Source organism: Rhizobium aureum (assembly GCF_030182495.1).
Classification (GTDB): Bacteria; Pseudomonadota; Alphaproteobacteria; order Rhizobiales; family Rhizobiaceae; genus Rhizobium; species Rhizobium tropici_C.
Map to the genome: position 1 here is coordinate 1 of NZ_JAQJCI010000014.1, position 57,671 is coordinate 57,671.

At 60.6% G+C, this 57,671-nt stretch carries 47 protein-coding genes (1 of these 47 running past the window's edge); 26 read left to right on the top strand and 21 right to left on the bottom strand.

Features of this window, described 5'->3' with window-relative positions; translation table 11 throughout:
• A partial coding sequence (gene tnpA, locus PH552_RS24860; RefSeq protein WP_285166204.1) for an IS200/IS605 family transposase occupies positions 1–180 on the bottom strand: 180 nt, incomplete at its 3' end.
• 239 nt (positions 181–419) lie between these two features.
• A complete protein-coding gene (locus PH552_RS24865) occupies positions 420–728 on the bottom strand; it encodes a hypothetical protein (protein ID WP_112343307.1) in 309 nt (102 codons plus the stop codon).
• Positions 729–1,040: 312 nt separating this feature from the next.
• Between PH552_RS24865 and PH552_RS24870 the strand changes: the two genes are divergently transcribed.
• Both PH552_RS24870 and PH552_RS24875 read left to right on the top strand, forming a co-directional pair.
• Positions 1,041–1,283: a hypothetical protein gene (locus PH552_RS24870; protein WP_112343306.1), complete on the top strand. Its 243-nt coding sequence runs from the start codon at positions 1,041–1,043 to the stop codon at positions 1,281–1,283.
• Positions 1,284–1,455: 172 nt separating this feature from the next.
• The gene (locus tag PH552_RS24875) at positions 1,456–1,926 is read left to right on the top strand and encodes a hypothetical protein (protein WP_112343305.1); all 471 of its coding nucleotides are present in this window, start codon (positions 1,456–1,458) and stop codon (positions 1,924–1,926) included.
• Positions 1,927–1,959: 33 nt separating this feature from the next.
• On the opposite strand, the gene PH552_RS24880 is transcribed toward PH552_RS24875, so the two are convergent.
• Positions 1,960–2,211, bottom strand: coding sequence for a hypothetical protein (locus tag PH552_RS24880; protein ID WP_112343304.1), 252 nt, complete (start codon positions 2,209–2,211; stop codon positions 1,960–1,962).
• A 419-nt stretch (positions 2,212–2,630) separates the two neighbouring features.
• Between PH552_RS24880 and PH552_RS24885 the strand changes: the two genes are divergently transcribed.
• The 13 genes from PH552_RS24885 (at position 2,631) to PH552_RS24945 (ending at position 25,687) form a co-directional block, all read left to right on the top strand.
• Positions 2,631–3,731, top strand: coding sequence for a DUF475 domain-containing protein (locus tag PH552_RS24885; RefSeq protein WP_113250019.1), 1,101 nt, complete (start codon positions 2,631–2,633; stop codon positions 3,729–3,731).
• 292 nt (positions 3,732–4,023) lie between these two features.
• Complete coding sequence (locus tag PH552_RS24890; RefSeq protein ID WP_112343302.1) at positions 4,024–5,451, top strand: mannose-1-phosphate guanylyltransferase/mannose-6-phosphate isomerase; 1,428 nt, start codon at positions 4,024–4,026, stop codon at positions 5,449–5,451.
• Positions 5,452–5,633: 182 nt separating this feature from the next.
• Positions 5,634–8,954, top strand: a complete 3,321-nt coding sequence (locus tag PH552_RS24895) for a transglutaminase family protein (RefSeq protein ID WP_183764837.1) — start codon at positions 5,634–5,636, stop codon at positions 8,952–8,954.
• A gap of 13 nt (positions 8,955–8,967) precedes the next feature.
• Entirely contained in the window at positions 8,968–11,385 is a 2,418-nt protein-coding gene (locus tag PH552_RS24900; protein WP_112343300.1) for a circularly permuted type 2 ATP-grasp protein, read from the top strand.
• A 4-nt stretch (positions 11,386–11,389) separates the two neighbouring features.
• Positions 11,390–12,268: a transglutaminase family protein gene (locus PH552_RS24905; protein WP_112343299.1), complete on the top strand. Its 879-nt coding sequence runs from the start codon at positions 11,390–11,392 to the stop codon at positions 12,266–12,268.
• 148 nt (positions 12,269–12,416) lie between these two features.
• Positions 12,417–13,619, top strand: coding sequence for a vWA domain-containing protein (locus tag PH552_RS24910; RefSeq protein WP_285166334.1), 1,203 nt, complete (start codon positions 12,417–12,419; stop codon positions 13,617–13,619).
• A gap of 295 nt (positions 13,620–13,914) precedes the next feature.
• Positions 13,915–16,377 carry a glycogen/starch/alpha-glucan phosphorylase gene (locus PH552_RS24915; RefSeq protein ID WP_112343298.1) on the top strand — a complete coding sequence of 821 codons (2,463 nt, stop codon included), beginning with the start codon at positions 13,915–13,917 and terminating at the stop codon, positions 16,375–16,377.
• Complete coding sequence (glgB, locus tag PH552_RS24920; RefSeq protein ID WP_113250024.1) at positions 16,374–18,581, top strand: 1,4-alpha-glucan branching protein GlgB; 2,208 nt, start codon at positions 16,374–16,376, stop codon at positions 18,579–18,581. Before PH552_RS24915 ends, glgB begins: the two co-directional genes overlap by 4 nt.
• A 26-nt stretch (positions 18,582–18,607) precedes the next feature.
• Positions 18,608–19,870, top strand: a complete 1,263-nt coding sequence (glgC, locus tag PH552_RS24925; RefSeq protein WP_112343296.1) for a glucose-1-phosphate adenylyltransferase — start codon at positions 18,608–18,610, stop codon at positions 19,868–19,870.
• A gap of 3 nt (positions 19,871–19,873) precedes the next feature.
• The gene (gene glgA / locus PH552_RS24930) at positions 19,874–21,316 is read left to right on the top strand and encodes a glycogen synthase GlgA (RefSeq protein WP_183764833.1); all 1,443 of its coding nucleotides are present in this window, start codon (positions 19,874–19,876) and stop codon (positions 21,314–21,316) included.
• A gap of 4 nt (positions 21,317–21,320) precedes the next feature.
• Complete coding sequence (locus PH552_RS24935; protein WP_112343294.1) at positions 21,321–22,949, top strand: alpha-D-glucose phosphate-specific phosphoglucomutase; 1,629 nt, start codon at positions 21,321–21,323, stop codon at positions 22,947–22,949.
• Between the two features lie 209 nt (positions 22,950–23,158).
• A complete protein-coding gene (gene glgX, locus PH552_RS24940; protein WP_183764830.1) occupies positions 23,159–25,129 on the top strand; it encodes a glycogen debranching protein GlgX in 1,971 nt (656 codons plus the stop codon).
• Positions 25,130–25,198: 69 nt separating this feature from the next.
• The gene (locus PH552_RS24945) at positions 25,199–25,687 is read left to right on the top strand and encodes a MaoC family dehydratase (protein ID WP_112343292.1); all 489 of its coding nucleotides are present in this window, start codon (positions 25,199–25,201) and stop codon (positions 25,685–25,687) included.
• On the opposite strand, the gene PH552_RS24950 is transcribed toward PH552_RS24945, so the two are convergent.
• From PH552_RS24950 to PH552_RS24975, 6 genes are all read right to left on the bottom strand, one after another.
• Complete coding sequence (locus PH552_RS24950; RefSeq protein WP_183764827.1) at positions 25,684–26,232, bottom strand: sarcosine oxidase subunit gamma; 549 nt, start codon at positions 26,230–26,232, stop codon at positions 25,684–25,686. The genes PH552_RS24945 and PH552_RS24950 overlap by 4 nt on opposite strands.
• A complete protein-coding gene (locus PH552_RS24955; protein WP_183764822.1) occupies positions 26,225–29,221 on the bottom strand; it encodes a sarcosine oxidase subunit alpha in 2,997 nt (998 codons plus the stop codon). Before PH552_RS24955 ends, PH552_RS24950 begins: the two co-directional genes overlap by 8 nt.
• Positions 29,218–29,583, bottom strand: coding sequence for a sarcosine oxidase subunit delta (locus tag PH552_RS24960; protein WP_112343289.1), 366 nt, complete (start codon positions 29,581–29,583; stop codon positions 29,218–29,220). Before PH552_RS24960 ends, PH552_RS24955 begins: the two co-directional genes overlap by 4 nt.
• Before the next feature lie 15 nt (positions 29,584–29,598).
• Complete coding sequence (locus tag PH552_RS24965; RefSeq protein ID WP_183764819.1) at positions 29,599–30,018, bottom strand: hypothetical protein; 420 nt, start codon at positions 30,016–30,018, stop codon at positions 29,599–29,601.
• Entirely contained in the window at positions 30,018–31,271 is a 1,254-nt protein-coding gene (locus PH552_RS24970) for a sarcosine oxidase subunit beta family protein (RefSeq protein WP_112343287.1), read from the bottom strand. The genes PH552_RS24965 and PH552_RS24970 overlap by 1 nt, the downstream gene beginning before the upstream one ends.
• Positions 31,272–31,433: 162 nt before the next feature.
• Positions 31,434–31,712: a hypothetical protein gene (locus PH552_RS24975; protein ID WP_183764817.1), complete on the bottom strand. Its 279-nt coding sequence runs from the start codon at positions 31,710–31,712 to the stop codon at positions 31,434–31,436.
• A 326-nt stretch (positions 31,713–32,038) separates the two neighbouring features.
• On the opposite strand from PH552_RS24975, the gene rpsU reads away from it, so the two are divergent.
• From rpsU to PH552_RS24995, 4 genes are all read left to right on the top strand, one after another.
• Positions 32,039–32,251, top strand: coding sequence for a 30S ribosomal protein S21 (rpsU, locus tag PH552_RS24980; protein ID WP_004117638.1), 213 nt, complete (start codon positions 32,039–32,041; stop codon positions 32,249–32,251).
• A 136-nt stretch (positions 32,252–32,387) separates the two neighbouring features.
• A complete protein-coding gene (locus PH552_RS24985; RefSeq protein WP_112343285.1) occupies positions 32,388–33,263 on the top strand; it encodes a tetratricopeptide repeat protein in 876 nt (291 codons plus the stop codon).
• Positions 33,264–33,381: 118 nt separating this feature from the next.
• On the top strand, positions 33,382–34,452 hold the full coding sequence (locus tag PH552_RS24990) for an NAD(P)/FAD-dependent oxidoreductase (protein WP_112343284.1): 1,071 nt from the start codon (positions 33,382–33,384) through the stop codon (positions 34,450–34,452).
• Between the two features lie 254 nt (positions 34,453–34,706).
• Complete coding sequence (locus PH552_RS24995) at positions 34,707–36,362, top strand: sensor histidine kinase (protein WP_113250031.1); 1,656 nt, start codon at positions 34,707–34,709, stop codon at positions 36,360–36,362.
• A gap of 48 nt (positions 36,363–36,410) precedes the next feature.
• Here the strand turns inward: PH552_RS24995 and PH552_RS25000 are convergent, their stop codons facing one another.
• The 7 genes from PH552_RS25000 to PH552_RS25030 all read right to left on the bottom strand — a co-directional run bounded on the left by PH552_RS25000 (position 36,411) and on the right by PH552_RS25030 (position 44,739).
• Positions 36,411–37,805, bottom strand: a complete 1,395-nt coding sequence (locus PH552_RS25000; protein ID WP_112343420.1) for an NAD(P)(+) transhydrogenase (Re/Si-specific) subunit beta — start codon at positions 37,803–37,805, stop codon at positions 36,411–36,413.
• Between the two features lie 10 nt (positions 37,806–37,815).
• Positions 37,816–38,214 (bottom strand): NAD(P) transhydrogenase subunit alpha part 2, encoded by a 399-nt coding sequence (locus PH552_RS25005; RefSeq protein WP_112343282.1) that lies wholly within the window; start codon positions 38,212–38,214, stop codon positions 37,816–37,818.
• A 1-nt stretch (position 38,215) separates the two neighbouring features.
• Positions 38,216–39,379, bottom strand: a complete 1,164-nt coding sequence (locus PH552_RS25010) for a Re/Si-specific NAD(P)(+) transhydrogenase subunit alpha (protein ID WP_145644471.1) — start codon at positions 39,377–39,379, stop codon at positions 38,216–38,218.
• Between the two features lie 109 nt (positions 39,380–39,488).
• Positions 39,489–39,713, bottom strand: a complete 225-nt coding sequence (locus tag PH552_RS25015) for an aa3-type cytochrome c oxidase subunit IV (RefSeq protein WP_112343281.1) — start codon at positions 39,711–39,713, stop codon at positions 39,489–39,491.
• Between the two features lie 274 nt (positions 39,714–39,987).
• Positions 39,988–40,743, bottom strand: a complete 756-nt coding sequence (locus PH552_RS25020; RefSeq protein WP_112343280.1) for an N-acyl amino acid synthase FeeM domain-containing protein — start codon at positions 40,741–40,743, stop codon at positions 39,988–39,990.
• A 356-nt stretch (positions 40,744–41,099) separates the two neighbouring features.
• Entirely contained in the window at positions 41,100–43,403 is a 2,304-nt protein-coding gene (locus PH552_RS25025; protein WP_112343279.1) for a putative bifunctional diguanylate cyclase/phosphodiesterase, read from the bottom strand.
• A gap of 229 nt (positions 43,404–43,632) precedes the next feature.
• Positions 43,633–44,739 (bottom strand): TRAP transporter substrate-binding protein, encoded by a 1,107-nt coding sequence (locus PH552_RS25030; RefSeq protein WP_113250033.1) that lies wholly within the window; start codon positions 44,737–44,739, stop codon positions 43,633–43,635.
• Positions 44,740–45,035: 296 nt separating this feature from the next.
• Between PH552_RS25030 and PH552_RS25035 the strand changes: the two genes are divergently transcribed.
• Positions 45,036–45,824, top strand: a complete 789-nt coding sequence (locus PH552_RS25035) for a gamma-glutamyl-gamma-aminobutyrate hydrolase family protein (protein WP_183764814.1) — start codon at positions 45,036–45,038, stop codon at positions 45,822–45,824.
• Here the strand turns inward: PH552_RS25035 and PH552_RS25040 are convergent, their stop codons facing one another.
• The 3 genes from PH552_RS25040 to PH552_RS25050 all read right to left on the bottom strand — a co-directional run bounded on the left by PH552_RS25040 (position 45,825) and on the right by PH552_RS25050 (position 48,486).
• Positions 45,825–46,793: a 2-hydroxyacid dehydrogenase gene (locus tag PH552_RS25040; protein WP_183764811.1), complete on the bottom strand. Its 969-nt coding sequence runs from the start codon at positions 46,791–46,793 to the stop codon at positions 45,825–45,827.
• A gap of 41 nt (positions 46,794–46,834) precedes the next feature.
• Complete coding sequence (locus PH552_RS25045) at positions 46,835–47,854, bottom strand: LacI family DNA-binding transcriptional regulator (RefSeq protein WP_112335169.1); 1,020 nt, start codon at positions 47,852–47,854, stop codon at positions 46,835–46,837.
• Between the two features lie 119 nt (positions 47,855–47,973).
• A complete protein-coding gene (locus tag PH552_RS25050) occupies positions 47,974–48,486 on the bottom strand; it encodes a MarR family winged helix-turn-helix transcriptional regulator (protein ID WP_112343275.1) in 513 nt (170 codons plus the stop codon).
• A gap of 86 nt (positions 48,487–48,572) precedes the next feature.
• Here PH552_RS25050 and PH552_RS25055 point away from each other — a divergent pair, with 86 nt between their 5' ends.
• The 6 genes from PH552_RS25055 to PH552_RS25080 all read left to right on the top strand — a co-directional run bounded on the left by PH552_RS25055 (position 48,573) and on the right by PH552_RS25080 (position 55,984).
• Positions 48,573–49,364: a creatininase family protein gene (locus tag PH552_RS25055; protein WP_183764808.1), complete on the top strand. Its 792-nt coding sequence runs from the start codon at positions 48,573–48,575 to the stop codon at positions 49,362–49,364.
• 152 nt (positions 49,365–49,516) lie between these two features.
• Positions 49,517–50,611 (top strand): CobW family GTP-binding protein, encoded by a 1,095-nt coding sequence (locus PH552_RS25060; RefSeq protein WP_183764804.1) that lies wholly within the window; start codon positions 49,517–49,519, stop codon positions 50,609–50,611.
• Positions 50,611–51,600: a WD40 repeat domain-containing protein gene (locus PH552_RS25065; RefSeq protein WP_112343272.1), complete on the top strand. Its 990-nt coding sequence runs from the start codon at positions 50,611–50,613 to the stop codon at positions 51,598–51,600. The genes PH552_RS25060 and PH552_RS25065 overlap by 1 nt, the downstream gene beginning before the upstream one ends.
• A gap of 118 nt (positions 51,601–51,718) precedes the next feature.
• Complete coding sequence (cysE, locus tag PH552_RS25070; RefSeq protein WP_183764801.1) at positions 51,719–52,534, top strand: serine O-acetyltransferase; 816 nt, start codon at positions 51,719–51,721, stop codon at positions 52,532–52,534.
• A gap of 417 nt (positions 52,535–52,951) precedes the next feature.
• Positions 52,952–54,580, top strand: a complete 1,629-nt coding sequence (locus PH552_RS25075; protein ID WP_183764798.1) for a phospholipase C — start codon at positions 52,952–52,954, stop codon at positions 54,578–54,580.
• Between the two features lie 18 nt (positions 54,581–54,598).
• Positions 54,599–55,984 carry a cytochrome-c peroxidase gene (locus PH552_RS25080; protein ID WP_183764795.1) on the top strand — a complete coding sequence of 462 codons (1,386 nt, stop codon included), beginning with the start codon at positions 54,599–54,601 and terminating at the stop codon, positions 55,982–55,984.
• Positions 55,985–56,041: 57 nt separating this feature from the next.
• On the opposite strand, the gene PH552_RS25085 is transcribed toward PH552_RS25080, so the two are convergent.
• Both PH552_RS25085 and odc2 read right to left on the bottom strand, forming a co-directional pair.
• Positions 56,042–56,632, bottom strand: coding sequence for a GNAT family N-acetyltransferase (locus PH552_RS25085; RefSeq protein WP_183764791.1), 591 nt, complete (start codon positions 56,630–56,632; stop codon positions 56,042–56,044).
• Between the two features lie 113 nt (positions 56,633–56,745).
• Positions 56,746–57,671, bottom strand: partial view of an ornithine/lysine decarboxylase gene (odc2, locus tag PH552_RS25090; RefSeq protein WP_183764788.1) — the 3' portion only. Its footprint extends 208 nt past the window's final position; 926 of the gene's 1,134 nt are visible here — the last part of the coding sequence; the start codon falls outside the window, past its right edge; it ends in the stop codon at positions 56,746–56,748.

Genomic DNA, 57,671 nt, shown 5'->3' on the forward strand with positions numbered 1-57,671 from the left:
ATGGTCGGGCATCAGATGACCCTCCTCGATCTGGCAGCCTTTCTGCTGTGCCAGCCGACGCAAGAGTTCTCCCAACTCACGCCGCACGTCCCCGTAAAGTCTTTTCGTGCGGTATTTGCTGCCAAAAACAATGTGATACTTGCAGTCCCACGTCGCATGCGAGAGCGTTTGCTCATCCATAAAACCTCCTTGTTCGAAGTCTGGGCCACCCCAGCGGTTCAAGCAGGAGGTCTCTCAACTACCGTGTAGAACTCGTCCAGTCCTCCACCGTAGGTGGAGGTTTATTTATCGATATAAGCAAAGGCCTTTCGAGAAATCGAAAGGCCTTTTTAGTTTCGTCATCGACTTGCTGAACCTAAGTTTGCCTTGGAGCAGATTGGCCAATGAGCCGATCGGGAGCCAAAACGAATTGCAGACGATCAGCGATCCAGGAAATGCCGGAACACCGCCGTCGTGGGATAGGCGTAGGCACCGCGATCGACAAAACCGTGGCGGTAGAGGCAATCCCGCAGAGCCAGCCAGTAAAGCGTGCTGTTTGGATCCGGAGAGCCACGGTGCCAGGAATAAGCCTCAGGCTCGCAGCGATCGAGAACCCTCTCGTATGTCGCAAGCACCACCGGATCGCTGTCGGCGCGAATGCCGTGATAGGTCTGATAGTTTGAAGGCGCCTCACCTGCTGAGACGCATGCCAGGCTCAAAATCGCTCCCAGCGCTAACATCATTCTCATGTGCTTCGATCTCCAACTAGAGCAATTCCGGAAAAAGTGCGAAGCGCCTTTCCGTCCGGAACTGCGTAAAAGCAAAAGATAGAGCGGGTCAGAGGTTTTATGAAAAGCTGAACCGCTCCTCCCGCGCCCGAAAATTCGAGCGCAGGTCGAGAATAATCGTCTTTTGGAAGATAGCCAATCACATGCTGATGTTCGCGGCGATTGCGAGTTGCACGCCGCCTGCGACACAAGTTCTCGCCAGAAGCCGCTTGACTTCCGGGCGCGCCGTCATCCTACTGTCATATCAGCGCATCGATCATACGGGAGGACGAGATGACGGTGATGAAGCGGCAGTTCTACAAGAACCACAAGCCGAATGGCGATGAATACATGTTCCATCTCGCCCGCGACACCGAGAGCGGCGAGGTCTACGTCATCCGCCAGGCGGACTATGTCGTCGACGGCGGCAGCGAGAAAACCATGACCCTCTACGAATTCCTGGCCGGCGGCGGCAACCGCCAGAACGCCCTGCTGCAGTTGATCGGCTCGCTCGTCCCGGAATCGGCCCCTCACTGAAATCCGCACAACCCTGAGCGGTCGTTTTGCGATAGCGGCCTGCTCCGGTTACGAGCGTGAAGCACAACGGGCGATCGGACCGATCGGCGGCCGGTTCAGGCTCGCGCCCTGCTTTGGGTTGACTGCCACATTTTGATCGGCAAACTGCGTGGGCTTGAAAGGAGCCCTTCTTATGCGATTCGCAGGCATTGCTTTTGGATTGACCGTCTTGGCCGCGACCTCGGCCGGCGCAGTGGAAAATTTCCCGTCGCAAGGCGTCACCGTCGTCAGTGGAAAATGTTCCAAACTCGTGGTCGGCAAGCTCGACGCCTCCAAAGGATGCAAGGCCGAAATCGCCAGCGTGACGGGTCCGGACGGCTCGGTGACCTTCATCTTCACATCAGGCGGCAAGATGCTCGGCTTCCAGGGCAACGGCAAGGGTATCAAGCCCGGCAGTGAGAAGGGAACCGCGCAGCTGCCGATCGATGTCATCTCGACAGGGGCCGGCAGCAAGATATCCGGTCAAGTCGAGGCAAAGGGCACGTGCACCTTTGCCAATCCCTACGCAGGCAAGCCGATTGCCATCCAATGCTCGGCGAAATCGACGGAAATGAGCTTCAACGGCAGCTTCACGTCCGACGGCAAAACGCCGCGGCACAAATAAGCAGGCATTGCCGTCGCACAAGGCGCGGTCCGTTTAATGCTGCGGGCCGCTCTTTTGCTTGTGGTTATGATTGGCGTCTGCCGGCGCTTCGCGCGAGAGATCCGCGCCGTTGACATGGGCGGGGACATGCACATCCTCATGGGTCACGGGATGCAGCGTCAGATCCACCTGATGTGGCGGCAGGACCTGGGCCTGGCGAAGCGTGTTCGGCCGAGCCTTCTTCTGCCGCTCCGTCAATTCCGGCTTCTGCGATGGTTCGTTGCGGTGAATGGAATAAGGGCTCATGGGAGCTTCTCCTGTCGATCGCTGTATTGAAGGTAACGGATCCGCTCGAGGGATCCGCGTAGCGGACGGCGCAAACATGCGTGAGGGGCAAACGCGGCCTTTTCCGTTTGGTTCCCCAAATTCGCAATTATTGGGAGCAAGGTCAGCAGGCCCTATTTCAACTCTTGACCTGCGTCGCGACTTCACTAACTATTGACTATCTCCGCGCCTTCCTGACATCGGCGACGGATTGAACTTTGGTGCCGGGCCCCTCTGGCGAGAGTTTTCACGGCGCTCTCGCGATGTCGGTACCGCCTGCAGATGAGCCGGCGGATTTCTTTCATGAACAGCTTGACCATGCCTCGCCCGCATGCCGTCTTCGGCATATGGCTGCCCGTTCCATCCGAAAATCATCAGTTCCTTTGTGGCGAGGTGCGCCCATGACGCCGCCCGCCGCCTCCAAATCCGTACTCGGCTATTTCGGCTGGGCCTTTGCCGTCACCATCGGTGGCCTTGCTCTCGGCGCCTTTCTGGGCTGGAATACCACCGGCACGATGGGTGGCCTCGCCACGGCCTTCTTCATCTGCGCGGTTCTCGCCGTATTGGAGATTTCGCTCTCCTTCGACAATGCCATCGTCAATGCCAACAAACTGAAGGAGATGACGCCGGTCTGGCAGCATCGCTTCCTGACATGGGGCATCATCATCGCCGTCTTCGGCATGAGGATCGTCTTTCCGCTGGCAATCGTCGCGATCGCCGCCTGGATCGACCCGTGGGAGGCGCTGAAGCTGGCCGCCACCAAGCCGGAGCAATATGCCGAGATCATGCAGAATGCACATCTGCCGATCGCCGCCTTCGGGGGCACATTCCTGATGATGGTCGGCCTGACCTATTTCTTCAATCACGAAAAGGATGTGCACTGGATTGGCTTCATCGAGAAGCGCATGGCACATTTCGCCACCGTCAAGGGCGTTGAAATCGCCTTCGTGCTGGTTCTTGTTCTGATCTTCAGCTCTCTGCTCGACGGCGACGATTCGACGACCTTCCTGCATGCCTCCATCTATGGCCTCCTGACCTTCCTCCTGGTGGAAGTCCTGGCAGGTTTCCTGGATGCCTCGCAAAAGACTATGAGCGCAGCCGCAAGGGGCGGCTTCGGCGCATTTCTCTATCTCGAAATCCTCGACGCCAGCTTCTCCTTCGACGGCGTCATCGGCGCATTTGCCCTGACGCAGAACCTGTTCATCATCGCCATCGGCCTCGGCATCGGCGCCATGTATGTCCGCTCCATGACGATCATGCTGGTGGAAAAGGGCACGCTTGCCCATTACCGCTACCTCGAGCACGGTGCCTTTTACGCCATCCTGATCCTCTCGGTGATCATGTATGTGCAGACACTGTTCCACATTCCTGAAGTCATCACCGGCCTCGGCGGCGCGGCCCTGATCGGCATCTCACTCTGGTCGTCGATCCGCTACAACAGGCGCAACGCCCTCGACCATGTGCCGGCACATGGCGAACAGCACGACAGGGCGGAAGCGTAGACGCCCAGCCGCTGAAGGCTGCTGTTTGCGAACGAGCAATCCAGAATCTATGGCGGAGACCGTTTCCCGACGGCCTCCGCCTTTTCATGCAGGACAGCGCCGTGAATGGATTTTCATTGGGATTTCCGCTCCGAGATCGCCGAATGTTTACGCTGCCGACATATTAGCGCTAGCGTTTTGCCGAAAAATATCGCAATGGCGATTGACGTTGTCGAAGGAGCATGGCGGAAGGCGCAGCGGTTGCGCTTCCTGGCGGTCGGCTCTCGAATGAAGTGTCTAGGAGAGGCAGAGTATGGCAGCAAAGATCGTTCCGGTGATTATGGCAGGCGGCAAGGGTACACGGCTATGGCCGCTATCGCGCGCATCCGCTCCGAAGCAATTCATCCAGTTCATCGGCGACAAGACGCTGTTTCAGAACACGCTGGAGCGCGTTGCCGATCCTGAACTTTACGAAGCGCCGATCGTCCTGACCAACGAGGAATTCCGCTTCCTCGTTGCGGAACAGGCTCGCGAGCTCGACCTGAAACTGGCCGCCGTGCTGCTGGAGCCGGTCGCCCGCAATACCGCTGCCGCCGTCGCAGCTGCCGCCGCGCTCGTCACCGAGCTTTTCGGCAAGGACGCGATCATGCACGTCCTCGGCTCGGACTATGAGATCGATGCCAACGCGACCTATTACGATTGCGTGCGCCAGGCGCGCGACACCGCCCTTCAGGGCAAGCTCGTCACCTTCGGCATCAAGCCGACGGAACCGGCCACCGGCTATGGCTATATCGAAAGCGGCAAGGCGCTTTCGACCGGCGCCCATGCCGTCAAGCGCTTCGTCGAGAAGCCGGCGCTGGACAAGGCTCAGGAAATGGTGGCAAGCGGCAGCTTCTACTGGAACTCCGGCATGTTCATGTTCTCGGCGGCACAGCTTCTGGACGAAATGAAGGAATATGCGTCCGACGTCGAGAAAGCGGCCAGCAAGGCCGTTTCCAAGGCAACCCGCGACCTCGATTTCACCCGTCTGGATGCCGATGCCTTCTCCAAGAGCCCCGACATTTCCATCGACTACGCGCTGATGGAAAAGACGGCGAACGCCGCCGTCGTTCCCTCGCCCTTCACATGGTCCGATCTCGGCAGCTGGGACGCGGTCTGGAAAGTCGGCAATCGTGACGAAAGCGGCAACGTATCGGCCGGCGCCACGACACTGGTCAACACGAAGAATTCGCTCGTGATGACGCACAGCCTGCACGTCGCCGTGCAGGGGCTTGAGGACGTCGCCGTCATCGCCAGCGAGGACGCCGTCTATGTCGGCCACCTCAAGGACAGCCAGGAAGTCGGCAAGCTCGTCAAGCTGCTCGCAAGCGAGAAGAAGACCGCCAAGCTCACCGAGACGCACCCGACCTCCTATCGCCCTTGGGGCGGCTATACCTCGGTGCTGAACGGCGAGCGCTTCCAGGTCAAGCGCATCTTCGTGCTTCCGGGCAAGAAGCTGTCGCTGCAGAAGCATCACCACCGCTCCGAGCACTGGATCGTCGTCAAGGGCACGGCCGAAGTGACAGTCGGCGAAAACGTGCAGATGCTGCGCGAAAACGAATCGATCTATATCCCGCTCGGCGAAGTGCATCGCCTGTCGAACCCCGGCAAGATCCTGCTGGAGCTGATCGAAGTGCAGACCGGCTCCTATCTCGGCGAGGACGACATCATCCGCCTGGTCGATGAGTTCGGCAGAAGCTGATCCGCAAGCAAACAGATCCAGATTTCAGAACGGCGGGCAAAAGCCCGCCGTTTTTTCTTGGCATTACACGGCAGGAGCTTCCGAAGCGCCGGGAGACGCCTTGCTTTCTTTCGCTGCATTGCACACACTGCTGGTGGGAACAGCAATCACCGCACAACGATGCGGGCTAGGCGAAGAGACATATGGCGATCAAGGCAAGCATCTATCATCTCACCCATTATAAATACGACAATCCGGTTCGCCTCGGCCCCCAGATCATCCGCCTGAAACCCGCCTCGCATTCCAAGACGCGCGTGCTGAGCCATTCGCTGAAAGTCACGCCGTCAAATCATTTCGTGAACCTGCAGCAGGACCCCTACGGCAACTATCTCGCCCGCTTCGTCTTTCCCGATCCGGTAACCGAGCTGAAGATCGAAGTCGATCTCGTCGCCGACATGACGGTCTACAATCCCTTTGACTTCTTCGTCGAAGAGGAAGCGACGAAATGGCCCTTCGATTATCCCGAGACCATCCGCGAGGATCTGTCAATCTATATGAAGCCGGAAGAACCCGGTCCCAGACTGAAAGCCTTCCTCGCCACGCTCGACCGCTCCGCGCAAAAGACCGTCGATATGATCGTCGGTCTCAATACGCGCCTGCAGCAGGAAATCGGCTATGTCATCCGCATGGAAGCCGGCGTCCAGACGCCTGAGGAGACCTTGGAAAAGGCGAAAGGCTCCTGTCGCGATACGAGTTGGCTGCTTGTTCAGGTCCTGCGCCATCTCGGCCTCGCCGCCCGTTTCGTCTCCGGCTACCTCATTCAGCTGACACCCGACCTGAAGGCGCTCGACGGCCCTTCCGGCACCGAGGTCGATTTCACCGACCTGCATGCCTGGGCGGAAGTCTACCTCCCCGGCGCCGGTTGGGTCGGCCTCGATCCGACATCGGGCCTTCTGACGGGCGAGAGCCATATTCCGCTTGCCGCCACGCCGCATTACCGCAATGCCGCGCCGATCTCGGGCGGTTATTTCGGCGAAGCCAAGACCGAATTCGATTTCGACATGAAGGTCACCCGCGTCGCCGAGCATCCGCGCATCACCAAGCCCTTCTCGGACGAAAGCTGGGATGCGCTGAACGAACTCGGCGAAAAGGTCGACGCGATCCTGAAGGAAGGAGACGTGCGCCTGACCATGGGCGGCGAGCCGACCTTCGTTTCGATCGACGACTTCGAGTCGGACGAATGGAATACTGCAGCCGTCGGTCCGACCAAGCGTGAAAAAGCGGATACGTTGATCCGCCGCCTGCGCGAACGCTTCGCGCCGAATGGCTTCCTGCACTACGGCCAGGGCAAGTGGTATCCCGGCGAAAGCCTGCCGCGCTGGACCTTTTCGCTCTACTGGCGGCGCGACGGCCTGCCGATCTGGTCGAATCCGGATCTGATCGCCAATGAAGGCCGCGACTACAGCGTCACCGAGGACGATGCCGGCCGCCTGCTGACGGCGATCGCCGGCGAACTCGATATCGAGCCGGGCTATGTGGCGCCCGCCTTCGAAGATCCAGCCGAATGGCTGGTGAAGGAAGCGAACCTGCCCGACAATGTCGATCCATCCAATTCGAAGCTGAAGGATCCGGAAGAGCGTTCGCGAATGGCCCGCGTCTTCGAACGTGGACTGACGCGGCCCACGGGCTATATCCTCCCCATCCAGGCATGGAATGCGCGCGCCAGCGGCCGTCGCTGGACGAGCGAGAAATGGCGCACGCGCCGCGGCCGCATCTTCCTGACGCCTGGTGACAGCCCGGTCGGCTACCGCCTGCCGCTGAACTCGCTCGGCTGGATACCGGCATCGCAATATCCCTACATCAACCCGATGGACCCGACGATCCCGCGTGAAGCGCTGCCTGACTATGGTGAGGACAAGGGCCGGCCGCTGCAGGCTGCCCATTTCCAGCCCTTCACCGGCCAGCAGCCGATCATGCCGCAATCCCTCGATGAGATCGGCGGCTATGTGCGCACGGCCATCAGCGTCGAGCCGCGCGATGGACGCCTCTGCATCTTCATGCCACCGACGGTCAGCGTCGAGGATTACCTCGATCTCGTTGCGTCAGCCGAACGGGCCGCTGCGGCCCTGAACCTGCCGGTTCACATCGAGGGCTATCCGCCGCCGCAGGATGAGCGCATCAATGTCATCCGCGTCGCCCCCGATCCCGGCGTCATCGAGGTCAACATCCATCCGGCATCGAACTGGAAGGAAGCCGTCGATATCACCACGGCGGTTTACGAGGAGGCGCGCGCCAGCCGGCTCGGCACCGACAAGTTCATGATCGACGGCCGCCACACCGGCACCGGCGGCGGCAACCATGTGGTCGTCGGCGGCCGCAGCACCATGGACAGCCCTTTCCTGCGCCGTCCCGACCTTTTGAAGAGCCTGGTGCTGCACTGGCAGCGCCATCCCTCGCTCTCCTATCTCTTCTCCGGCATGTTCATCGGCCCGACCAGTCAGGCGCCGCGCATCGACGAGGCCCGCCATGACAGCCTCTACGAGCTGGAAATCGCACTGGCCCAGGTCCCGGCACCCGGCCGCGGATTGCAGCCGCTTCCATGGCTGGTGGATCGCCTCTTCCGCAATCTCCTGACTGACGTCACCGGCAACACCCACCGCTCGGAAATCTGCATCGACAAGCTGTTTTCGCCTGACGGCCCGACGGGACGCCTCGGTCTCGTCGAATTCCGCGGTTTCGAAATGCCGCCGAATGCCCGCATGAGCCTTGCCCAGCAATTACTGGTGCGCGCGCTGATCGCCCGTTTCTGGCGCAATCCCATCGACGGCAAGTTCGTGCGCTGGGGCACGACACTGCATGATCGCTTCATGCTGCCGCATTATATCTGGCAGGATTTCCTCGACGTTCTCGCCGATCTCCGCGAAAACGGTTTCGACCTGCGGCCGGAATGGTTCCAGGCGCAGCTTGAATTCCGTTTTCCCTTCTGCGGGGAAGTCGAATATGAAGGCAGCAAACTGGAATTGCGCCAAGCGCTGGAGCCCTGGCATGTGCTGGGCGAAGAAGGCGCGATCGGTGGCACTGTCCGCTATGTCGATTCGTCGGTGGAACGCCTGCAGGTTCGAGTCGAAACCTCCAATCCATCGCGCTATACGGTGACCTGCAATGGCCGCCCCGTGCCGCTGACGCCGACGGGAGCGTCCGGCATTTCGGTCGCCGGCGTGCGCTACAAGGCATGGCATCCGGCCTCAGGCCTCCATCCCGTTCTGCCCATCGATACGCCGCTGACTTTCGATATCTACGACACATGGTCGCGGCGCTCGATCGGCGGCTGCATCTACCATGTTGCTCACCCTGGCGGCCGCAACTACGACACATTCCCCGTCAACGGCAACGAGGCGGAAGCGCGACGACTTGCGCGTTTCGAACCTTGGGGGCATACAGCGGGTGGCTACGCCTTGCGACCGGAGACTGCGTCGGTGGAATTTCCTCTGACGCTCGACCTCAGGCGGCCGGCAGGAATTTGAGACGGAACTGTGAATGGCTAGAAAACCGGCGACGGAACGGCGGGACGAAGTGAAGACCGGAACCGGTAAGGAACCGGCCTTCGCCTATCGTCCGTTGCCCGGCGTCGCCGACGAAATGGTCGACAATAAAGGCGCCGTTCGCCCGGTCTGGCAAAATCTGCTGTCGGCGCTGTCGCGCATGTCGGAACTGGAGCTGACGGAGCGCTTCGCCCGAGCCGACCGCTATCTGCGCGATGCCGGCGTTTTCTATCGGGCCTATGGGACGACTGGCGCCAGCGAACGCGGCTGGCCGATCTCGCATATTCCCGTGCTGATCGATGAGCGCGAATGGCAATCGCTTTCGGAAGGGCTGCGCCAGCGCGCCGATCTGCTCGAAGCGGTCATGGCCGATATCTATGGCGACAGCCGGCTGGTGAGCGAAGGCTTGCTGCCGCCGGCGTTGATCGCGGCCAATCCGGAATTCCTGCGTCCGCTGGTCGGCGTCAAGCCCGCAAATGGTCATTATCTGCATTTCCTGGCCTTCGAAGTCGGCCGCGGCCCGGATGGAAACTGGTGGGTGCTGGCCGACCGCGCGCAAGCACCATCAGGCGCCGGCTTTGCACTGGAAACGCGCGTCGCTACCACTCGCGCCTTCTCCGATATCTATGCGGAAACCAAGGTTCATCGCCTCGCCTCCTTCTTCGGCGCGTTTCGCGATGCCCTGCTGGGTGGCAAGCGCAGCGGCGAGGGCCGGGTCGCCGTTCTGACTCCGGGACCCGCCAACGAGACCTATTACGAGCACGCCTATATCGCCCGCTATCTCGGCTTCATGCTGCTCGAGGGCGAAGACATCACCGTCGTCGACGACCAGCTGATGGTGCGTACCGTCGCTGGACTGCGGCCGATCAGCGTCCTGTGGCGCCGCCTCGATGCTTCCTATGCCGATCCGTTGGAGCTCAACCAGCATTCCCATATCGGCACACCGGGCATGGTCGAGGCGCTACGGGCGCAGACGGTGACGATCGTCAATGCACTCGGCTCCGGCATCCTCGAGACGCGTGCCCTGCTCGCCTTCATGCCGACCATCTGTCGGCATTTGCGCGGCGAGGAATTGAAGCTGCCGTCGATCGCCACCTGGTGGTGCGGCCAGAAGGCCGAGCGCGAGCATGTCGCCGCCAATATCGAGAAGATGGTGATCGGGCCGGCCTATTCCTGCATGCCCTTCTTCGACGATAACGGCCAGTCCGTGCTGGGCTCGACCTTGCGCAGCACCGCCCGCGATTCGATCGCGGAATGGCTGGCGAGCGAAGGTCACAAGCTGGTCGGCCAGGAAGTCGTCACGCTTTCAACCACGCCGGCCTGGGTCAACGGCAGGCTGACGCCGCGGCCGATGAGCCTGCGCGTCTTCGCGGCCCGCACCGAAAACGGCTGGCAGATCATGCCCGGCGGCTTCGCCCGCATCGGCAGCGGTGACGATGTTGCCGCCATCGCCATGCAGGCCGGCGGCTCGGCCGCCGATGTCTGGATCGTCTCCGACAAGCCTGTCGAAGCCCATACACTGCTGCCGGCCGAAGAAACCTTCACCCGCAATATGCCAGGCAGCCTGCCGAGCCGAGCCGCCGACAACCTCTTCTGGCTTGGCCGCTATATCGAGCGGGCCGAAGGCGCCCTGCGCATCCTGCGCGCCTGGCATGGGCGTTTTGCCGAGGCGGCGGATCCGAAGCAGCCTCTGCTTGCCGACGTCAGCGCCTATCTCGCCGCCATCGATATCGATACCGAGGAGGCGGTTCCCGAAAGCCTGCTGAGCAACATAAACAGCGCGGTTTATTCGGCCAGCAACATCCGCGACCGGTTTTCCCCGGACGGCTGGCTCGCGCTGAACGATCTTGCCAAGACCGCGCGCCGTTTCAAGGAGCGGGTAAAGCATGGCGACGACGCCAGTCATGCCATGACGATCCTGTTGCGCAAGCTTGCTGGCTTCGCAGGCCTCGTGCACGAAAACATGTATCGCTTCACCGGCTGGCGTTTCCTGTCGCTCGGGCGATACATCGAGCGCGGCCTGCATATGACGCGGCTGCTCGGCCATATGTCCGGTCCGGATGCGCCCGATGGCGCGCTCGACATGCTGCTTGAGATCGGCGACAGCGTCATGACTCATCGCCGCCGCTACAACGTCAATACGGCCCGCCTGACGGTGACCGATCTCCTGGCGCTCGATCCCCTCAATCCGCGTTCGATCCTCTTTCAGATGAACGAGATTCACCGCGAAGTGGAACAGCTGCCGAATGCCTTCGTCAACGGCCAGATGTCGCCCTTTTACCGCGAGGCCATGCGGCTGCATTCGGGTCTTGCCGTGATGACGCCCGAAGCGATGACCGTCGAAGTCTACCAGCAGCTGGCACGCGAATTGGAGCGGCTTTCCGATCTGCTGGCACGCACCTATCTCGGATGACGTGATGCTCTATGATCTCTCGCTTCACATGGGCTACATATACGACGTGCCGGCCAGCGGCGCACGGCATATATTGCGTGTCATGCCGCTCTCCCTGCCCAATCGGCAGAGGCTGATCGCCGGCTCGGTGAAAATAACCCCAGGCCCGGACGAGCAATCGAACTTCACGGATTTCTTCCAGCATCCGGCAACTTCGATCCTCGTGCGCGATCCGCACGAGAGGCTCGATATCCGCATGCAGGCGCGTGTCCAGGTGGAAAGCCAGCCCGTCGCAGCGGATTTTTCGCCCTTGCTCGCCAAATTGCCCGAAGAGATCGATGATTGCTGGTCGGTCGACCCCTCTTCGCCCCACCATTTCCTCGGTAGCAGCCCGCGCCTGCCTGAGACGAGTGAAATCACCGATTACAGCAGGCAGTGGCGATCGACCAGCCTGACGACCCTGCAGATCGCCCATGCGCTCTGCGCGCAGATACACAAGGATTTCACCTACGACCCCAAGGCGACGACGGTCGACACCACGCCGAAAGAGGCCTTCCGCCTCAAGCGCGGCGTCTGTCAGGATTTCTCGCATGTGATGATCATTGCGCTGCGCAGTCTCGGCATCCCCGCCGGCTATGTCAGCGGCTTCCTGCGTACCATCCCGCCGCCCGGCAAGGAACGGCTCGAGGGCGCCGACGCCATGCACGCCTGGGTGCGCGTCTGGTGCGGCGAGACGGCCGGCTGGATCGAGCTCGATCCGACCAACAATATTCCCGCCGGCACGGACCATATCGTCGTCGCTTATGGTCGCGATTACTCCGATGTCGCACCCGTCATCGGCGTGCTTAAAAGCTATGGCAGCCAGAAGGCCGTTCAGGCAGTAGATGTTGTTCCACTAAAATAGAATATGCTTAAAGTAGTAAAAATCTGAAGCAAATCGTGCCAGATTGCGTCATTCGTTAAAAATCAACCTGCCGCTTAAACGCTCAACTAAGATTTGTAATTGATAGTCTCGCCGTTCTTGGGAACTTAACTCTTTCGAATAGGCGGACATGATGCTTGCCGGCTCTGATCTACTTTGCGCATTAAAACAACTTCTACGTGATAGAGCTGGAAATTTTGGCATCCTGACGGCGATTGCTGTACCCGTATTGGTAGCAGCGGGCGGCATGGCGGTAGACGTCACCAACATGTCGCTGTCGCACAGCGAGCTTCAGGAAGCAACCGACGCAGCCGCACTTGCGGCAGCGACTTCGCTCGCTAACGGGACGGCAACGACGACGACCGCTAAGGATCTCGCCAACAACTTCGTCCTCGGCCAGATGTCGAACTACCTGCCGGGAGACACCACGACAACGAACGCGTTGAAGGCAGGAACATCGACCACGGTAACATCGAGCAGCAATTCATCCGGCGGCACGAGCTATACTGTTAAGGTCGACGCTTCCTACGGCATGCAGGTCAACAGCATGAGCCGCCTGCTCGGCATGACATCGATGACAATTTCATCGTCGAGTTCAAGCACGAGCGGAACGGCCGTTCAAAAAACCGCCCTGTCGATGGAAATTGCACTCGATAAGTCTGGATCGATGCTGCTCAACACAAACGCCATCGACAAGACACAAGCCAGCTGCATACAGTATTATACCAACGGCAACTATCTGTATCAGTATCCAAATCCGATAAGCCCCTGCTATATCAAGAAAATAGATGCGCTGAAGACGGCAGTAAGTAGCCTTCTCGACCGGTTGGATGCCGCCGATCCCAAGTCACAATATGTTCGCACAGCGGCCATTGCCTGGAGCAGTCAGGTCGACAGCTTCAGCAATCTCGATTGGGGAACGAAAACGACCCGTACGAATGTCGTGAGCGGACTGAATGCCCAAGGGGGCACCGAATCGAACGCTCCGATGAAAAAGGCTTATAACAGCGTTACCGCCGTTGCCGAGGCAACTGCACAAAGTAACAATGGCAACAAGACCTTTCAGAAATATATAGTCTTGATGACGGACGGCGAAAACAACGACACAAGTTCCGATCAAAAAACGCTGAATACATGCCAGGCCGCAAAGGACGCCGGCGTGCAGATCTATACGGTTGCCTTCATGGCTCCGACACGCGGACAGACACTGCTCGCCGCCTGCGCTTCGAGCCCGTCCAATTATTTCGATGCGCAACAAATGTCCGATCTCGTGGCCGCCTTCAAGAGTATCGGTGCTCAGGCGGCCAAGCAGATGACGCTCCTGACCAAGTGACCCCACCGGCAGCAGCACAAAGCAACCAAGGATAGAGAACAAAGAAAAAGCCGCGCGATGCGAGTATCGCGCGGCTTTTCTTTTGATCGATGCGCGAATAAAAGCTCGAAATATCATCGGAATCAAGTCTTTTCCCGCTCACGCCAAACCTTTCGCCGCAATTTTCGCATCTGCGCAACTCGCTTGTTGCAACTGCTTTACATCAGTGCGTAAACTGATAGTGAAACGGAAGGCAAATCGATTTAATTGGCCGTAAGGGGCTGAATATAAATCACAAATGGCGAGAGTTGATGATATGAATAACTTGACGAAGGCCGATCTCCCCGTTCCAGCCCCGCGCAGTTCCCGCCCGGAAATCCTTGCCGAAGAAATCATCGAGCGCCTGACCTATCGTATCGGCAAGGACGCCAAGGTCGCCAAACCGCATGACTGGCTGACGGCAACGATCCTCGTCATTCGCGACCGCGTCATCGACAAGTGGATTGAATCGACCCGCAAGACCTATGAGACCGGTGCCAAGCGTGTCTACTATCTATCGCTCGAATTCCTGATCGGCCGCCTGATGCGCGATGCGGTCTCCAATCTCGGCCTGATGGAGGAGATCACCAACGCGCTTTCCTCGCTCGGCGTCGATATCCGTGTCATCGCCGGTATCGAGCCCGATGCGGCCCTCGGCAATGGTGGCCTCGGCCGTCTCGCCGCCTGTTTCATGGAATCCATGGCAACCGTCGACGTGCCGGCCTATGGCTACGGCATTCGCTATGTCCACGGCCTGTTCCGCCAGCAAATGGCCGACGGCTGGCAGGTGGAGCTGCCCGAAACCTGGCTGGCGCACGGCAACCCCTGGGAATTCGAACGTCAGGAAAGCTCCTATGAAATCGGCTTCGGCGGTGCTGTCGAGACCGTCAGCGGCCATGACGATCAGCCGCGTTATGTCTGGAAGCCGGCCGAGCGCGTTATCGCCACGGCGTTCGACACGCCCGTCGTCGGCTGGCGCGGCAAGCGCGTCAATACGCTGCGCCTCTGGTCGGCACAGCCGATCGATCCGATCCTGCTCGACGCCTTCAACGCCGGCGATCATATCGGCGCGCTGCGCGAGAGCAACAAGGCCGAGAGCCTGACGCGCGTTCTCTATCCGGCCGATGCGACGCCAGCCGGCCAGGAACTGCGCCTGCGCCAGGAATTCTTCTTCTCATCCGCCTCGCTGCAGGACATTCTGCGCCGCCATCTGCAGCAATATGACGATCTGACCAATCTCGCCGACAAGGTTGCAATCCAGCTCAACGATACGCATCCGGCCGTTTCCGTCACCGAGATGATGCGCCTGTTGGTCGATGTCCACGGCTTCGACTTCGACAAGGCATGGGATATCACCAAAAACACCTTCGGCTACACCAACCATACCCTGCTGCCGGAGGCATTGGAAAGCTGGCCCGTTCCGCTGTTCGAGCGGCTGCTGCCGCGCCACATGCAGATCGTCTACGCCATCAACGCCAAGATTCTCGTCGAGGCACGCAAGCTGCGCAACTTCAGCGATACGGAAATTCGCTCGATCTCGCTGATCGACGAGAACGGCGACCGCCGCGTGCGCATGGGCAACCTCGCTTTTGTCGGCTCGCATTCGATCAACGGCGTTTCGGCACTCCACACCGACCTGATGAAGGTCACGGTTTTCGCCGACCTGCACAAGCTCTACCCTGACCGCATCAACAACAAGACGAACGGCATTACGCCGCGCCGCTGGCTGATGCAGTGCAATCCGGGCCTCACCAGCCTCGTGCGCGAAACCATCGGCGATGCCTTCCTCGACGATGCCGAGCAATTGAAGCCGCTGGATCAATTCGCCCGCGACAGCGCCTTCCAGGAAAAATTCGCCGCCATCAAGCGTGCCAACAAGGTGCAGCTTTCCAATCTCGTCGCCAGCCGCATGGGCATCAAGCTCGATCCGAACGCGATGTTCGATATCCAGATCAAGCGCATTCACGAATACAAGCGCCAGCTTCTGAATGTCATCGAAGCCGTGGCGCTCTACGATCAGATTCGCTCGCATCCGGAGCTCGATTGGCAGCCGCGCGTCAAGCTCTTCGCCGGCAAGGCAGCGCCGAGCTACCACAACGCCAAGCTCATCATCAAGCTGATCAACGACGTCGCCCGCGTCATCAACAACGATCCGTCGGTGCGCGGCCTGCTGAAGGTCGTCTTCGTACCGAACTACAATGTCTCGCTTGCCGAGGTCATGGTTCCGGCCGCCGACCTTTCCGAACAGATCTCGACCGCCGGCATGGAAGCATCAGGCACCGGCAACATGAAATTCGGCCTCAATGGCGCATTGACGATCGGCACGCTCGACGGCGCCAATGTCGAAATGCGCGACAATGTCGGCGAGGACAATATCGTGATCTTCGGTCTGCGGGCCGATGAGGTCGCCAACCTGCGCAGCGACGGTCACGATCCCCGCGCCATCATCGAGCGTTCGCGCGAACTCTCGCAGGCTCTGTCGGCCATTGCCTCCGGTGTCTTCTCGCCCGATGACCGCAACCGTTATGCCAGCCTGATCGACGGCATCTACAGCCACGACTGGTTCATGGTCGCCGCCGATTTCGACGCCTACGCGTCGGCACAGCGCGAAGTCGATATTCTCTGGGCCAACCCGTCGGAGTGGTATGCCAAGACAATCAACAATACCGCTCGCATGGGCTGGTTCTCTTCCGACCGTACGATACGCCAATATGCCAAGGAAATCTGGAGAGCCGGATGAAGAAGCCGAAAAAACCCGGTGACGGCAACAGCTTGAGGGATATTTCGGCAGACGAGATCGCTGCGATTCTCAAAGGCACCCATTCCAATCCGTTCGCCGTCCTCGGCGCCCACAAGACGGATGACGGCTATGTGGTGCGTTGTTTCATCCCCGGCGCGGAATCCGTCACCGCCTTGGCGCTGGACGGCTCAGTCATCGGCGAGTTGGACTGCCTCGATCCGGCGGGCTTCTTTTCCGGTGACGTGAAGCTCGGCAAGCAGCAGCCGCTGCGTTATCGCGCCCGGCGCGGCGATGCCGAATGGGCAGTGACCGATCCCTATAGCTTCGGCCCGATCCTTGGGCCGATGGATGACTATTTCGCCCGTCAGGGCACGCATCTGCGCCTCTTCGACAAGATGGGCGCGCACCCGATGAAGCACGAAGGTGTCCAGGGCTTCCATTTCGCCGTCTGGGCGCCGAATGCGCAGCGCGTTTCGGTCGTCGGCGATTTCAACAATTGGGATGGCCGCCGCCATGTCATGCGCTTCCGCTCCGACTCCGGCATCTGGGAGATCTTCGCTCCCGACGTGCCGGCCGGCGTGGCCTACAAGTTCGAGATCCGCGGCCATGACGGCGTGGTGTTGCCGCTGAAGGCCGATCCCTTCGCCCGCCGCAGCGAACTGCGCCCCAAGACCGCTTCGGTCACGGCCGCCGAGCTCAGCCAGGCATGGGAGGATTCGGCCCACCTCGAGCATTGGGCAAGCGTCGACCAGCGCCGCCAGCCCATCAGCATCTACGAGGTCCATGCCGGCTCCTGGCAGCGCCGGGACGACGGCTCGATGCTCTCGTGGGACGAGCTTGCCTCGCGCCTCATCCCCTATTGCGTCGACATGGGCTTCACCCATATCGAATTCCTGCCGATCACCGAGCACCCCTATGATCCGTCCTGGGGCTATCAGACCACCGGCCTCTATGCGCCGACCGCCCGCTTCGGCGAGCCGGAAGGCTTTGCCCGTTTCGTCAACGGCTGCCACAAGGTCGGCATCGGCGTCATCCTGGATTGGGTGCCGGCGCATTTCCCCACCGACGAGCATGGCCTGCGCTGGTTCGACGGCACGGCGCTCTACGAGCATGAGGACCCGCGAAAGGGTTTCCATCCCGACTGGAACACGGCGATCTACAATTTCGGCCGCACCGAGGTGCTCGCCTATCTCTTGAACAACGCGCTCTACTGGGCCGAAAAATTCCACCTGGATGGCTTACGCGTGGATGCCGTCGCCTCCATGCTTTACCTCGACTATTCCCGCAAGCATGGCGAATGGATACCGAACGAATACGGCGGCAACGAAAATCTCGAGGCCGTCCGCTTCCTGCAGTCGATGAACACCCGGATCTATGGGGCTCATCCCGGCGTCATGACGATCGCCGAGGAATCGACCTCCTGGCCGAAGGTATCGCAGCCTGTCCATGAAGGCGGCCTCGGCTTCGGCTTCAAGTGGAACATGGGCTTCATGCACGATACGCTGAGCTATCTCTCCCGCGAGGCCGTGCATCGCAAGTATCACCACAACGAGCTGACCTTTGGGCTGATCTACGCCTTCTCGGAAAATTTCGTCCTGCCGCTCTCGCACGATGAAGTCGTCCACGGCAAGGGATCGCTGATCGCCAAGATGTCCGGCGACGACTGGCAGAAATTCGCCAACCTGCGTGCCTATTATGCCTTCATGTGGGGCTATCCCGGCAAGAAGCTGCTCTTCATGGGCCAGGAATTCGCGCAATGGAGCGAGTGGAGCGAAGAGCGCGCGCTCGACTGGAACCTTTTGCAATACCGCATGCATGAGGGCATGCGGCGTCTCGTGCGCGATCTCAACTTCACCTATCGCAGCAAGCCGGCCCTTCATGCCCGCGATTGCGAGGGCGACGGCTTCGAATGGCTTGTCGTCGATGATTTCGAAAACTCGGTCTTTGCCTGGCTGCGCAAGGCGCCGGGCGAAAAGCCGGTTGCCGTCATCACCAATTTTACGCCAGTCTATCGCGAGAATTATACCTTGCGCCTGCCGGCTGAGGGGCGGTGGCGCGAGATATTGAATACCGATGCCGATATCTACGGCGGCAGCGGCAAAGGAAATGGCGGGCGAGTACAAGCCGTCAGCGCAGGCGGAGGCGTACAAGCGATAATAACGCTGCCTCCATTGGCGACCATCATGCTCGAACCGGAATTTTGAGATCATTACGGACAGGGAGGAATAAAATGGTAGAAAAACGTTTCCAGCCGCTGGCGCGCGATGCCATGGCCTACGTTCTTGCCGGCGGGCGTGGGAGCCGTCTGAAAGAACTGACCGACCGCCGTGCCAAGCCGGCCGTCTACTTCGGCGGCAAGACGCGAATCATCGATTTCGCGCTATCCAACGCACTCAATTCCGGCATCCGCCGCATCGGCGTCGCCACCCAATACAAGGCGCACTCGCTGATCCGCCATATGCAGCGCGGCTGGAACTTCTTCCGTCCGGAGCGAAACGAAAGCTTCGATATCCTGCCGGCGTCGCAGCGCGTCTCGGAGACGCAATGGTACGAAGGCACGGCCGACGCCGTCTACCAGAACATCGACATCATCGAGCCCTACGGCCCGGAATACATGGTCATCCTCGCCGGCGACCACATCTACAAGATGGACTATGAGTGGATGCTGCAGCAGCACGTCGATTCCGGCGCGGAAGTTACTATCGGCTGCCTCGAAGTGCCGCGCATGGAAGCCGTCGGCTTCGGCGTCATGCATGTCAACGAGAAGGACGAGATTATCGATTTCGTCGAAAAGCCGGCCGATCCGCCCGGCATTCCGGGCAATCCGGATTTCGCGCTCGCCTCCATGGGCATCTACGTCTTCCACACGAAGTTCCTGATCGAATGCCTGAAGCGCGATGCGGCCGATCCGAACTCCAGTCGCGATTTCGGCAAGGACATCATTCCCTACATCGTCAAGAACGGCAAAGCCGTCGCCCATCGCTTCACGCAATCCTGCGTTCGCTCCGATTTCGAGCGCGAAGCCTATTGGCGCGATGTCGGGACGATCGATGCCTATTGGCAGGCCAACATCGACCTGACGGCCGTGGTGCCAGAGCTCGACATCTACGACAAGTCCTGGCCGATCTGGACCTATGCGGAAATCAGCCCGCCCGCCAAGTTCGTCCATGACGACGAGGATCGCCGCGGTTCGGCAGTTTCTTCCGTCGTCGCCGGCGATTGCATTATTTCCGGCGCGAGCCTCTACAACAGCCTGCTCTTTACCGGTGTGCGCGCCAATTCCTACTCCAAGCTGGAGGGAGCCGTCGTGCTGCCGAGCGTCAAGATCGGCCGCCGCGCGCAACTGAAGAATGTCGTCATCGACCATGGCGTCACCATTCCCGAAGGGCTGGTAGTCGGTGAGGATCCGGACCTCGATGCCAAGCGCTGGCGCCGCACGGAAAGCGGCATTTGCCTGATCACCCAATCGATGATCGACAAGCTGGATTTGTAACCTATGAAGGTTCTCTCGGTTTCGTCCGAAGTCTTCCCCTTGATCAAGACGGGGGGCCTGGCCGACGTGGCCGGCGCCCTGCCCATCGCGCTGAAGCCCTACGGCGTCGAAACCAAGACCCTTATTCCGGGCTATCCCGCCGTCATGAAAGCCATCCGCGATCCGGTTGCTCGCCTGGAGCTTCCGGATCTCCTCGGCGAGCCGGCCACCGTTCTGGAAGTCGAGCATGCAGGCATTTCTTTCCTCGTGCTCGATGCGCCGGCCTATTACAGCCGCACCGGCGGCCCCTATGTCGATGCGACAGGCAAGGATTATCCCGACAACTGGCGGCGTTTCGCCGCGCTATCGCTGGCCGGCGCGGAAATAGCCGCCGGCCTTATGCCGGGCTGGCTGCCGGATCTCGTGCATGCGCATGACTGGCAGTCGGCCATGGTGCCGGTCTACATGCGCTATAATCCGACGCCGGAGCTGCCGAGCGTCCTCACCATCCACAACATCGCTTTCCAGGGCCAGTTCGGCTCCGATATCTTCCCGAGCCTGCGCCTGCCGGCGCATGCCTTTTCGATGGAGGGTGTGGAATATTACGGCGATGTCGGGTTCCTCAAAGGCGGACTGCAGACCGCGCATGCCCTCACCACGGTCAGCCCCTCCTATGCCGAAGAAATCCTGACACCGGAATTCGGCATGGGCCTCGAAGGCGTCATCACCAGCAAGGCCCATAATCTTTACGGCATCGTCAACGGCATCGACGACGACATCTGGAACCCGGCGACCGATCCGATGATCGCACAGACCTATAGCGCGGCGACGCTGAAGGATCGTGCCATCAACCGCCACCGGGTCATCGAACATTTCGGCCTCGACGACGATGATGGTCCGATCTTCTGTGTCGTCAGCCGGCTCACCTGGCAGAAAGGCATGGATCTCCTGGCAAGTATCGCCGGCGAGATTGTCCACATGGGCGGCAAGCTTGCCATTCTGGGCGCGGGCGATGCGGCGCTGGAGGGCGCGCTATTTGCCGCGGCCGGCCGTCATCGCGGCCGTGTCGGCGTTTCCGCCGGCTATAACGAGCCGATCTCGCATCTGTTGCAGGCCGGTTGTGACGCGATTATCATCCCGTCGCGCTTCGAACCCTGTGGTCTCACGCAGCTTTATGGCTTACGCTACGGCTGCCTGCCGATCGTTGCACGGACGGGTGGGCTCAACGATACGATTATCGACGCCAACCATGCCGCGCTGCAGGCAAAAGTCGCGACCGGCATCCAATTTTCGCCCGTCACCGCCGAAGGGCTGCTGCAGGCCATACGCCGTGCCATGCACCTCTTCCAGGATCGAAAGGTCTGGACGCAGATGCAAAAGCAGGGCATGAAATCCGACGTATCCTGGGGCAGGAGCGCAGAACGCTACGCCGCTCTCTACTCCAGTCTAGTCTCGAGAGGCGCTTAACCCGATGATTAAAACCGTACCCACCACCCCCTACGCGGATCAGAAGCCCGGCACCTCGGGCCTGCGAAAGAAGGTTCCCGTATTCCAGCAGCCGAACTACGCGGAAAACTTCATCCAGTCGATTTTCGATTCGCTCGAAGGCTATCAGGGCAAGTGCCTGGTCATCGGCGGCGACGGCCGCTACTACAATCGCGAAGTCATCCAGAAGGCCATCAAGATGGCCGCCGCGAACGGCTTCGGCAAGGTCATGGTCGGCAAGGGCGGCATCCTCTCGACGCCCGCAGCCTCCAACATCATCCGCAAATACAAGGCTTTCGGCGGCATCATCCTGTCTGCAAGCCACAATCCCGGCGGCCCGACCGAAGACTTCGGCATCAAATACAATATCAGCAATGGCGGCCCCGCGCCGGAGAAGATCACCGACGCCATCTATGAGCGCTCGAAGGTCATCGACAGCTACAAGATATCCGATTTCCCGGACATCAACCTCGATCGCATTGCCCGCGAAGATGTGGGCGGCATGATCGTTTCCGTCATCGATCCCGTCGAAGACTATGCGGCTCTGATGGAGGAGCTGTTCGATTTCGGCGCGATCCGCAATCTGATCAGCCTCGGCTTCCGCCTGAACTTCGACGCGATGAGCGCCGTCACCGGCCCCTACGCCAAGGAAATCTTCGAGATCCGCCTCGGCGCGCCGGACGGATCGGTCCGCAACTTCCTGCCGCTGCCGGATTTCGGCGGTCACCACCCGGATCCGAACCTCGTCTACTGCAAGGAGCTTTACGACGACATGATGAGCGACGATGCGCCCGATTTCGGCGCCGCATCGGACGGCGACGGCGACCGCAACCTCATCATCGGCAAAGGCATCTACGTCACTCCGTCCGACAGCCTGGCGATTCTCGCGGCCAACGCCAATCTCGCTCCAGGCTATTCGCACGGCATTGCCGGCATTGCCCGCTCGATGCCCACCAGCGGCGCCGCCGATCGCGTTGCCGAAAAGCGTGGCGTCGGCATTTATGAGACGCCGACCGGCTGGAAATTCTTCGGCAACCTGCTCGATGCCGGCATGGCGACCATCTGTGGCGAGGAAAGCTCCGGCACCGGCTCCAACCACGTTCGCGAAAAGGATGGCCTCTGGGCCGTGCTGCTCTGGCTGAACATCCTGGCCGTTCGGGGCGAGAGCGTCATCGATATCGTGACGCAGCATTGGGCCACCTATGGCCGCAACTATTATTCCCGCCACGATTATGAAGGCGTCGACACCGATGCTGCCAACGGCCTGATCGCAGCACTGCGCGAAAAGCTGCCGACCCTGCCGGGTACGAAGTTCGGCGATCTCACCGTTTCCGCCGCCGACGACTTCGCCTATCACGACCCGGTCGACAAGTCGGTCAGCCAGCATCAGGGCATCCGAATCCTCTTCGAGGGCGGCTCCCGCGTGGTCTTCCGTCTCTCAGGCACCGGCACGACGGGCGCGACGCTGCGCGTCTACATCGAGCGCTACGAGCCCGATCCGACCCGTCACAATATCGAAACCCAGGAAGCGCTGGCCGATCTCATCGTCGCCGCCCAGGAAATCGCCGATATCAAGGGCCGCACCGGCCGTGACGCGCCGACGGTGATTACCTGACGGCAATTTTTGCAGAGCCCCCTCACTGTGCCCTCTCCCCGAGGGGAGAGGAGATTGTGCCATAAGGACGTTCTCCCCTCGGGGAGAAGGTGGATTTCGGTGATTGAGCAGAGCGAAATCGCCGAAAGACGGATGAGGGGTGTATCCGGGAACGACGGCAAATTGCATCCCCTTCGTTCCAACGTCCGAAAATGGAAAGCCCGCGAGACATGTCCGAACCGACAACCCGCTGCCTTGGCGCCACCCTCACCGACTCGGGTGTCGAATTTGCTGTCTACTCCAGACACGCCGAGCAGATAGACCTCTGTCTGTTCGACGCCGAGGGCCACAAGGAAATCGCGCGGCTTCCGCTCACCCGCGATGGCGATGAGCATCGCCTTTTCGTCAAGGACGCAAGGGAAGGCGCGCGCTATGGCCTGCGCGCCCATGGCGCCTATGATCCTGATCACGGCCTGTGGTTCGACCCATCCAAGCTGTTGGTCGATCCCTACGCCAGGGAGCTCGATCGGCCGTTTCGTTACGATCCACGACTGGGTGTCTTCGGTGCCGATACGCAGGATCTGATGCCCAAGGCGATCGTCTCGCGCGATGTCGCCGTCAAGCCGGCCAAGCCTTTGTTTCAGCCCGGCGGCCTGATCTATGAAATCGCCGTGAAGTCCTTCACCATGCTGCATCCCGATGTGCCGGCGAAACAACGCGGCACGCTCGGCGCCCTCGCCCACCCGTCCATCATTGCGCATCTCAGGCGCCTTCAGGTCGACGCTGTCGAGCTGATGCCGATCACCGCATGGATCGACGAACGGCACCTGCCGCCGCTCGGCCTCACCAATGGCTGGGGCTACAACCCGGTCGCCTTCATGGCGCTCGATCCACGCCTCGCGCCCGGCGGCATGAAGGAGTTGCGCGAGACGGTCGAAGCCCTTCACGCCGAAGGCATCGCCGTCATTCTCGATCTCGTCTTCAATCATACGGGCGAGAGCGATCGCCAGGGGCCGACCTTGTCATTGCGCGGCCTCGACAACCCCACCTATTTCCGCCATTTGCCTGACCAGCCCGGCACGCTGGTCAACGATACCGGCACGGGCAATACCGTCGCCTGCGACCAGCCGGCAACGCGCAAGCTCATCATCGACAGCCTGCGCCATTTCGTTCGGAATGCCGGCATCGACGGCTTCCGTTTCGACCTCGCCACCGTGCTCGGCCGCAACGGCAAGGGCTTCGATCCGGAAAGCATGACGCTGCGCACCATGCTGGCGGACGAGGTGCTGCAGGATCGCGTCATGATCGCCGAGCCTTGGGACATCGGCCCGGGCGGCTACCAGCTGGGAAATTTCCCCACACCTTTTCTCGAATGGAACGACCGCGCCCGTGACGACCTGCGACGCTTCTGGCGCGGTGATGCCGGCATCGGCGATCTCGCGACCGTGCTTGCCGGCTCCTCCTCCATCTTCGGCCGCGACGGGCGCGCACAGACGCGCACGGTCAATTTCCTCGCCGCCCATGACGGCTTCACGCTGATGGACCTTGTTTCCTGCGAGAACAAGCACAATGAGGCCAATGGCGAGAACAATCGCGACGGCCACAACGAGAACTTCTCCTGGAACAACGGTGTCGAAGGCAAGACGGATGATCCGTCGATCCAGCGCAAGCGCCGCGCCGATATCGAAGCCATGCTCTCGACGCTCTTTGCCACACGCGGCTCGATCATGCTGACCGCAGGCGATGAAGGCGGACGCAGCCAGCAGGGCAACAACAACGCTTATTGCCAGGACAATGCCATCACCTGGATGGACTGGAAGGTGCTGGACGAGGAACTGATCGGCCATACCGCCTGGCTCGCCGGCCTGCGCCGCCGCTTCACCGCCTTTGGCGACATGGATTTCTTTCACGGCGATGGCGATGTGCTCTGGTTCTCAGGCGCAGGAACGCCAATGGCGGTGCCCGATTGGGAGGCGCCGAAGGCGGCCGTGCTCGGCATGGCGCTCAAAACACAGGATCACGCCAAGAATCGGGCGACGCGGCTCGCCATAGTCTTCAATCGCGCCTCAGACGAACGCGCCATCACATTGCCTGCTGCCGAGAGCGGCGGCTGGTCTCTGCTGACCGCAGCAGGCGAGAATGCGGCAGGCGCCCAAATCACCTTACCCGCACGTTCCGTCGCCTTCCTTCTCGAAAACTGATCGCGGTTGCACTTTCCGTTTCGATTCGCCAGAAAGGGGTCAGCGGCCACTTAGACTGACGAGGATGGAATGCCCGGCGATATCTCGCTTGTAGAGATCATGAAACTTGCGGGAACGGAGATCGGCGTTTCCGACTGGATCATCGTGGACCAGACGATGATCGACACCTTTGCCGATGCGACGCTCGACCACCAGTTCATCCACGTCGATCCCGAACGTGCCAGGGCGGAAACGCCCTATGGCGGCACCATTGCCCACGGCTTCCTGACACTCTCGCTTCTCTCGGCGATGAACTACAGCGCCCTGCCGAAAATCCGCGAACAAACCCTGGGCATCAACTACGGCTTCGAGAAGATCCGTTTCATGTCGCCGGTCAAATGCGGCGCGCAGGTGCGTGGCCGTTTCACGCTCGCCGAAACCCGGCTGCGCGGCGCCAATATGCTGATGCTGACCTATGACGTGACGGTCGAGATCGAAAACGAACGCAAGCCGGCACTGACTGCGACATGGACGACCATATCGCAGTTCGATCCGAAGGATCGTCCGGAAGAGGGTTAAAGACCCGCATCCGCCGCACCCTCGGCCAGAAGACCGAAGGCGTAGTCGGAGAAGGAGCGCCAGACTTCGACGCGGAATGTCTCATCATCGAGCCGCAGGATTACGACTTCCGCCTTGCCGAGCAGCGTGCGCGAGCAGGCGCCGACGGGGAATGCGCTCAACGAGACATCCTGCGGGCAGCCGGCGGCAAGCGTCGCTTCCGCGCCGGGGCCGGACACGACGATGGCTGTATTGCGATGTGAGACATCGGTCGCCGAATGCAGCACGCCAGCCGATCCAGCCACCCCGACCAACTCGGCACCATTTTCATCGATAACGAGCCATTCGTCCGGGCCGAGCCACAGCGCATGACGGCCATTGCCGCTGACCGAAGTCTTCGGCCGGGTCGGCAGCTGAAGGCCGAGCGCCTGCGAAAGACCACCGACGGAATCGGCCGGTGCGCGCAGCGAAATGCGGCTTGCGGGAGCGGCAGGCGTCAACCGAACGGTGGAGGAGCCGCCGTGGCGGCCGGTGAGCGGCAGTTTGCGGGTAGCGAGATCAGCCATTGATCCGGCCTCCTTCCTTATCAAAGAACACCAGATCCGTCACCTCGACTGATATGGTCTTGTCAGGCATCGGCACATAGAGCGTCTTGCCCATGCGCTCGCGCCCGCCCGCCACCAGCGCGAAGGCGATGGAGCGGCCGAGATTCTCGGACCAGTAGGAAGAAGTGACATGGCCGAGCATAGTCATCGGTTTCGGCTCATTCGGATCTGCAACGATCTGTGCGCCCTCCTCCAGCACCACCTTCGGATCGCGGGTGACGAGACCGACGAGCTGCTTGCGCCCTTCCTTGACGAGATCCGGCCGCTTCAGGCCGCGAATGCCGACGAAATCGGTCTTCTTCTTGGAAACAGCCCAGGCAAGGCCGGCATCGTCAGGCGTCACCGTACCATCGGTATCCTGGCCGACGATGATGTAGCCCTTTTCGGCGCGCAGCACGTGCATGGTTTCGGTGCCGTAGGCGCAGGCGCCCATCGGCTCGGCGCGAGCCCAGACGGCTTCCCAGACGGACTGGCCATAATCGGCAGGCACGTTGATTTCGTAGCCGGTTTCACCGGTGAAGGAGACACGGAACAGCCGCGCCGGTACGCCGCAGACCTTGCACTCGGCCACGCTCATATGCGGGAAGGCCTCGTTGGACAGATCCTGGCCCTCGACGAGCGGCTCGATGATCTCGCGCGCCTTCGGACCCTGCACTGCAATGACGGCCCATTGCTCTGTGGTGGACGTCAGCCACACCTTCAGATGAGGAAACTCTGTCTGCAGATAGTCTTCCATGTGATGCAGCACGCGCGGCGCACCGCCGGTCGTGGTGGTCACATGGAAGCGATCCTCGGCCAGACGTCCGACGACGCCATCGTCATAAACGAAACCATCCTCGCGGGTCATGATGCCGTAGCGGCAGCGGCCGGGCTTCAGCGTGTCCCAGGCATTGGTGTAGATCAGGTTCAGGAATTCCGCCGCATCCGGCCCAACCACTTCGATCTTACCGAGCGTCGAGGCATCGAACACGCCGGCCACTTCGCGCGCCGTGCGGCATTCGCGGTTGACGGCCTGATGCATGGTCTCGCCGGCGCGCGGATAGAACCAGGCGCGCTTCCAGTTGCCGACATCTTCGAAGATGGCGCCATGCGCCTCTTCCCAGGCATGCATCGGCGTCTTGCGGGCGGGATCGAAGAGAGCCCCGCGCGAATGGCTGATCAGCGTGCCGTAGGTGACGGGCGTATAGGGCGCGCGGAAGGTGGTAAGACCGACCTGCGGAATATCCTTGCCGAGCATTTCGGCGGCGATCGCCAGCCCGTGCATGTTGGAAAGCTTGCCCTGGTCGGAGGCCATGCCATTGGTGGTGAAGCGCTTGATGTGCTCGATGGAATGCATGCCCTCGCGCACGGCGAGACGAATATCCTTGGCGCAGACGTCGTGCTGGAAATCGACGAAAGCCTTTGCATTCGTGTCCGGCCCGGCGCCTTCGGCCGCGCCGATCATGCCGCCGGTCCATTCGAAGGCCTGCTCGGCGTGGAGCTGGATCTTTTCACCGCCATTGGTGCTGCCCGTGGCGCGCGCCATCAGCTCACCGGCGGCAAGAGATTCCTCGATCGCGGCCTGCAGCCCGTCCGTGCCGTTGCAGGCGCCGACAGAAAGGCAATCCTGAACATAGGTACCCGGCAGGAAGCGCTGCTTCTCGGTATCGAATTTCAGCTTGCCGCGCGATTGCGAGAAGAGATGAACGGAAGGCGTCCAGCCCGCCGAAACCAGCAGGGCGTCGATGGCGATCTTGCGGGTAGCGGAGCTGCCGTTGCGCGCGACCGTCATCGAGGAAACGCGCAGTTTGCCGGCCGTGTCGATGACGGCATAGTCGGTCATCACCTCGATGCCCAGCCGCTTTGCCTCGGCCAGAACTGCCTCGCCGGGCCGCGCGCGGCTGTCAACGATCGCAACGACGGAAACGCCTGCGCGCTTGAGATCGAAGGCGGCTTCATAGGCCGAATCATGCGCCGTATAGACGCCGATCTTCGCGCCGACGGCGACGCCATAGTGGTTGAGATAGGCACGCGCGGCAGACGCCAGCATGATGCCCGGCCGGTCGTTGTTCGGGAATACCATGTGGCGTTCGATGGCGCCGGTCGCCAGGATGGCGCGCTTGGCGCGCACTTGCCACAGGCGTTCGCGCGGCAGGTCGCGGCCTGGCCTTGCAAGATGGTCGGTCACCCGTTCGGCAAGACCGAAGAAATTATGGTTGTAGTAGCCGAAGGCAGTCGTCCGCGTCAGGACCTGGACATTCGGCATCGCCTTGAGCTTGGCGACGGTAGCCTGCGCCCAGTCATAGCCCTCGACGCCGTCGATCTTGATGCCGGTATCGAAGCGGAGCGCGCCGCCGACATCAGGCTGCTCGTCACAGAGGATGACTTTGGCGCCGGTTTCGGCGGCGGCGAGTGCTGCGGAAAGGCCGGCAATACCGGCACCGACGACAAGCACATCGCAATGCGCATAGCGGCTGGCATAATGATCCGGATCTTCTTCCGTCGGCGCGACGCCGAGGCCGGCTGCACGGCGGATGAAGGGTTCGTAGAGATGCTTCCAGGCCGCCTTCGGCCACATGAAGGTCTTGTAGTAGAAGCCGGCGGCAAAGAAGGGTGACATCAGATTGTTGACGCCGCCGACATCGAAAGCGAGCGAGGGCCAGCGGTTCTGCGACTGTGCCTTCATGCCGTCGAATACTTCCTGCACGCTGGCGCGTACGTTCGGCTGACGCCGCGCCGCATCGCGCGAGATATCGAGCAGCGCGTTCGGCTCTTCGGCTCCGGCCGAAAGAATGCCGCGCGGACGGTGATATTTGAAGGACCGGCCGACAAGATGGACGCCGTTGGCAAGCAGCGCCGAGGCGACGGTGTCGCCTTCGAGCGCGGTATAGCTCTTGCCGTCAAAAGTGAAGCGAGCGGTTCTGGCCGGCGTCAGACGTCCCTTGCCCGCGATACGATTGGCGCCGCTCATTCAACAAATCCCTCTGCTTGTGCCGTCTGTTCTTGTTCGTTCTTATGCTGCGCAACCGGTTCGGACGCGCCTGGCAGCAGCGTCGCGGCATCCGGCTTCGGCTCGCCGGCCTTATACGTGCGATAGAAATGATCGCTTACCGTGTCACGCGCGGCATTGAAGAAGCGGCCGCAGCCATGGATATGCCGCCAGCGCTCGAAGATCAGGCCCTTCGGATTGTCGCGCAGGAAGAAATATTCCTCGAACTCCTCATCCGAGATTCCGGCAATATTGGCCGGCCGCACGATATGCGCATCGCCGGCGTTGCGGAATTCGAGTTCCGAACGCTCTTCCTCGCAATAGGGGCAGTAAATCAGCAGCATCGTTTTCTACCTGTGTTAAAGCTCGGAGCCCGTAAGGCTTGTGCCGGGAGGCTGGGCGCAAAGCCGCCGTCCCATGATGACGAAAGGTGTTATGCGCTTCAGCAGCGCTTCCAGCGATCCATAGGGTTTCAGCACGTCGGTCATCCCCAGATTGACCAGGCTCATGCCAAGCAGATCCGTATCGAGCGCGAAAGCGCGCTTTGTCTCGGGCTTCTGCTCCGGCACGAAGTAAACGGCCGGCTTGTTCAGCACCCTGGCGCAGGCAAGCACGCCGCTTTCGGCCACGAAGGGCCATTCGGCCTCATCCTTCGCCTTGTGAATCACCTGCATGCGAAAATCCCCGGCCCCCGGAATAAGATCGCTGACTTCGGCCGCGATCGTTCCGGCCGGCAAGGAAAGCCCCGCCGCAAGAACGATCCCGACCGCCGCCGGCATCAGTGCGCTACGGCGGCGGCGGCCGCCTCATCGATCAGGCGGCCGGTGCGGAAGCGATCCAGCGTCAGGCCGGCATTGAACTTATGCGGCTCGTCGCGGGCAATCAGATGGGCAAAGAGATTGGCCGAACCCGGCGTCGCCTTGAAGCCGCCCGTGCCCCAGCCGCAATTGACGTAGAGACCCGGCACCGGCGTCTTCGACTGGATCGCCGAACGGTCGGGCGTATTGTCGACGATGCCGCCCCAGGAACGCATCATCTTCACGCGGCGGAACATCGGGAACAGCTCGCAGATCGCATCCAGCGTATGGGTGATGATCTGCAAACCGCCGGTCTGGCTATAGGAGTTGTACTGGTCCGTGCCAGCGCCGATGACGAGTTCGCCCTTGTCGGACTGCGAGATATAGGCATGCACCGTGTTCGACATGACGACGCAGGGGAAGATCGGCTTCAGCGGCTCGGAGACCAGCGCCTGCAGCGGGCTCGATTGCAGCGGCACCCGCACCCCGGCCATCTGCATGACGACCGTGGTGTGGCCGGCGGCCGAAACGCCGACCTTCTTGGCGCCGATAAAGCCCTTGCTCGTTTCGACGCCCGTCACGCGGCCATCCGGCCCACGGCGAATGCCGGTGACTTCGCAATTCTGGATGATGTGCACGCCGCGATCGGAAGCGGCGCGGGCAAAGCCCCAGGCAACGGCATCGTGACGCGCCGTGCCGCCACGGCGCTGCAGAGCGGCGCCGTTGATCGGATAGCGCGCCGTCTTCGAAATATCGAGTGGCGGACAGTAAGCCTTGGCCTGTTCCGGCGTCAGCCATTCATTGTCGATGCCATAGAGACGGTTGGCGTGGATATGCCGCTTGAAGGACTGCTGGTCGTGCACATTGTGCGACAGCATCATCACGCCGCGCGGCGAATACATGACATTATAATTGAGATCCTGAGACAACCCCTCCCAGAGCTTCATCGAATGCTCGTAGATGTGCATGCTCTCTTCATAGAGATAGTTCGAGCGGATGATGGTCGTGTTGCGGCCGGTATTGCCGCCGCCGAGCCAGCCCTTCTCGATGACCGCGACATTGGTGATGCCGTGCTCCTTGGCGAGATAGTAGGCGGCGCCAAGGCCATGACCGCCGGCGCCGACGATGATGACGTCATACTCCTTGCGCGGCTCCGGCGAGGTCCACTGAGCCTCCCAACCCTTGTGAGCCCGCATCGCTTCCCGTGCCACGGCAAAAACCGAGTATTTACGCATTCGCCCTCAACTCCTTCAGGCAAGACGCCCTTCTTGTGGGTCATACAAATCGCAAATCGAAAACCGACACAACGGCTCTTTTGCGACGCATTAGGGACCGTCTTTCGACACGGTTAAAATTGCCGCGTTCCCGGCTGCCGCGCTTACGACCTCTTAGCAACTTTATTTGCGCTGCAGATGGCAGACCTTCACCCGCCCGCCATGACCGTCCTTACGCCAGGCGCATCCCTCCCTCTGCGGCTTCCCATTGTAAAGATAGATCCTCGCACGGTGCTTACTGTCGAAGGTCTGATTGGAAAAGTCGTGGCCGCCGACGCGGACATTCTTGCCGAGCCGCACCTCGCCGGCCGCGGCAGGCGCAAGCGCCGCAGCGAGAACGACGAGGACAAGCGCTGGCGCTGCAAGCAATCTTCCAACGGCAACAAAGCGACGCGATTTCATAAGGCGATTCTCTCTGACATCCGGCGATGGCCTAAATGGAGCGTGATCCGAGATACTCACACAAGCATGTCAATGTCGCAAAGACCGGGGGATCGCCGATCGCTTATTCAACAGCTTCCGCGAAGTGCCACAGGCATTTCTGGCTGAATTCGGTACTCGACAAACCGCTTTTTCCTCTGCAAACTCACGATCTGGCTAGACTTTGACAAACCGATCTGCTATCTCGCCTACCAATCGCAAGGCTGCGGCTGCGCGAACGTTATATTTTTGCCTCCTGGCGCTGCAGTCGCCGCTGGCATCAACCAAACCAAAGGAACGTGATTCTCGTGCAGGTACTTGTCCGCGATAACAATGTCGACCAGGCTCTCCGCGCTCTCAAGAAGAAGATGCAGCGCGAAGGTATTTTCCGCGAAATGAAGATGCGCGACTACTATGAAAAGCCGTCGCAGAAGCGTGCTCGCGAGAAGGCTGAAGCTGTTCGTCGCGTTCGCAAGCTTGCTCGCAAGCGCGCTCAGCGCGAAGGCCTGGTTGCCAAGTAATCGCCGTTTTTCGACGTTTTCAGATGCATGTGTGGCGGGGGCGAGTCGTTCGCCGCCGCCTTTTTGATTTATTCTCTGGGCAAATCGGATTAAATCAGAACAGCCTGATATGACGCATGGGGAAAGCGACCCGATAATGGCAATGACGACTTCCGTAAAGTTCCGCACTTCGAACCTCTCCTTACCCGTTTCGAAGCGCGCCGCGGTGCTGCCTGCTTTGGCGATACTTGCCGCAATCAGCCTTTCCGGCTGCCAAACCGCCTCCACCGATAACGTGATTCAGATCGACAAGGCGCAAGGCTCCTCGGAAAATATCGCGTCGCTGACGTCGGTCATCAATGCCAACCCGCAGGATCCTGAGGGCTATAACGTTCGGGGCACGGCCTATGGCCGCGGCGGCGATTTCAACCGCGCCCTCGGCGACTTCAATCAGGCGATCCAGCTCAATCCGAAGTTCTATCAGGCCTACGCCAACCGCGCGCTCATCTATCGCAACATGGGCAAGCTGCCGGAAGCCATCGCGGACTATAACGCAGCGCTGCAGATCAATTCGAACTACGACGTCGCCTATATCGGCCGTGGTAACCTCTACCGCCAGGCCGGCCGCGATAACGACGCCTTCAATGACTATTCGAAGGCAATCAGCCTCGGCACCACCGACGGTCGCGCCTATAACGGCCGCGGCGTGATCTTTCAGAAGCGCAATCAGCAGGACAAGGCGATCGACGATTTCTCGAAGGCGATCTCATTGTCTCCGAACTCGCCGGAGCCATACAACAGTCGCGGCATCTCCTATCTCGCGCAGAACGACGACGACAACGCCTTCGCCGATTTCAACCACGCCATCGAGCTCAACAACAAGGTTGCCGAATCCTGGGCAAACCAGGCCTTCGTCTATGAGCGCCGGGGCGACAAGGCGAAAGCGCGCCGCTCCTATCAGCACGCGGTCAATCTCGATCCGAACTACCAGCCGGCCAGGGACGGCCTGGCGCGTGTCGGCGCCGGCGCCTGATACGAAGGTTGCATCGCGATAGGACATCCAAGCCGCCGGCGATCCTTTGCCCGGCGGCTTTTCTTTGCCTCGGCGAACGCCTAGTCTCGGTCCATTCCCATCCGAACGAGACAGAGACATGCCCTCCCCCCAGAAGATCATCGTTATCGGCGCCGGCATCATCGGCGCGTCCATCGCCTGGCATCTGAGCCGCAAGGGTGCGTCCGTCACGGTGATCGCGGAGCGGGCCGGCGGCGTGGCGACACCGAATTCCTTCGCCTGGATCAATGCGAGCTGGGGCAATCCGGAATTCTACTTCCATTTCCGCCACCGCTCGATGCGCGAATGGTCGAGGCTTGCCGCCGAGCTTCCCGGCCTGCCGCTATCCTGGTGCGGCGGCCTGTGCTGGGATCTCCCGGAGGCGGAGCTGGACGCCTATGCAGCCCGGCATCACGGTTGGGGCTACGGCATACAGCCGGTCGATCGAGCTACCAGCGCGATGATCGAACCCAATCTCGCCAATCCGCCGGACTATGCGCTGCATGTCGCCGAAGAGGGCGCCGTCGAACCCGTTGCCGCGGCAGAGCAGCTCTTGCAAGATGCCACACGCCGCGGCGCGATCTTTTTGTCCGGCGTCGAAGTCGAACGTCTGCTGATGCAAGGCGGGCGAATCACCGGTATTGAGACGAGCGAAGGCGAGATGCGCGCCGACCATGTCGTTCTTGCCGCCGGTGCGGGCACCGCACCGCTTGCGGCATCTGTCGATATCCAAGTGCCGCTGGAAACGCCGCCAGGGCTTATCGTTCATTCCCAGCCCGCACAAAAGCTGCTGAATGGCCTGGTGATGGCGCCGGAACTGCATTTGCGCCAGACGGCTGAAGGGCGGATCATTGCCGGCGGCGACTTCGGCGGCACCGATCCCGGCGATGATCCACAGGCGGCCGCCCGCGAGCTCTTCGCCAAGGCCAAGGCAACCTTGAAGGGCGGAGAGGCGCTGCAGCTCGATTTCCACACCGTCGGTCATCGCCCGACCCCAAAGGATGGCCTACCCATTCTGGGAGGCGTCGATGACGCGCCCGGCCTCTATGTCGCTGTGCTGCATTCGGGTGTCACGCTGGCGCCGCTGGTCGGCCTGCTTGCGGCCGAGGCAATCGTCGACGGCAAGAACGACGATCAGCTTGCCTCTTTCCGCCTCTCGCGCTTTGCCTGACCCTCGTAAAAGGCAGGGGCACCGCAACTCAGGGGATGCATTGCCGCAGTCGTAAATACCCGAGATCGTTTATGATTTCGAAGCAATGACTTTTCATATGTTGCAAGGCAATTTACCGAGCCCTAACATGGACGCTTCGAGAGCATGTAGCTCGGGACAGGGCATGGGGGCGCTGGGCATGATGACCAAAACCATTCTTTTCGCGTTTGCCGGCGCTTTGGACCGTCGTGGAGGCACGATCGGTTGATCGCCTCATGAGGAAATCGCATTTCCCGAAAGCGTCGATTGGAGCCTATCTGATCGCCATAGCCTTGGCGATTGCCTTGCCTATTCTGGCCTTCGTCGCTCTCCTTCTCGTCCAGCTGGAAAACAATGAACGCGATGCGCTGAAAGGCGATACGGTTCAGGACGCTCAGGCTTTGGCGCGAGTCATCGACCGCCAGCTGCAGGACATGGCGACGACGTTGCGGCTGCTGTCCTCTTCGCCTGAACTCGAGCGCAACGATATCGCCACTTTCTTTGCCCGCACGGAAACGGTCCTGCGCACAGATTCCCTCTTCGTCCTGCTCATGGAAAAGGATGGCCAGCTGAGGTTGAATACGCGCTGGCCACTCGGCAAGCCGCTCGGCAAGACCGGCAATATAGCCGCGCTGCAATCGGCACTGAACTCCGGACGAATCGAGGCGTCCGATGTCTTCATCGGCACGAACGCCCGCCGCTGGGTCTACAACGTCACCCTGCCTCTCGAGCACTCCCCGGCCGGAGCTGCCCTCGCGGTAACCCAGGATGCGGACGAACTCGCCAAGCTCGTGACCACGGAAGCCCTGCCACCCGGCTGGTCTGCCGCCGTTCTGGACAAATCCGGACATGTCGTTGCCGCCGGTGGCCCGACGACCCTCGCCCCGGGCGACGCATTCAATAAGAACATCCTGCCGAAGCTGATCGCATCCAGCGGTGTTTATCAGGATGAGAAGGTCCTGCCGAACGCAGTGCTCGGCTATGCGCAAATTTCCGGCTGGTCCTGGAAGGCGGTCGTCTGGGGACCGATCGCATCGGCGCAGGCGTCGCTGATGAGCACCTGGCGCTTTCTGATCTACGGCGGCGTCACGCTGCTGTTGATCGCCTTGATTGCTGTCTATGCCCTGGCGCGGCAGGTGCGCATCACCATTCAGAGCATTGCCGACATGGCCGACCGCATGGGCCGTGGCGAGATCGTATCGCCGATCGACACCAGTGTCATCGAGGCGAACCAGGTGGCCATAGCGCTTTCCAACGCATCCTTCGATCGCAGCGTCACGGAAGACCGGCTGCATTTCGTCATGCACGAACTCGTCCACCGTACCAAGAATCTGCTGGCGCTCGCTCAGGCGATGACAAGGCAGCTCGCACGGCAGACGGACAGCGTCGACAGCTTCCAGCGCGCCGTCGCCGACCGGCTGGAAGGATTGGCGCGTTCGATCGAGGTCCTGACCAGCGAACAATGGTCCGGCGTTTCGCTGCGCCGCGTGATCGACATTCATCTTGCGACCTTCCTGCAGGGGCCGCAGCAGCTCGATGTTCTCGGCAACGATTTCCTGCTGAAGCCCGAGGCCGTGCAGAATCTCGGCCTCGTCCTGCATGAGCTCGCGACCAATTCAGTGAAATACGGGGCGCTTTCGGCTCCCGAAGGCAAGATCACCATCGAATGGACGACGGAGGCCGGCGAAAACGGGCCGATGATCCGCTTCGTGTGGACGGAAAGGGATGGCCCTCCGGTCAAGCCGCCAAAGGACACCGGCTTCGGCACCACGGTGACGAAAACGCACGCCGCTGCATCCTTCAGCGGCAGCGTCGAGATCGATTTTCGCCCAACCGGCCTCGTCTGGAGATTGACCGCCCTGCGCAGCACGATGGAACGCGAGCGGAGCTGAAGCACCTCCCGCGATCATCAGTCTTTCCCGTATGCCGTTTTCCAAAGCCTACTCGTTCATCGCCTTGACGATCTCCTCCGTGACCTTCTTGGCGTCGCCCAAGAGCATCATCGTGCCGTCCTTGTAGAACAGCGTGTTGTCGATGCCTGCATAGCCGGAGCCGAGCGAACGCTTGACGAAGAGGCAGGTCTTGGCCTTGTCGACATCGAGGATCGGCATGCCGTAGATCGACGAGGTCTTGTCGTCGCGCGCTGCCGGATTGGTGACGTCGTTCGCGCCGATGACATAGGCGACATCGGCCTGGGCAAATTCCGAATTGATGTCCTCGAGTTCGAAGACCTCGTCATAGGGCACATTGGCTTCCGCCAGCAGCACGTTCATATGACCGGGCATGCGGCCGGCGACGGGATGGATGGCATATTTCACCTCGACGCCATGGGCCTTCAGCCTGTCCGCCATCTCACGCAGCGCGTGCTGGGCCTGCGCCACAGCCATGCCGTAACCCGGAACGATGATGACCTTGGAGGCGTTCGCCATCAGATAGGCGGCATCTTCCGCCGAACCAAGCTTGACGGTCTTGTCGGAATTATCGGCACCGCCCGATGCCGTTTCGCCACCGAAACCGCCGAGAATGACGGAGATGAAGGAGCGGTTCATGCCCTTGCACATGATGTAGGACAGGATCGCACCCGAAGATCCGACAAGCGCGCCGGTGATGATAAGCGCCAGATTGCCGAGCGTGAAGCCGATACCGGCGGCTGCCCAGCCGGAATAGGAATTCAGCATCGACACGACGACGGGCATGTCGGCGCCGCCGATCGGCACGATCAGCAGCACGCCGAGCGCCAGCGACAACAGCACAACGGCCCAGAAAGCGAAATGGCTCTCGCTTGCCGCAAGGCTGATAATGAAGAACACGATCAGCACAAGCAGGGCAGCATTGATGACATGCCGGTTCGGCAGCAGGATCGGCTTGCCGGACATGCGCCCGTCAAGCTTCAGGAAGGCGATGATCGAGCCGGTGAAAGTCAGCGCGCCGATCGCGACACCGATCGCCATTTCGATGCGCGCTTCCGTGTGGATGCGGCCGATCTCGCCGATACCGAAGGAAGATGGCGTATAGAGCGCCGAAGCGGCCACGAGGACGGCTGCCAGACCGACCAGCGAATGGAAACCTGCAACGAGCTGCGGCATCGACGTCATCGGAATGACGCGGGCGATATAGGCGCCCGCCCCGCCGCCGATGGCAAGGCCGAGAATGATCAGCACCAGGCCGCCGAAGGACGGCGTCGCCAGCACCAGCGTGGTTGCGATGGCAATGCCCATGCCGATCATGCCGTAGAGATTGCCGCGCCGGCTGGTGGCCGGATGGGAGAGCCCGCGCAGCGCCAGGATGAACAGGACACCGGAAACGAGATAGAGGAAAGCGGCGATATTGCTCAGCATGCCGCCCTCACTTGTCCTTCTTCTTGTACATCGCCAGCATGCGCTGGGTGACAAGGAAGCCGCCGACGATATTGACCGAGACAAGCACCAGCGCCACGAAGCCGAAGCCGGTGGCGATACCGCTCACCGAGATGCCGACGGCCAACAAGGCACCGACCACGATGACCGAGGAAATGGCATTCGTCACCGCCATCAACGGCGTGTGCAGAGCCGGCGTCACCGACCAGACGACGTAATAGCCGACGAAGATTGCCAGCACGAAGATCGCAAGCTGGAAAACGAAGGGATCGACCGCTCCGCCCGTTGCAGCGCTGGCGACCTCTGGCGCTTGTGCGGCGGCTGCGGTGACGGCGGCAACGGCGTCGTTCAGCTGCTGCAGTGCCTGATCCATTGCTTGGCTGGCCATCTCAGAGATCTCCCTTGTTGACCGTCGGCTGGTCGGGATCGACGAAATTCGGGTTCACAACCTCGCCGCCGTCAGTCAGCATCGTCGCCTTGATCAGTTCGTCGAGGCGGTTGAGGCCGAGGCTCTTGCTATCCTTGTCGACCATCGTTTCCAGGAAGGTGACGAGATTCTTGGCATAGAGGGCCGAGGCGCTGGCCGCGATCCGGCCCGCCATATTGGGATAGCCGATCACGCGAACGCCTTCGACTTCGGCGACCTTGCCGTATTCGGCGCCCTCGATATTGCCGCCGCGCTCGACCGCGAGGTCCACGGCAACCGCGCCCGGGCGCATCGCCTTCAGCATGTCGCGGCCGACGAGCCGCGGTGCAGGACGGCCGGGGATCAGCGCCGTCGTGATGATGATATCCTGCTTGGCGATGTGATCGGCGACGAGCACCGCCTGCTTGGCCTGATATTCCCTGGACATTTCCTTGGCATAGCCGCCGGCGGTCTCCGCCGCCTTGAACTCTTCGTCCTCGACGGCGATAAATTTCGCACCGAGCGAGGCCACCTGCTCCTTGGCCGCCGGCCGTACGTCCGTCGCCGATACCAGCGCACCCAGGCGCCGGGCCGTGGCGATCGCCTGCAGGCCGGCAACGCCGGCACCCATGACGAATACCTTTGCCGCCGGCACCGTTCCCGCCGCTGTCATCATCATCGGCAGTGCCCGGTCATAGACGGCAGCAGCCTCGATCACGGCCTGATATCCAGCGAGATTGGCCTGCGACGACAGCACATCCATCGACTGCGCGCGGGTGATACGCGGCATCAGCTCCATGGCAAAGCTGGTCAGGCCCGCGCGCGCCATCTCGGCAAGAGCGGCCTCGTTGCCATAGGGATCCATGATGGCGATAACGATCGCGCCGTTCTTGTAGCCGGCGATTTCCTTGGTCGTCGGGCGTCTGACCTTGAGGATGACATCCGCCGCCTTCGCATCCTTGACGGAGCCGATTCGTGCGCCGGCGGCTTCGTATTCCGCGTCCGGAATGCGCGATGATACCCCCGCACCGGCTTCGATCACGACATCGAAGCCGAACCCCCTCATCTTCTTCACCGTCTCGACGGAAGCCGCAACGCGCGTCTCTTCCGTCACGCTTTCCTTGGCCACGAAAACCAGATTGCTCAACAGCACCACCCCACATCGAACCGCAGCCCTGCTCGATGCAGCAGGGCAACACCTGCGAAATCAGGTCATAATTTTCAGCAAAGCCGCGGGCCGGACGGCCCTGCGTCGGTCAACGCGACAATAGGAAACCAAGGAACGAAAGAACGAGGAAAATGATAAAGCCGCCAAGCAAGCCGGCATGACCGAAAAAACCGGCCGCCATAGCAATCAGCAAAGCAGCGACGATCACCGATCCCAGCCTGGCCACGAACAGGAAACCTTTATAGGTTTTCTCATGTTCCTTGTAGTCCATGGCGGCGCCAGTTTCGACCGGTCCGGTATGATGTTCGGCCATTCAGAAGTCTCCCCTCAATTCACTCCCCGACCGGCCATGCAGGCCGGCGGCTGGAGCTAATCCTCAAAGGCTGAGGCATGGCAGATGCCGCAGCCGAATTTCCTCTATCGAGGGGTTACACAAAGCGAGGAAAAATGCAATGCACGAGAAGGTCGCACGGGCGCGCAGTCTGGAGCAAGATACCGAAAAGTCGATTTCGGACGACATCATGCTCCAGCTGCTTGATTCCGGCGCGGAATCGCATCCGGGCCATTCGACCCAAAATCACCCCATGCTAGCCGAATTGCCCGCGAATTTCGCGGCGACCGCCATTTGCCAGCCGTGCCGTCGGCAGAATGGTCAACGGAGGCGAACCGTTATCCTCGTTGCGGGAAAACATCATGCGTCTTTCATAGGGCTCCGAGTCAAAGAACGGATACCGTTGCATCAGCTTGCCCCGAATTTCCTTCGAGCGCGACGCCAGCAGCGTCAACTCGAAGCCATAGGTCTTGGTCATCCGCGGCGGCACGATCGTATCGGCATAGAAGACGCGCTTGTAGAAGGCCGCATGTGCCGGGCGGATGTGCTGCATCACGCGATCCGTGTTGAAATAGACGGCGCCGACGATCGCGGGCCGAAGCGTCAGATAGGGCAGCCCCGGCAGCTCCAGCTCGAAATCGGGATCGACGGCAAAGCGTGCGGGGTCGATCAACGTCATGCCGGCATCGAGGAAGGCGTGAATTTCCTCGGGGAAGATACCGGTCGATTGACATACGCGATGATCCGGCGTGACATGGTGTATCCGCACCGTGCTCACCAGCTCCTCGTCATAATAGACCCCGAAAATATAGGCGTGATCGTCGAAGTCGATGTCGTCGATCAAGTTCTTGGCCGCCACAGGCAAGACGTCGCGCGCCTTGTAGGCCTTGTAGCGTAGCCGCGCGACACCCTCCATGTCTTCGCTGCTTTCGATCCGGCGATATTCTACGTGATCGAGCACCTCCATCAGCTTGCCGGCAAAGCTGTCTTTCCAAGCACTCACATGAGTCATAATGAATGTTCCATGATGGTTAACGGAACATAATTGGTAAAAACTCGTGGTTTGATCAATATTTGATTTAATTTTTATTAACTATTAATTCCATTAAGGTTAATTTTTTTAACGAATACCGGTATAGGCTCGGCCGCGCGCTGCAACCAAGTTATCGTTGTTATGACATGATAAATAAGCGGATCTGCCCAGCTATCTGATCCGCACAAAACAAGCGCGGATCTTCGACTTACAATTTACACAAGCAGCCTGCGGCAGGATGATCGATTGGCCCGGATCATTATGGTGGCGTGATACGATCGCCGGTTCCCGGATTATTTTAGCGTCTGCGCAATAATACGCGTCCGCTCCTTGTATCAGGCGACATGATCCTCACGCGCACCCGGCAGCCGACGATTGAGGCCGGCCACCATCACAGCCACCTGTTCCCGGGTCACGGGTGCGGAAAACACATAACCCTGGATGATATCGGCCAGGTTCTTCTCAACGATGAGTGCCAGCTGTTCGAGCGTCTCGACGCCTTCGATGACGATATGGAGGCTGAGCGCACGGGAAAGATCGACGATGCCGCACAATAACTTGAAGCGGCGGCTGTCCGTCGTGATGTCGCGAACGAAGGACCGGTCGATCTTGACGACGTCCACCGGCAGGGAATCCAGGTAGCTGAGGCTGGAAAAGCCTGTTCCGAAATCATCGATCGCGATCGTGATGCCTTTGGCGCGCAGATCGGCAAGAATGGAGCGAACGGTTGCCACCTCGTCCATCAGGCAGCTTTCCGTGACCTCGAGATGCAACCGCGACGGCTCCAATCCCGACGCCTCGAGTGCCTCCATAACGACGGTGACGATATCGTCGTTGCGCAGATCCTGCGCTGACAGGTTGACCGAGACCGCAAGCGGCGCCGGCCAGGAAACGCAGTCCCGGCAGGCCTGGTTGATCATGAAGCGGGTGATGCCGGCAACGATGCCCATTTCCTCGGCGATCTGCACGAAGATATTGGGCGGGATCGAACCCTTTTCCGGATGAATCCAGCGCGCCAGCGCCTCGCAGCAAACGATGCGGGAGCCGTCCGGCGTAAACATCGGCTGATAGACGGCATGCAGCCTGCCCGCCTCGACAGCTTCGCGCAGGTCTTCCTTCAGTTTCTGGCGCTCGACATAGCGCGCATCCATCTCCTCTTCGAAGGCGCTGCATCCGCCTTTCAAGCGCGACTTGGCGTCGAACAGCGCCAGATCGACCTTGACCTGCCATTCCTCCGAGCGGAACTCCCTGCTCGGCATGGTCACATATCCGCCGCTGAAGGAAATGCGGAAGCTGTTGCCGTCGACATCGTAGATGCCTGTCATTGCCGCGTGCAGCGCGCGAATATGGCCATCGATCTCCGGCGCATTGTCCTCGTTCGGGAAGAACAGGACGAATTGATCGCCCACCAGCCGTGCCGAAAGCGCCGCAGTGCCCGCGAGCTCCTTCAGGCGCTCGGCTATGGCAACAAGAAGCCGATCACCGGCCAGATGCCCCTTTGTATCGTTGACATGCTTGAAGTCGTCGACATCGAGAACCAGGATTCCGATCCGGCCGTCCCGCATGCGCGCTGCAAGCTTTTCCTTGACCAGCTCGATGAAATATTCGCGGTTCGGCAGGCCCGTCAGAGGGTCATAGCGGACCATATGCAGGATCTTGCGCTCAGCCCGGATGCGCACGGTGACGTCTTCGAAGATCAGGATGACGATGCCGTCGGCGCGACGGCTGGCCGAGAATTCCAGAAATTGATCCTCGTTGAACTGGATAAGCGTGCGGGAAAGCGTACCGCTGACCAGCTGCCCCATTTGCCGGTGGATGAGTCCGGGCAAGGAGCCGTCGATGAAGGCGTTGCGCGCGCCGTAACGGAGAACGACGTCGAACTCGCAGTCCTTGAGCTGCTCTGGATGCGCGAAATTCAGGAGTTCGCAAGCCTTGCGGTTGACGACGAGGATGCGGTTCTGGGCATCCAGCATGAAGAGCCCGTGCGTCATATTGTTGAGCGCGGTATCGAACCGGTCGGCGATCAGGGATATCTCGCGCGAGGCGATGACGTTCTTGTAGAGAAATTCGCGCACGCCGTTCGCCATCGCCCGCGTCGTCAACCCGAAGGGGACGAGCATGATGGAGACGATCGCCTTGTAGAGCTGCTGCGACATCAGGCAGGCGATGATGATCGGCAGGCAGCAGGCGAGCGTCTGCAGGTCGATCGCCTTCTGGGATCCGTAGTTGCGGCCGACGATCGACACCATCGACGCCATCGTTACGGCGATGCAGATGAATTCCGCCAGCGGATCCTGCACGATCAGGATGGCATAACCGCTGCCGATGCCGAGGATGGATGCGGTTGCGGCGGCACCGATCACATAACGCGTTTCCCATTTGGCGATATCGGCCCGCGTGAAACTATGCTTGTCCGCCGCATCGAATTGCCGGAACGAATACATTCGCAAGGCAAATACGGCACCGAAAGCCAGGCAAAGCGTGAGATAGATATTTGCGCGCGTGCTCAGGAAAACGATGACATAGGTGAGGATATGAACGAACACGCCCGTAAACAGCGTTTTACGGTTTCCGAAAAGCGAACTGACGAACGACAGATAAACATCCGTCGGCACGGTGTCCGGGCTTGGAGGCTTCATTCAGACTTCCCCTGATGCGGCGGACACCCTAGTGAAAACGTTTTAAAATTTGATTGCTCAATAACACCCAACTGGACAGATTTATCAATCGTGTCGGTAACTTACATCGAAGTTAGGCTGCGGTCCGCATCGTATTAGTGCAATGATTCCCGGCTCACCCTACCTCGAAAATAATATTTAAGTCGCTAATAAATAAAACAAGATATTACTAAAGACTTACAGAATACGATCACAACTTGCCCGCTCGCTGCTGGATCATCATAAAAGTATCGAAAGTATACTCCGAAAGCTGCATCCAAAGATACGCATCTTTTTTATAGGAAACCTGATCCTCGTAGATGCGCTTGAAATAAGCGTTGGATTTGGAAAGATCCGCATAGAGCGCGCCGGCGGCCTGGAAGCACGCCTCCATGATCTCCTGGCTGAACGGACGCAGCGTCACGCCCTGCTGCACGATATCTTTCAGCGCCTGGGGGTTCTTCACATCGTATTTCGCCAGCATGTTGGTATTGGCGAAGGCACAGGCATCCGTGAGGATTGCCTGGTAATTTTTCGGCAAGGCATTCCATTTCTCCAGATTGAAGAAAGCGTGCACCACGGAACCGCCTTCCCACCATCCGGGATAGTAGTAGTATTTGGCGATCTGCTGCAGCCCGAGCTTCAGGTCGTCGTAAGGGCCAACCCATTCGGCCGCATCGACGATGCCTTTGCTCAGCGCGTCGTAGACCCCGTTGACCGCGATATCCTGTTGCGGCACCACGCCGATCTTTTCGATCACCTTGCCGGCCAATCCGGCAATGCGCATCTTCAGACCCTTGAGGTCGTCGAGCGTATTGATTTCCTTACGAAACCAGCCGCCCATCTGCGCACCGGTATTTCCCGCAGGCAGGCCCAATATGCCCTGCGTTGCGTAAAACTCGTTCATCAGCTTGTTGCCGTTGCCCTGATAGAACCAGGCATTGGTCAGCCGGGCGTTGAGGCCGAAGGGCAGCGCCGTGCCGATGGCATAGGTCGGATCTTTTTGCCAGAAATAATAGGAGCAGGTATGCGCGGCATCGACCGCGCCGGCGCTCACCGCATCGGCCGCTTGTGCACCAGGAACGATCTCACCAGCCTCATAGGTCTGAATGACGAAATTGCCGTTGGTCGCGTCGGAAACATGCGCGGCAATATCCTCCGCGCCGCCATAGATCGTGTCCAGGCTCTTGGGGAAAGAGGAAGTCATCCTCCAGGTGACCTTCGGATATTCCTGGGCCAAAGCCGGGCTCGCAAGCGTGGAGGCTGCAGCGCCTGCGCCAACGGCTCCTGCCCGCCTGATGAAGGAACGGCGATCCATCGAATTCTCCCATACGGACGGCATTGCTGGGAAACGGCGCGTTCCCCATCATGGCGCAAGCGATGGAACTAACCACGCCGCACCCAGTCTTTCAAGTTAGCTCTCTTGCACCGCATTATGGCGATTCCTGTACATCCGCATGACGAAGGGAAACAAAGCCTTATGGAAACCGCCGCACGTTGCCGCCTGCGCCGTCTTCGCGTAGATTCGTGACGTGGATAACATGCCTTTGGATTGACATCATGATCATCCAGAGGTCCCACCATACAACCGTTTCGCCGTTTCCGGAGCCTCGAATGTCCAGACCGATCATCGCCATCCCCGCCGACATTCGCGAATTCGACGGCACGCGCTGGCACGCGGTGCAGCTGCAATATGTTCATGCCGCCGTGAAGGCTGCGGGATTAATGGCGCTGATCGTACCTGCGCTCGAGGAGGGCAATGATGCGGACGCCATTCTCGACCGGGTGGATGGGCTGCTCGTTTCCGGTTCGGCTACCAATGTGCACCCATCCCTCTACGGAATGGAAGCGCTTGAAAGCGACGGTCCTTTCGATCCGGCGCGCGACGCGACTTCGCTGCCGCTCATCCGCCGCGCCATCGATCGCGCCATTCCGATGCTCGCCATCTGCCGCGGCATTCAGGAGCTGAATGTCGCGCTTGGCGGTACGCTGGCAAGCGAAATCCAGGATCAGCCGGGCATCTGGGATCACCGTAAGCCGCCGAATGTCGATCGCGACACGATGTATGCGATCCGCCAGAGCGTCTTCGTCAAGGAAGGCTCCTGCATCGCCCGCGTCGTCGGGCCGGGTGAAGTGCGCGTCAACTCGCTGCATCGTCAGGCGATCGCCGATACGGCGCCGAGACTGCAGGTGGAAGCGCTGGCCGAGGACGGCACGATCGAGGCCGTTTCCGTCATCGGCGCCAAGGCCTTTGCCGTCGGCGTACAGTGGCACCCGGAATATTGGGCCGAAACGGATTCGCCGTCGCTGAAGCTCTTCACCGCCTTCGGCGATGCAGTGCGCGATTATGCGGCTGGCAAGGAGCGGCCTCCGGTCGCTCCGTATCAGCAAAAAGCCGTATGATCAGCCTCGTGGCTTGACGGGGGTTTCCGGCACCGGCGTCACAGGCTCACCCTTGGCGAACCATTCGATGATATTGTCGGAGACCAGATCGGCCATGGCATCGCGCGTCGGCACCGAGGCGGATGCCACATGCGGCAGCAGCGAAACGTTCGGCAGCGAGAGATATCCGGCCGGGACATTCGGTTCGTCATAGAAGACATCGAGGCCGGCAGCGCCCAGCGTGCCGTTGCCGAGGGCTGTTATTAGCGCGTCGTCATCGACGGACCAGCCGCGGCCGATATTGATGAACACCCCCCGCGGCCCGAGCCCCGACAGGATTTCGGCATTGATGACCTTGTGGGTCTCCGGCGTCTTCGGCACGATGGAGATCAGCGTATCCACCGATTGCGCCATCTCTTGCAGGGTCGGGTAGTAATCGTAAGGCAGGGAGTCGCGCGGCGTGCGGGTGTGATAGCCGATCTTCACCTTGAACGGCTCCAACCTTCTTGCGATCTCCAGACCGATGCGACCAAGCCCGTAAATGCCGACGCGGCGCCCTCTCATGGAAAAAGGCGAGAGCGGAAAGGCCCCTTCCTTTGCCCAATGCCCTTCGCGCAGCCAGGTCTCCGCCTTCGGAAACTGCCGCAGCGTGTTCAGGAGCAGGGCGATCGCGGTATCGGCGACCTCGTCGTTCAGGACATCAGGCGTATTGGTCACGACGATCCCCTTCGAGGCGGCGTGCTTGACGTCGATCCCGTCATAGCCGACGCCGAAATTGGCGATGACCTCGACATTCGGAAAGGCATCGATCCAGGCCGCATCGAACCCGCCTGCGACAGCCACACCGCGGATGCGGGCCGCGGTCTCCGCATCGACCTTCGGACCGCCATCCCGTTCGACCGAAACGATATCGAACCGTTTCCCGAGCCTTTCGAGGACACGCGGGTGTATCTTCCCCGGAACGAGGATGGCGATGCGGCTGTCGGACATGGATCTTTCCTCTTGAGAGACTGTTCGGCGCCGAACCGCTGCTAACGAGCTTTGTAGGGCGCCGTGGATTGGCGGATGCGCATTTCCGGCTTGATAAGATGGATACCATCCGGCTCATGGCTTCCTGCCAGCCTATCCAAAAGCGCCCGCGCTGCAAGTCTTCCGACCTCGGCCTGACCGTTCCAGACGGTCGTCAGCGCCGGCGTCGCAATCGCCGCTTCTTCCAGATCGTCATAGCCGGTAACCGAAATATCCCGTCCCGGCACAAGGCCGGCGCGCGAAATGCCGTTCATGAGTCCGATAGCGACCAGATCGTTCCAGCAGACGGCGGCCGTCGGCTTCTGCGGCAGCGACAGGAAATGCACGGCAGCCTCGAAACCACCCTGTTTGGAGCGCGCGCCGGGAATACGCAGATTGGGATCGACCTCGATGGCAGCCTTGCGCAGGGCATTGACATAGCCCTGGTAACGGTCGCGTCCCGTCGAGGTCTGGTCGGTACCGCCGATCATCGCGATAGAGCGGTGGCCAAGGCTGATCAGATGGTTGGTCGCAAGCGAAATGCCATAGCTGTCATCGCCGCGAAAGGTCGGCAGATCCAGCGCTTCGATCTGTCGTGCCACCAGAATGGCCGGCATGCCGTTTTCTTCCGCCAGCTCGAAATCTTCCGGCGGCGTTCCGATCGCCGGCGACATGATGACGCCGTCGCCACCGAGCTGCAACAGCGTCTCGATGAAGGTCCGCTGCTTCTCGACCGAATCATAATGATTGGAAAGAATGAAGGTATGGCGGCTGCGGTCGAGCTCGCTTTCGATCGCCTTCAGGATTTCCCCGTAAAAGGGATTCATGATGTCGTGGACGACGACGCCGATAATGCCGGACCGCGATGTCCTGAGACTTGCCGCACGGCGATTGTAGATATAGCCCAGCGCGCGGGCCTGATCCTTGATCTTCTCGCGGGTATTGACCGCGACCAATGGGCTATCGCGTAAGGCCAGGGATACAGTTGCCGTTGAAATACCGAGCGTTTCCGCAATCGTAGAAAGCTTTATCTTTTGCGCCACGCACTCCCTCCCCCGTGAAACGCAGCCGTCAACATATTCCGTCGTTTTACGATTCCGGAATTTAAAATCTTTAATTAAAAGCTTTAATCACATCGTGCAACACGAATTCGCGAGGATTCTCAGAATTCCTCGTCGTCTTCTTCGTCGTCGCCGGCCTGAAGGTTGCTCTCGATCGTCTTGAGCAGACGCACGAGCGAGCGGATTTCCTTTTCGGAGAATCCGCGGGTAGCCAGTTCATCGCAGGTCGCGGCGGAACTTTCGATCTCGCTGACGCTATTGCGGCCCGTCTCGGTGAGATAGACCTTCGTCAGCCGCGCATCCTCGGCATCCGGCCGCCGTTCGACGAAGCCTTGCGCCTCCATGCGGCCGATCGTCCTCGTCATGGTCGGAGCCTTGACGCCGAGCTTCTGGGCCAGCGTACCAGCGGGCAGCCCGTCATTTGCCGCCAGCGCCAGAATGACCCCATCCTGCCCGGCATAAAGACCACTCGCTGTCAGGCTGCGTGTCATCACCGTGCGCATGGCCCGCGCTGCCTGTGTCAATGCCGGCGACAGATCGGCAAGCGTGTAGTCCCGGTGATCCTTCTTTTTACCTGACTTACTTTTCTTCCCGACCTTGTTCTTCTTGCCCATCGTGATTCCATTGACCTTTTCGCCGCTAAGTCATCACGCTATGACATTGCGCAGGTTACTGACATAAACAAGAGGCACATCCTCAGATGGCGTATCCTTTGCCATGTTTCGATGACAATGATGAAACACTGACGCCGCAGGAGCGATCAAAATGGATCGCCGTGCTGCCACTTGGCGCCTATGAGCAACACGGACCGCATCTGCCGTTCGAAACCGATACGCTCATTGCCGAGGGAATCGTTTCACGTCTCAAGGTTGCTTTGCCGGCCAAACTGCCGGTTACCTTCCTTTCCGTCGAGGCCGTCGGCTACTCGATCGAGCATATGGATGTCGCCGGCACGAAGACGCTGACCTTCGACGAGGCTATCGGGCGCTGGCTTGGTATCGCCGAGCGGTTGAGCGGGCTCGGCATCCGCAAATTCGTCATGCTGAATGCCCATGGCGGCAACTCGCCGCTGATGACCATCGTCGCGGCGGAGGCGCGTGTGCGCTTCGGCATGCTGGCGGTCGCCACCAGCTGGACCCGCTTCGGCGTACCGGACGGGCTGATCGCGCCGGATGACAAAGCCATCGACATTCACGGCGGTGATATCGAGACATCGGTCATGCTGGCGCTGCATCCGGAGAAAGTGGACATGTCGAAGGCGGCGAACTTCCCGTCGCGACAATCGGAGTTCATCAAGGGCTTCAAGCATCTGCGCGCCTACGGCCCGCATGCCTTCGGCTGGAAGATGTCTGATCTCAGCACGCAAGGCGTTGCCGGCAATGCAGGCGTCGCAACGGCGGCCAAGGGCGAGCGGCTGATCGCGCACGCGGTGCAAGGTCTCGTCGAGCTGTTCGAGGATGTCGACGCATTCGATGCGACGACGCTGACTTGATCGGCATCATGAATCGACGCCTGCTCCATTCCTGCGCAATGCAATGTGATCTTATAACATACAAAAGCCTTTGAACTGACGTCCTCAACTCCTTATATGGAACCCGACCAATATCTGCTCTCCGGGGCAACCTTCCATATTTCGAGGCTCCCATGACCGAAACAGCCACGCAAAAGCCCGTTCCCGTTACCGTTCTCACCGGCTATCTCGGCGCCGGCAAGACGACGCTGCTGAACCGCATCCTGTCTGAAAATCACGGCAAGAAATACGCCGTCATCGTCAACGAATTCGGCGAGATCGGCATCGACAACGACCTCATCGTCGAGTCGGACGAAGAAATCTACGAAATGAACAATGGCTGCGTCTGCTGCACCGTTCGCGGCGATCTCATCCGCGTCGTCGAAGGCCTGATGCGCCGTCCCGGCCGCTTTGACGGCATCATCGTCGAAACGACGGGCCTTGCCGATCCGGTTCCGGTCGCCCAGACCTTCTTCATGGATGACGATGTCCGCGCCAAGACCGAACTCGACGCCGTCGTCGCGCTCGTCGACGCCAAGCACCTGCCGCTGCGCCTGAAGGACAGCCGCGAAGCCGAAGACCAGATCGCCTTCGCCGACGTCGTCGTCATCAACAAGTCCGATCTCGTAACGCCGGAAGAGCTTGCCCAGATCGAGGACATCGTCCACGCGATCAACCCGGCTGCCCGCGTCTACAAGACGACCCGATCCGGCGTCGAGCTCGCTCGCGTGCTGAACCAGGGCGCCTTCAACCTGGAACGTGCGCTCGAGAACGACCCGCATTTCCTCGAGCACGGCCATGAGGATCATGTCTGCGGCCCGGATTGCGATCATGATCATGATCACCACCACCATCATGATCACGACCACGATCATCACCACCATGATCACGACCATCATCACCACCATGCTCCTTCCCCGATCCATGACGTCACCGTGCAGTCGGTTTCGCTGCGCGGCGGCGAGATGAATGCCGAGCGCTTCTTCCCGTGGATCCAGAAGGTCACGCAGACACAAGGCCCGAACATCCTGCGCCTCAAGGGCATCATCGCCTTCAAGGACGATCCGGAACGCTATGTCGTTCAGGGTGTGCACATGATCATCGAAGGCGACCACCAGCGTCCCTGGAAGGACGGCGAAAAGCATGAGAGCCGTCTCGTCTTCATCGGCCGCGAGCTTGACCGCGAAAAACTGGAAGCCAGCTTCAAGGCGTGCGAGGCGTCTGCCTGATGCCGACTGTTGCTCCGCTTGATATCGACGGCCACGTTCTGGCCGTCGAATTTTTAGGTGATACCCCCTTTTTCGCCAGCGCCGCCGGCGCGATCCACCGCCTCGAAGGCGGTGAGAAGGTTACCGAAGCCCATCAGGGGATGCTGACCTGCATCCGCGATCCTCATAGCGAGAGCCTGATCTCCGGCGGCGAGGATGGCAAGGTTCTGCGGATCGCAGCCGACGGCAGCATGGCGGTGCTCGCCGAAGCGCCGCGCAAGTGGATCAGCCAGCTTGCAGCCGGCCCGCAGGGCGCTGTCGCCTATTCCTATGGCAAGAGCACCTTCGTACAGCTCTCCGACGGGACGACGAAAGAGTTTCCGGAAGAACGTACCGTCGAAGGCATCGCTTTCGCTCCGAAGGGCCTGCGCATTGCGGTTGCCCGCTACAACGGCGTATCGCTGCATTGGGTCGGCATGAGCGCCCAGCCGGTCAATCTGGAATGGAAGGGCGCCCATACCAGCGTCACCTTCTCGCCGGATGGCCAGTTCATCGTCACGACCATGCAGGAAAATGCGCTGCACGGCTGGAAGATGGATGCGAAGCCGGGTGCCGAAGCCAGGCACATGCGCATGACCGGCTATCCCGCCAAGGTGAAGTCGCTCTCCTGGTCCAACAAGGGGAAATGGCTGGCCTCCTCCGGCGCACCGGCGGCGATCGTCTGGCCCTTCCAGGGCAAGGATGGTCCGATGGGCAAGGCGCCGTTGGAGCTCGGCACCCGCGCCAACATCATGGCGACTTCGGTGAAGTTCCACCCCGTCGAGGATATCCTCGCCATCGGCTTTATCGATGGCATGATCCTTGCGGTGCGCATCGGCGACGCCAAGGAAGCGCTCTTGCGACGGCCCGGCAAGGGTGCCATTACGTCGATGAGCTGGAGCAAATCCGGCAAGCTGCTCGCCTTCGCCTCCGAAGCCGGCGACTGCGGCGTCGTCGACATCTCCGGTTAAGGCAATTCAAGGAAAAGTGCGCAGCGGTTTTCCGTCCGGAATTGCGTGAAAACAATGAGACAGAGCAGTTCATGGATACCGTGGATCGCTGAACTGCTCTAAGCAGAGAGACAGGATCATGCCCCAGTCAGGAACGGCAATCGCCGGAAATGCGCCTAAACCAGCCGAAAACGTCTGGGATGTGATCCGTTGCGAAGCCGCCGAACTGGCGGCGCGCGAGCCGACGCTTGCGCCGCTGCTGCAGGCGCAATTGCTTGCCGGAAACTCCGAGGCCGAAAGCCTTGCCAACGTATTGGCCGCTAGGCTTTGCGTCGTCAGGATCGAGCACGGCGACATGCTTTCTCTGCTATCCGACGTACTGAGGCGATATCCCGCCATCCTGCAAGCAACGGAAGCGGATCTTGTCGCGGTGCGAACCCGCGACCCCGCCTGCACAACCTACCTGCATGCTCTTCTGAACTTGAAGGGTTTTCATGCCCTGCAGACGCACCGCATCGCCCATGCGCTCTGGACGGAAGGCCGCAAGGAAATTGCGAGCTGGCTCTCCAATCTCGTCTCGCTCGTCTTTGGCCCGGATATCCATCCGGCCGCGAAGATCGGCACCTCGATCATGCTCGACCATGGCTCCGGCATCGTCATCGGCGAAACTGCCGTGATAGAGGATGAGGTTTCCATCCTGCAGAACGTCACGCTCGGCGGCACCGGCAAGGAGAGCGGCGACCGTCACCCGAAGATCCGTCACGGCGTGATGATCGGCGCCGGCGCCAAGATCCTCGGCAATATCGAAGTTGGCGCCTTCAGCAAGGTTGCCGCGGGCAGCGTCGTGGTCAAACCCGTGCCGCCGCACTGCACCGTCGCAGGCGTGCCTGCCGTGGTCGTGCGCATCCATCGCGCCGACGAGATCCCGGCTGAGACGATGGATCAGAATATCTGATTTCAGCTGGGACTGTGGCCACCTCCTGGTTCAAGGCATCGTCGTTTTCGCCGCGCTTAACGGCGCTGCACCTCACCATGAGGTGAAGCAAGTTCCGTGGCGAGGCGCGCAAATCGGCCCTCGTGCTGAGGAGGCCCGAAGGGCCGTCTCGAAGCACGAGAGCGGGTGAGGAAACAACCGCAGGCAGTCCGTGACATAAGGTAGCACCGTAAACGCTCCAGACAGGCGACTCGTACCGTTCCGCATCCAGCACAGCAGAATCAAGTGCTTGCCGAAGATGCGATATCAACGGCTGAATCGCCTGCCCGTCACCCTTCATGGAACTGTCATGCTCCATTGATAGCTCGAAAGGGTTCTCTATGCCCGGCGTGGCGCAAATGCGCCGGAGCAATGCCCCCACTCGAAGAGGATATGACGATGATCAGTCTTTCACGTGGCGCCGCGCTTATCGCCGGCAGCGCGCTTACCCTTGTTTTGCTCTGTTCCGCCGCCGGTGCCACTGACCTAAGCCCGGCACCGAATACCGCGACGCCCATCAAGCATCTTGTCGTGATCTTCCAGGAAAACGTCTCCTTCGACCATTATTTCGCGACCTATCCCAAGGCAGCGAATGTCGATGGCGAACCGGCATTCAAGGCGGCAGACAACACGCCAACCGATATCAACACGCTCGCCAATGCCGGTCTTCTCGACAACAACCCGAACAAGACCAACACGGCAAACGGCGCCGATGCGGCGGCGCCCTTCCGGCTCGATCGTACGCAGGCGGCGACCCAGTCACAGAACCACGGCTATACCGCCGAACAGGCCGCCTACAACAACTTCGCTATGGACCTTTTCCCAGCCAATACCGGCCGTGGCACCAAGGGTGCCGCCGGTGCCTTCGGCACCAAAGGGCAGGTCATGGGCTATTATGACGGCAACACCGTCACGGCCTTTTGGAATTATGCCCAGCATTACGCGCTGAACGACAATTCCTTCTCCACCAATTTCGGCCCCTCGACCCCTGGCGCGCTGAACCTGATTTCCGGCCAGACCAACGGCGCCATCCTGCCGCCCGGCTACACACTGGAAAGCGACGGCACCTATTCCAAGGGCCGCATCGTGCCTGACGGCAATGGCGGCTGGACCGCGATCAGCGATTTCGACCCGACCGGCGACGTCTGCTCGGTCGGCCAGACGGCGCTGATGTACGGCAAGAACATCGGCGACATGCTGAACGATCACAAGATCACCTGGGGCTTCTTCGAGGGTGGCTTCGACCTGTCGCTGACCAACCCGGACGGCACGACAGGTTGCAAGCGCGCGACCACGTCGACCATCACCAAGGTCAACTACGCCGACTACATTCCGCATCACCAGCCGTTCCAATATTATGCCTCGACCGCCAACCCGACGCATGCGCGCCCCTCTTCGGTGGCGGCGATCGGGACGACCGATGCGGCAAACCACCAGTACGACATGACCGACTTCTATGCGGCGCTGAAGAACGGCAACATGCCGACGGTCAGCTTCCTGAAGGCACCTGCCTATCAGGACGGCCATGCCGGCTATTCCGATCCGCTCGACGAACAGGAATTCGTAACTGAGGTAGTCAACACCGTGCAGAATTCGCCGGATTGGAAGGACACCGCCATCATTATCCTCTACGACGATTCCGATGGCTGGTATGATCATGCCCATGCGGTCGTCAATCCGTCGAAAATCCCGGTCAAAGGCTATGACGTGCTGAGTGGCGACAGCTGCTCCACCGGCACCGCCCTCCCCGGCGTCAATGGCCAGCCGGCGCAGGGACGCTGCGGCTACGGCACGCGCCAGCCGCTGCTTGTGATTTCACCCTACGCCAAGGTCAACTTCGTCGATCACACGCTGACGGACCAGACCTCCGTCATGCGCTTCATCGAGGACAACTGGATGGCCGGCGCCCGCCTCGGCGGCGGCTCCTTCGATGTGCTCTCGGGCTCGCTGAACACCATGTTCGACTGGTCCAAGGGTGACGCGCCGAAGCTGATCCTCGATCCAAAGACCGGCAACCAGGCATCGTAAAACCAAAGGGGAGACGGAATGCCCGTTCAGATCAGCCACCGTCTCCTGCCGCTCCTCGCACTCGCGGGCCTATCGCTTGCGGGTGCGGCTGTCGGCATGGCAAGCGAACCGGCCGCCAGTGCTTCGGCAACCGATGGCTATGATGAACAGGCGCCACTGAGCGCGGTGGCGCAGCTCGGCAAGAAGCTGTTCTTCGATCCGTCGCTGTCCGGTGGCGGCCAGATGTCTTGCGCCACCTGCCATGACCCGGCCAACCACTATGCGCCGGCCAATGGCCTCGCCGTCCAGCTCGGTGGCCCGCATCTCGATCAGCCGGGCGTCCGCGCGGTGCCCAGCCTCGCCTACAAGATGTCGACGCCATCCTTCTCGATAGGCGAGGAGAGCGCTGCCGACGAGGCCGCGGAAGCCTCGCCGATGGCCGAAGCATCGGGCGTGGCTCTCGCCAATGCCCCCGCGGCCGTCACCGGCCCGCTGGCGGCAGAGGCCGTCGTCAAGGCCGATGCGGCAGCCGCAGCAAACCTCGTGCCGCAGGGCGGCATGTTCTGGGATGGGCGAGTGGATTCACTGGAGGAACAGGCCCTGCAGCCGATGATCTCACCCTTCGAAATGGCGAATGCCGATGCCGCCATCGTCTATGCCAAGCTCAAGAAGGGTTACGGCAAGGATATTTCGGCGCTCTTCGGCGACAATGTCCTCAACGATCAGGATATGACCATTTCAGAGGTAGGCTTCGCACTTGCCCGCTATCAGATCGAGGAAAACTCCTTCCATCCCTATACGAGCAAGTATGATTATTACCTGCGCGGCAAGTCAGTGCTGACGGATGCGGAAGCGCGGGGATTGAAGCTGTTCGACGATGCGAACAAGGGCAACTGCGCCTCCTGCCATCTCGACAAGATGACCGGCGACGGGCAGATGCCCAACTTCACCGATTTCGAGTTCGAGGCGCTCGGCGCACCGCGCAATCCGGCCATTCCGGCCAATGCCGATGCCCATTACTACGACACCGGTATTTGCGGCCCGCTGCGCAACGACGCCTATTCCGCCCAGCAGCAGAATTGCGGCCTGTTCAAGACGCCGACGCTGCGCAACGTCGCCACCCGACATGTCTTCTTCCACAATGGCGTCTATCGGAACCTCGAGGATGTCACCCGCTTCTATGTCAAGCGCGACACCAATCCGGGGGAAATCTATCCGAAGGATGCGAGCGGCAAGGTCCTGAAATATGATGACCTGCCAGCGCAGTATCGGGCCAATATCGATGTCATCGACGCGCCGATGAACCGCAAGCCCGGCGATGCCCCAGCGCTCAACGACGCCGAGATCGCCGATGTCGTCGCCTTCCTGAAAACGCTGACGGACGGATACGACCCGGCGAAGGAGGGCATGAAGGCCGCTAAATAAAAAAGCCTCCACCTGGACAGGCGGAGGCTTTTGATATTCCAGGACTCTTCGGGCGCTTTACGCAGCCTTTGCTATCGGCGGCTGGGCAAGCTTGCGGCCGCTGGCAACGACCATGCCGGCGGCACTGTCGAGCCAACCGTCTTTGAGTTCGAGAGCCAGGAAGCGCTCGCGCTGGAACGGACCGGGCATGACGAGATGCCGCGTCTTTGCGGCGAAGAAGCCGAAACGCTCGTAATAAGGCGCATCGCCGACCAGCAGGATCGCGCCGTGGCCGCGCTTCTTGGCCTCCAGGATGGCAGCGCGCATCAGCGCCGAACCGATGCCTTTGCCTTCATAGGCGGGATCGATCGCCAGCGGGCCGAGCAGCAACCCATCGACCGGGCGCGTCTCGCGATCGACGCCGGCTTCGATGTTCCAGAGACGAACCGTGCCGATGACATGGTCGCCGCGATCGCGCGCGACCAGTGCCAGGCCTTCGGCCGGAACGCGGCCCTGACGCAGCTTTTCCGACGACTTCTTGCGGCGGTCGGGACCCATGGCGCGATCCAGCAGGTTTTCGCGCGCAACGACATCGCCTGCGTTTTCCAGGTCGAGAGTGAATGTGGACGGCGCAAAGAATGCGCGGACAGAATCAAGAACAGCGGCCATCTCGGCCTCCCGTGCCCAATACCGTTATCAGCGGTGGTGACAAACTATTGTGAGGGTGCCGCCCCGGCTGGCTACGGGGGCAGCTTTGTCGAACTTCAGATCCCTGCCGGACCTCAGATGATGTAAGCCTTCAACGGGTCGAAGCCGTTGAACGACACAGCCGAGTAGGTCGTGGTGTAGGCGCCGGTGCCTTCAATCAGGACCTCGTCGCCAATGGTGAGCGACACCGGCAGCGGATAGAGGTTCTTCTCATAGAGCACGTCGGCCGAATCGCAGGTCGGACCGGCGATGACGCAAGGTTCCATCTCGTCGCCGTCGCGCGTCGTGCGGATCGGGTAACGGATCGCCTCGTCCATGGTTTCGGCGAGACCGCCGAACTTGCCGATGTCAAGGAAGACCCAGCGAGCGGCGTCATTGTCCGACTTCTTGGAGATCAGAACGACTTCAGCCTTGATCACGCCGGCATTGCCGACCATGCCGCGGCCCGGTTCGATGATCGTGTGCGGGATCTGGTTGCCGAAATGGGCACGCAGAGACGCAAAGATCGCCTTGCCATAGGCTTCGGCCGAGGGAACGTCGCGCAGGTATTTGGTCGGGAAACCGCCGCCCATGTTGACCATCTGCAGGTGGATGCCCTGCTTGGCGAGCGAGACGAAAACGCGCTTGGCATCGGCAAGAGCATTGTCCCAGGCATCGACTTTGGTCATCTGCGAGCCGACGTGGAAAGACACGCCGTAGGATTCCAGACCGAGCTGGTGGGCGTAGACGAGAACGTCGACGGCCATCTGCGGGACGCAACCGAACTTGCGCGACAGCGGCCATTCCGCACCTTCGCCATCGGTCAGGACGCGGCAGAACACGCGGGCGCCGGGGGCCGCACGCGAGATCTTTTCGACTTCCTCGTGGCTGTCGACGGCGAAGAGGTTGATACCGAGTGCATGCGCACGGGCGATATCGCGCTCCTTCTTGATGGTGTTGCCGTAGGAGATACGCTCAGCGGTCGCACCGGCATCGAGCGCCATTTCGATTTCGGCGACGG

Bases quoted from the DNA above. Each gene is read 5' to 3' on its own strand.
- PH552_RS24880 (WP_112343304.1), bottom strand. From the start codon at position 2,211: ATGAGCCCTTATTCCATTCACCGCAACGAACCATCGCAGAAGCCGGAA.
- PH552_RS24870 (WP_112343306.1), top strand. From the start codon at position 1,041: ATGACGGTGATGAAGCGGCAGTTCTACAAGAACCACAAGCCGAATGGC.
- PH552_RS24950 (WP_183764827.1), bottom strand. From the start codon at position 26,232: ATGGCTGATCTCGCTACCCGCAAACTGCCGCTCACCGGCCGCCACGGC.
- PH552_RS25020 (WP_112343280.1), bottom strand. From the start codon at position 40,743: ATGACTCATGTGAGTGCTTGGAAAGACAGCTTTGCCGGCAAGCTGATG.
- PH552_RS25085 (WP_183764791.1), bottom strand. From the start codon at position 56,632: ATGGCCGCTGTTCTTGATTCTGTCCGCGCATTCTTTGCGCCGTCCACA.
- PH552_RS25040 (WP_183764811.1), bottom strand. From the start codon at position 46,793: ATGTCCGACAGCCGCATCGCCATCCTCGTTCCGGGGAAGATACACCCG.
- glgX (WP_183764830.1), top strand. From the start codon at position 23,159: ATGTCCGAACCGACAACCCGCTGCCTTGGCGCCACCCTCACCGACTCG.
- PH552_RS24865 (WP_112343307.1), bottom strand. From the start codon at position 728: ATGAGAATGATGTTAGCGCTGGGAGCGATTTTGAGCCTGGCATGCGTC.
- PH552_RS25025 (WP_112343279.1), bottom strand. From the start codon at position 43,403: ATGAAGCCTCCAAGCCCGGACACCGTGCCGACGGATGTTTATCTGTCG.
- PH552_RS24890 (WP_112343302.1), top strand. From the start codon at position 4,024: ATGGCAGCAAAGATCGTTCCGGTGATTATGGCAGGCGGCAAGGGTACA.
- PH552_RS24995 (WP_113250031.1), top strand. From the start codon at position 34,707: ATGAGGAAATCGCATTTCCCGAAAGCGTCGATTGGAGCCTATCTGATC.
- PH552_RS24975 (WP_183764817.1), bottom strand. From the start codon at position 31,712: ATGAAATCGCGTCGCTTTGTTGCCGTTGGAAGATTGCTTGCAGCGCCA.
- PH552_RS25015 (WP_112343281.1), bottom strand. From the start codon at position 39,713: ATGGCCGAACATCATACCGGACCGGTCGAAACTGGCGCCGCCATGGAC.
- PH552_RS24985 (WP_112343285.1), top strand. From the start codon at position 32,388: ATGGCAATGACGACTTCCGTAAAGTTCCGCACTTCGAACCTCTCCTTA.
- PH552_RS25050 (WP_112343275.1), bottom strand. From the start codon at position 48,486: ATGGGCAAGAAGAACAAGGTCGGGAAGAAAAGTAAGTCAGGTAAAAAG.
- PH552_RS25060 (WP_183764804.1), top strand. From the start codon at position 49,517: ATGACCGAAACAGCCACGCAAAAGCCCGTTCCCGTTACCGTTCTCACC.
- PH552_RS25075 (WP_183764798.1), top strand. From the start codon at position 52,952: ATGATCAGTCTTTCACGTGGCGCCGCGCTTATCGCCGGCAGCGCGCTT.
- glgA (WP_183764833.1), top strand. From the start codon at position 19,874: ATGAAGGTTCTCTCGGTTTCGTCCGAAGTCTTCCCCTTGATCAAGACG.
- PH552_RS24885 (WP_113250019.1), top strand. From the start codon at position 2,631: ATGACGCCGCCCGCCGCCTCCAAATCCGTACTCGGCTATTTCGGCTGG.
- PH552_RS25035 (WP_183764814.1), top strand. From the start codon at position 45,036: ATGTCCAGACCGATCATCGCCATCCCCGCCGACATTCGCGAATTCGAC.
- PH552_RS24960 (WP_112343289.1), bottom strand. From the start codon at position 29,583: ATGCTGCTGATTTACTGCCCCTATTGCGAGGAAGAGCGTTCGGAACTC.
- PH552_RS25055 (WP_183764808.1), top strand. From the start codon at position 48,573: ATGGCGTATCCTTTGCCATGTTTCGATGACAATGATGAAACACTGACG.
- PH552_RS24910 (WP_285166334.1), top strand. From the start codon at position 12,417: ATGATGCTTGCCGGCTCTGATCTACTTTGCGCATTAAAACAACTTCTA.
- PH552_RS24965 (WP_183764819.1), bottom strand. From the start codon at position 30,018: ATGCCGGCGGCGGTCGGGATCGTTCTTGCGGCGGGGCTTTCCTTGCCG.
- glgC (WP_112343296.1), top strand. From the start codon at position 18,608: ATGGTAGAAAAACGTTTCCAGCCGCTGGCGCGCGATGCCATGGCCTAC.
- PH552_RS24945 (WP_112343292.1), top strand. From the start codon at position 25,199: ATGCCCGGCGATATCTCGCTTGTAGAGATCATGAAACTTGCGGGAACG.
- PH552_RS25065 (WP_112343272.1), top strand. From the start codon at position 50,611: ATGCCGACTGTTGCTCCGCTTGATATCGACGGCCACGTTCTGGCCGTC.
- PH552_RS24970 (WP_112343287.1), bottom strand. From the start codon at position 31,271: ATGCGTAAATACTCGGTTTTTGCCGTGGCACGGGAAGCGATGCGGGCT.
- glgB (WP_113250024.1), top strand. From the start codon at position 16,374: ATGAAGAAGCCGAAAAAACCCGGTGACGGCAACAGCTTGAGGGATATT.
- PH552_RS24955 (WP_183764822.1), bottom strand. From the start codon at position 29,221: ATGAGCGGCGCCAATCGTATCGCGGGCAAGGGACGTCTGACGCCGGCC.
- PH552_RS24905 (WP_112343299.1), top strand. From the start codon at position 11,390: ATGCTCTATGATCTCTCGCTTCACATGGGCTACATATACGACGTGCCG.
- PH552_RS24990 (WP_112343284.1), top strand. From the start codon at position 33,382: ATGCCCTCCCCCCAGAAGATCATCGTTATCGGCGCCGGCATCATCGGC.
- PH552_RS24895 (WP_183764837.1), top strand. From the start codon at position 5,634: ATGGCGATCAAGGCAAGCATCTATCATCTCACCCATTATAAATACGAC.
- PH552_RS24915 (WP_112343298.1), top strand. From the start codon at position 13,915: ATGAATAACTTGACGAAGGCCGATCTCCCCGTTCCAGCCCCGCGCAGT.
- PH552_RS24935 (WP_112343294.1), top strand. From the start codon at position 21,321: ATGATTAAAACCGTACCCACCACCCCCTACGCGGATCAGAAGCCCGGC.
- PH552_RS25030 (WP_113250033.1), bottom strand. From the start codon at position 44,739: ATGGATCGCCGTTCCTTCATCAGGCGGGCAGGAGCCGTTGGCGCAGGC.
- cysE (WP_183764801.1), top strand. From the start codon at position 51,719: ATGCCCCAGTCAGGAACGGCAATCGCCGGAAATGCGCCTAAACCAGCC.
- PH552_RS25080 (WP_183764795.1), top strand. From the start codon at position 54,599: ATGCCCGTTCAGATCAGCCACCGTCTCCTGCCGCTCCTCGCACTCGCG.
- PH552_RS25005 (WP_112343282.1), bottom strand. From the start codon at position 38,214: ATGGCCAGCCAAGCAATGGATCAGGCACTGCAGCAGCTGAACGACGCC.
- PH552_RS24875 (WP_112343305.1), top strand. From the start codon at position 1,456: ATGCGATTCGCAGGCATTGCTTTTGGATTGACCGTCTTGGCCGCGACC.
- PH552_RS24900 (WP_112343300.1), top strand. From the start codon at position 8,968: ATGGCTAGAAAACCGGCGACGGAACGGCGGGACGAAGTGAAGACCGGA.